This window comes from Novosphingobium sp. BL-A-41-Hi4B-X5A, from assembly GCF_055521705.1.
Genome location: NZ_JBVFVT010000002.1, coordinates 57,672 through 114,212, shown reverse-complemented (window position 1 = coordinate 114,212; position 56,541 = coordinate 57,672). Strand labels below are relative to the sequence as shown.

Annotated in this window: 51 protein-coding genes (2 of these 51 running past the window's edge); 20 read left to right on the top strand and 31 right to left on the bottom strand. The window is 65.5% G+C overall.

What is annotated here, in order from left to right; all coding sequences use genetic code 11:
- The 6 genes from ACZ1JY_RS16400 to ACZ1JY_RS16375 form a co-directional block, all read left to right on the top strand.
- A protein-coding gene (locus ACZ1JY_RS16400; protein ID WP_465131336.1) for a 3-isopropylmalate dehydratase large subunit crosses the window boundary here: on the top strand, positions 1-971 show its 3' portion. The gene continues 403 nt to the left of window position 1, outside the view; only the last 971 of its 1,374 coding nucleotides appear in the window; the start codon falls outside the window, past its left edge; the stop codon is at positions 969-971.
- Complete coding sequence (gene leuD, locus ACZ1JY_RS16395) at positions 968-1,573, top strand: 3-isopropylmalate dehydratase small subunit (protein ID WP_465131335.1); 606 nt, start codon at positions 968-970, stop codon at positions 1,571-1,573. Before ACZ1JY_RS16400 ends, leuD begins: the two co-directional genes overlap by 4 nt.
- Complete coding sequence (locus ACZ1JY_RS16390; RefSeq protein WP_465131334.1) at positions 1,570-2,490, top strand: hydroxymethylglutaryl-CoA lyase; 921 nt, start codon at positions 1,570-1,572, stop codon at positions 2,488-2,490. The genes leuD and ACZ1JY_RS16390 overlap by 4 nt, the downstream gene beginning before the upstream one ends.
- A gap of 80 nt (positions 2,491-2,570) precedes the next feature.
- Positions 2,571-3,698, top strand: coding sequence for a CaiB/BaiF CoA transferase family protein (locus tag ACZ1JY_RS16385; protein ID WP_465131557.1), 1,128 nt, complete (start codon positions 2,571-2,573; stop codon positions 3,696-3,698).
- A gap of 42 nt (positions 3,699-3,740) precedes the next feature.
- A complete protein-coding gene (locus ACZ1JY_RS16380; protein ID WP_465131333.1) occupies positions 3,741-4,652 on the top strand; it encodes a DUF1838 family protein in 912 nt (303 codons plus the stop codon).
- Positions 4,652-5,545 carry an MBL fold metallo-hydrolase gene (locus tag ACZ1JY_RS16375; protein WP_465131332.1) on the top strand — a complete coding sequence of 298 codons (894 nt, stop codon included), beginning with the start codon at positions 4,652-4,654 and terminating at the stop codon, positions 5,543-5,545. The genes ACZ1JY_RS16380 and ACZ1JY_RS16375 overlap by 1 nt, the downstream gene beginning before the upstream one ends.
- Positions 5,546-5,596: 51 nt before the next feature.
- Here the strand turns inward: ACZ1JY_RS16375 and ACZ1JY_RS16370 are convergent, their stop codons facing one another.
- The 4 genes from ACZ1JY_RS16370 to ACZ1JY_RS16355 all read right to left on the bottom strand — a co-directional run bounded on the left by ACZ1JY_RS16370 (position 5,597) and on the right by ACZ1JY_RS16355 (position 8,978).
- On the bottom strand, positions 5,597-6,274 hold the full coding sequence (locus tag ACZ1JY_RS16370; protein ID WP_206065746.1) for a hypothetical protein: 678 nt from the start codon (positions 6,272-6,274) through the stop codon (positions 5,597-5,599).
- Between the two features lie 45 nt (positions 6,275-6,319).
- Positions 6,320-6,679 carry a hypothetical protein gene (locus ACZ1JY_RS16365; RefSeq protein WP_168904830.1) on the bottom strand — a complete coding sequence of 120 codons (360 nt, stop codon included), beginning with the start codon at positions 6,677-6,679 and terminating at the stop codon, positions 6,320-6,322.
- A complete protein-coding gene (locus ACZ1JY_RS16360) occupies positions 6,676-7,905 on the bottom strand; it encodes a class I SAM-dependent methyltransferase (RefSeq protein WP_465131331.1) in 1,230 nt (409 codons plus the stop codon). The genes ACZ1JY_RS16365 and ACZ1JY_RS16360 overlap by 4 nt, the downstream gene beginning before the upstream one ends.
- Positions 7,906-8,039: 134 nt before the next feature.
- On the bottom strand, positions 8,040-8,978 hold the full coding sequence (locus tag ACZ1JY_RS16355) for an alpha/beta fold hydrolase (protein WP_465131330.1): 939 nt from the start codon (positions 8,976-8,978) through the stop codon (positions 8,040-8,042).
- A 116-nt stretch (positions 8,979-9,094) separates the two neighbouring features.
- Between ACZ1JY_RS16355 and ACZ1JY_RS16350 the strand changes: the two genes are divergently transcribed.
- Positions 9,095-11,104 carry a c-type cytochrome gene (locus tag ACZ1JY_RS16350; RefSeq protein WP_465131329.1) on the top strand — a complete coding sequence of 670 codons (2,010 nt, stop codon included), beginning with the start codon at positions 9,095-9,097 and terminating at the stop codon, positions 11,102-11,104.
- A 7-nt stretch (positions 11,105-11,111) separates the two neighbouring features.
- Here the strand turns inward: ACZ1JY_RS16350 and ACZ1JY_RS16345 are convergent, their stop codons facing one another.
- Genes ACZ1JY_RS16345 through ACZ1JY_RS16320 form a run of 6 tightly spaced genes read right to left on the bottom strand, consistent with a single transcriptional unit; the run spans position 11,112 to position 16,551 of the window.
- The gene (locus tag ACZ1JY_RS16345; protein WP_465131328.1) at positions 11,112-12,263 is read right to left on the bottom strand and encodes a class I SAM-dependent methyltransferase; all 1,152 of its coding nucleotides are present in this window, start codon (positions 12,261-12,263) and stop codon (positions 11,112-11,114) included.
- On the bottom strand, positions 12,260-12,589 hold the full coding sequence (locus ACZ1JY_RS16340) for a hypothetical protein (RefSeq protein ID WP_465131327.1): 330 nt from the start codon (positions 12,587-12,589) through the stop codon (positions 12,260-12,262). Before ACZ1JY_RS16340 ends, ACZ1JY_RS16345 begins: the two co-directional genes overlap by 4 nt.
- A gap of 14 nt (positions 12,590-12,603) precedes the next feature.
- Positions 12,604-13,071, bottom strand: a complete 468-nt coding sequence (locus ACZ1JY_RS16335) for a (2Fe-2S)-binding protein (protein WP_465131326.1) — start codon at positions 13,069-13,071, stop codon at positions 12,604-12,606.
- A gap of 11 nt (positions 13,072-13,082) precedes the next feature.
- Positions 13,083-15,299 carry a xanthine dehydrogenase family protein molybdopterin-binding subunit gene (locus ACZ1JY_RS16330; protein WP_465131325.1) on the bottom strand — a complete coding sequence of 739 codons (2,217 nt, stop codon included), beginning with the start codon at positions 15,297-15,299 and terminating at the stop codon, positions 13,083-13,085.
- Positions 15,296-16,258 carry a formylglycine-generating enzyme family protein gene (locus ACZ1JY_RS16325; protein WP_465131324.1) on the bottom strand — a complete coding sequence of 321 codons (963 nt, stop codon included), beginning with the start codon at positions 16,256-16,258 and terminating at the stop codon, positions 15,296-15,298. The genes ACZ1JY_RS16330 and ACZ1JY_RS16325 overlap by 4 nt, the downstream gene beginning before the upstream one ends.
- Entirely contained in the window at positions 16,258-16,551 is a 294-nt protein-coding gene (locus ACZ1JY_RS16320) for a DUF1330 domain-containing protein (protein ID WP_465131323.1), read from the bottom strand. Before ACZ1JY_RS16320 ends, ACZ1JY_RS16325 begins: the two co-directional genes overlap by 1 nt.
- Positions 16,552-16,801: 250 nt before the next feature.
- Here ACZ1JY_RS16320 and ACZ1JY_RS16315 point away from each other — a divergent pair, with 250 nt between their 5' ends.
- From ACZ1JY_RS16315 to ACZ1JY_RS16295, 5 genes are all read left to right on the top strand, one after another.
- Positions 16,802-18,850 (top strand): hydantoinase/oxoprolinase family protein, encoded by a 2,049-nt coding sequence (locus ACZ1JY_RS16315; RefSeq protein WP_465131322.1) that lies wholly within the window; start codon positions 16,802-16,804, stop codon positions 18,848-18,850.
- 12 nt (positions 18,851-18,862) lie between these two features.
- Positions 18,863-20,722: a hydantoinase B/oxoprolinase family protein gene (locus ACZ1JY_RS16310; protein WP_465131321.1), complete on the top strand. Its 1,860-nt coding sequence runs from the start codon at positions 18,863-18,865 to the stop codon at positions 20,720-20,722.
- 131 nt (positions 20,723-20,853) lie between these two features.
- A complete protein-coding gene (locus ACZ1JY_RS16305) occupies positions 20,854-21,714 on the top strand; it encodes an isocitrate lyase/phosphoenolpyruvate mutase family protein (protein WP_168904818.1) in 861 nt (286 codons plus the stop codon).
- Positions 21,714-22,835 (top strand): zinc-binding dehydrogenase, encoded by a 1,122-nt coding sequence (locus ACZ1JY_RS16300; protein WP_465131320.1) that lies wholly within the window; start codon positions 21,714-21,716, stop codon positions 22,833-22,835. Before ACZ1JY_RS16305 ends, ACZ1JY_RS16300 begins: the two co-directional genes overlap by 1 nt.
- 129 nt (positions 22,836-22,964) lie before the next feature.
- Positions 22,965-23,756 (top strand): IclR family transcriptional regulator, encoded by a 792-nt coding sequence (locus ACZ1JY_RS16295; protein ID WP_144906269.1) that lies wholly within the window; start codon positions 22,965-22,967, stop codon positions 23,754-23,756.
- A gap of 9 nt (positions 23,757-23,765) precedes the next feature.
- Here ACZ1JY_RS16295 and mazF read toward each other — a convergent pair whose 3' ends face one another.
- Genes mazF through ACZ1JY_RS16260 form a run of 7 tightly spaced genes read right to left on the bottom strand, consistent with a single transcriptional unit; the run spans position 23,766 to position 29,889 of the window.
- Complete coding sequence (mazF, locus tag ACZ1JY_RS16290) at positions 23,766-24,098, bottom strand: endoribonuclease MazF (RefSeq protein ID WP_465131556.1); 333 nt, start codon at positions 24,096-24,098, stop codon at positions 23,766-23,768.
- A complete protein-coding gene (locus ACZ1JY_RS16285; protein ID WP_118075890.1) occupies positions 24,092-24,334 on the bottom strand; it encodes an AbrB/MazE/SpoVT family DNA-binding domain-containing protein in 243 nt (80 codons plus the stop codon). Before ACZ1JY_RS16285 ends, mazF begins: the two co-directional genes overlap by 7 nt.
- A gap of 60 nt (positions 24,335-24,394) precedes the next feature.
- A complete protein-coding gene (locus ACZ1JY_RS16280; RefSeq protein WP_465131319.1) occupies positions 24,395-24,736 on the bottom strand; it encodes a hypothetical protein in 342 nt (113 codons plus the stop codon).
- A gap of 34 nt (positions 24,737-24,770) precedes the next feature.
- Positions 24,771-26,279 (bottom strand): aldehyde dehydrogenase family protein, encoded by a 1,509-nt coding sequence (locus ACZ1JY_RS16275; RefSeq protein ID WP_465131318.1) that lies wholly within the window; start codon positions 26,277-26,279, stop codon positions 24,771-24,773.
- Complete coding sequence (locus ACZ1JY_RS16270) at positions 26,276-27,427, bottom strand: FAD-dependent monooxygenase (protein ID WP_465131317.1); 1,152 nt, start codon at positions 27,425-27,427, stop codon at positions 26,276-26,278. The genes ACZ1JY_RS16275 and ACZ1JY_RS16270 overlap by 4 nt, the downstream gene beginning before the upstream one ends.
- Positions 27,424-28,350, bottom strand: coding sequence for a polysaccharide deacetylase family protein (locus tag ACZ1JY_RS16265; RefSeq protein WP_465131316.1), 927 nt, complete (start codon positions 28,348-28,350; stop codon positions 27,424-27,426). Before ACZ1JY_RS16265 ends, ACZ1JY_RS16270 begins: the two co-directional genes overlap by 4 nt.
- A 60-nt stretch (positions 28,351-28,410) precedes the next feature.
- Complete coding sequence (locus ACZ1JY_RS16260; RefSeq protein ID WP_465131555.1) at positions 28,411-29,889, bottom strand: flavin monoamine oxidase family protein; 1,479 nt, start codon at positions 29,887-29,889, stop codon at positions 28,411-28,413.
- 434 nt (positions 29,890-30,323) lie between these two features.
- Here ACZ1JY_RS16260 and ACZ1JY_RS16255 point away from each other — a divergent pair, with 434 nt between their 5' ends.
- A complete protein-coding gene (locus tag ACZ1JY_RS16255; protein WP_465131315.1) occupies positions 30,324-32,831 on the top strand; it encodes a TonB-dependent receptor in 2,508 nt (835 codons plus the stop codon).
- A gap of 144 nt (positions 32,832-32,975) precedes the next feature.
- Here the strand turns inward: ACZ1JY_RS16255 and ACZ1JY_RS16250 are convergent, their stop codons facing one another.
- Both ACZ1JY_RS16250 and ACZ1JY_RS16245 read right to left on the bottom strand, forming a co-directional pair.
- Positions 32,976-33,833, bottom strand: a complete 858-nt coding sequence (locus tag ACZ1JY_RS16250) for a DUF1838 family protein (protein ID WP_465131314.1) — start codon at positions 33,831-33,833, stop codon at positions 32,976-32,978.
- A gap of 103 nt (positions 33,834-33,936) precedes the next feature.
- Positions 33,937-35,121, bottom strand: a complete 1,185-nt coding sequence (locus tag ACZ1JY_RS16245; RefSeq protein ID WP_465131313.1) for an MFS transporter — start codon at positions 35,119-35,121, stop codon at positions 33,937-33,939.
- A gap of 325 nt (positions 35,122-35,446) precedes the next feature.
- On the opposite strand from ACZ1JY_RS16245, the gene ACZ1JY_RS16240 reads away from it, so the two are divergent.
- A complete protein-coding gene (locus ACZ1JY_RS16240; RefSeq protein WP_465131312.1) occupies positions 35,447-36,676 on the top strand; it encodes a class I SAM-dependent methyltransferase in 1,230 nt (409 codons plus the stop codon).
- The gene (locus tag ACZ1JY_RS16235; RefSeq protein ID WP_465131311.1) at positions 36,673-37,062 is read left to right on the top strand and encodes a hypothetical protein; all 390 of its coding nucleotides are present in this window, start codon (positions 36,673-36,675) and stop codon (positions 37,060-37,062) included. The genes ACZ1JY_RS16240 and ACZ1JY_RS16235 overlap by 4 nt, the downstream gene beginning before the upstream one ends.
- 102 nt (positions 37,063-37,164) lie before the next feature.
- On the opposite strand, the gene ACZ1JY_RS16230 is transcribed toward ACZ1JY_RS16235, so the two are convergent.
- The 4 genes from ACZ1JY_RS16230 to ACZ1JY_RS16215 are packed head-to-tail and all read right to left on the bottom strand — an operon-like array spanning position 37,165 to position 40,538.
- The gene (locus ACZ1JY_RS16230) at positions 37,165-38,061 is read right to left on the bottom strand and encodes an alpha/beta hydrolase family protein (RefSeq protein WP_465131310.1); all 897 of its coding nucleotides are present in this window, start codon (positions 38,059-38,061) and stop codon (positions 37,165-37,167) included.
- Complete coding sequence (locus tag ACZ1JY_RS16225; RefSeq protein WP_168904806.1) at positions 38,061-38,435, bottom strand: c-type cytochrome; 375 nt, start codon at positions 38,433-38,435, stop codon at positions 38,061-38,063. Before ACZ1JY_RS16225 ends, ACZ1JY_RS16230 begins: the two co-directional genes overlap by 1 nt.
- Before the next feature lie 31 nt (positions 38,436-38,466).
- Positions 38,467-39,495, bottom strand: a complete 1,029-nt coding sequence (locus tag ACZ1JY_RS16220; RefSeq protein WP_465131309.1) for a DUF3089 domain-containing protein — start codon at positions 39,493-39,495, stop codon at positions 38,467-38,469.
- Complete coding sequence (locus ACZ1JY_RS16215) at positions 39,492-40,538, bottom strand: alpha/beta hydrolase (RefSeq protein WP_465131308.1); 1,047 nt, start codon at positions 40,536-40,538, stop codon at positions 39,492-39,494. Before ACZ1JY_RS16215 ends, ACZ1JY_RS16220 begins: the two co-directional genes overlap by 4 nt.
- Positions 40,539-40,625: 87 nt before the next feature.
- Between ACZ1JY_RS16215 and ACZ1JY_RS16210 the strand changes: the two genes are divergently transcribed.
- On the top strand, positions 40,626-41,603 hold the full coding sequence (locus ACZ1JY_RS16210; RefSeq protein ID WP_465131307.1) for a quinone oxidoreductase family protein: 978 nt from the start codon (positions 40,626-40,628) through the stop codon (positions 41,601-41,603).
- Between the two features lie 147 nt (positions 41,604-41,750).
- Here ACZ1JY_RS16210 and ACZ1JY_RS16205 read toward each other — a convergent pair whose 3' ends face one another.
- The 5 genes from ACZ1JY_RS16205 to ACZ1JY_RS16185 all read right to left on the bottom strand — a co-directional run bounded on the left by ACZ1JY_RS16205 (position 41,751) and on the right by ACZ1JY_RS16185 (position 48,232).
- Positions 41,751-42,356, bottom strand: a complete 606-nt coding sequence (locus tag ACZ1JY_RS16205; protein WP_465131306.1) for a hemerythrin domain-containing protein — start codon at positions 42,354-42,356, stop codon at positions 41,751-41,753.
- Positions 42,357-42,368: 12 nt separating this feature from the next.
- Complete coding sequence (locus tag ACZ1JY_RS16200; protein WP_465131305.1) at positions 42,369-44,519, bottom strand: catalase; 2,151 nt, start codon at positions 44,517-44,519, stop codon at positions 42,369-42,371.
- A 152-nt stretch (positions 44,520-44,671) separates the two neighbouring features.
- Positions 44,672-44,899: a hypothetical protein gene (locus tag ACZ1JY_RS16195; RefSeq protein WP_118075097.1), complete on the bottom strand. Its 228-nt coding sequence runs from the start codon at positions 44,897-44,899 to the stop codon at positions 44,672-44,674.
- Between the two features lie 61 nt (positions 44,900-44,960).
- Complete coding sequence (locus ACZ1JY_RS16190; RefSeq protein ID WP_465131304.1) at positions 44,961-45,752, bottom strand: enoyl-CoA hydratase/isomerase family protein; 792 nt, start codon at positions 45,750-45,752, stop codon at positions 44,961-44,963.
- A 119-nt stretch (positions 45,753-45,871) separates the two neighbouring features.
- The gene (locus ACZ1JY_RS16185; RefSeq protein ID WP_465131303.1) at positions 45,872-48,232 is read right to left on the bottom strand and encodes a TonB-dependent receptor; all 2,361 of its coding nucleotides are present in this window, start codon (positions 48,230-48,232) and stop codon (positions 45,872-45,874) included.
- A 244-nt stretch (positions 48,233-48,476) separates the two neighbouring features.
- Between ACZ1JY_RS16185 and ACZ1JY_RS16180 the strand changes: the two genes are divergently transcribed.
- From ACZ1JY_RS16180 to ACZ1JY_RS16170, 3 genes are read left to right on the top strand one after another with little or no spacing between them, the layout of a single operon-like run.
- Entirely contained in the window at positions 48,477-49,253 is a 777-nt protein-coding gene (locus tag ACZ1JY_RS16180; RefSeq protein WP_118075095.1) for a TIM barrel protein, read from the top strand.
- Between the two features lie 33 nt (positions 49,254-49,286).
- Positions 49,287-50,630 carry an MFS transporter gene (locus tag ACZ1JY_RS16175; protein ID WP_465131302.1) on the top strand — a complete coding sequence of 448 codons (1,344 nt, stop codon included), beginning with the start codon at positions 49,287-49,289 and terminating at the stop codon, positions 50,628-50,630.
- 11 nt (positions 50,631-50,641) lie between these two features.
- Positions 50,642-51,589, top strand: coding sequence for a ThuA domain-containing protein (locus ACZ1JY_RS16170; RefSeq protein WP_465131301.1), 948 nt, complete (start codon positions 50,642-50,644; stop codon positions 51,587-51,589).
- 54 nt (positions 51,590-51,643) lie between these two features.
- Here ACZ1JY_RS16170 and ACZ1JY_RS16165 read toward each other — a convergent pair whose 3' ends face one another.
- The 3 genes from ACZ1JY_RS16165 to ACZ1JY_RS16155 form a co-directional block, all read right to left on the bottom strand.
- Complete coding sequence (locus ACZ1JY_RS16165; protein WP_465131300.1) at positions 51,644-53,302, bottom strand: putative bifunctional diguanylate cyclase/phosphodiesterase; 1,659 nt, start codon at positions 53,300-53,302, stop codon at positions 51,644-51,646.
- Positions 53,303-53,455: 153 nt separating this feature from the next.
- The gene (locus ACZ1JY_RS16160; RefSeq protein WP_465131299.1) at positions 53,456-55,015 is read right to left on the bottom strand and encodes a carboxylesterase/lipase family protein; all 1,560 of its coding nucleotides are present in this window, start codon (positions 55,013-55,015) and stop codon (positions 53,456-53,458) included.
- A gap of 8 nt (positions 55,016-55,023) precedes the next feature.
- Positions 55,024-55,866 (bottom strand): nuclear transport factor 2 family protein, encoded by an 843-nt coding sequence (locus ACZ1JY_RS16155; protein WP_465131298.1) that lies wholly within the window; start codon positions 55,864-55,866, stop codon positions 55,024-55,026.
- A 333-nt stretch (positions 55,867-56,199) separates the two neighbouring features.
- On the opposite strand from ACZ1JY_RS16155, the gene ACZ1JY_RS16150 reads away from it, so the two are divergent.
- Positions 56,200-56,541, top strand: partial view of a sugar phosphate isomerase/epimerase family protein gene (locus ACZ1JY_RS16150; protein ID WP_465131554.1) — the 5' end (the start) only. Its footprint extends 651 nt past the window's final position; 342 of the gene's 993 nt are visible here — the first part of the coding sequence; it begins with the start codon at positions 56,200-56,202; its stop codon lies off the right edge, out of view.

Sequence of the window (56,541 nt, the reverse complement as noted above, 5' to 3'; positions counted from 1 at the left end):
CCTGCACGCAAGGCGCGCTTGGTGCCTTCGCCTGGGGCATCGGTTCGTCCGAGGCCGAGCATGCAATGGCGACGGGCGTGCTTCGGCTCGACCGGCCCCGCACCATGCGCGTCACCTTCAGCGGCGCGCTCGCCCCCGGCGTCACGCCCAAGGACATGGCGCTGCATCTGCTGGCGGCTTACGGCGCAGGCGGCGGCGCGGGCCATGTGGTGGAGTTTGCGGGCGAGGCAGTGACCGCGCTCGACATCGAAGGCCGCATGACCTTGTGCAACATGGCAACCGAGTTTTCGGCCATGACCGCGATCATTGCGCCGGACGCCAAGACTTACGCCTACCTTGCCGGTCGCCGCCACGCCCCCGCCAGCTTCGATGCGCCATACTGGGCCACGCTGACCACGGACGAAGGCGCGACGTTCGATCGCGAGATCGTGATCGACGCTGCGACGATTGCGCCGATGATCAGCTGGGGCACCAGCCCCGAGCACAGCATGCCAGTGACCGGCACCGTGCCCAAGGGACCGGACCGCGCCCATGCCTATATCGGGCTGGAGGCGGGCCAGGCCCTGCTCGGCACGCCGATTGATGCGGCGTTCATCGGATCTTGCACCAACGCGCGCCTTTCAGACTTGCGGCGGGCGGCAGACCTGCTGCGCGGCAAGCACATCGCGCCCGGCATCAGGAAGGCGCTGGTCGTCCCCGGCAGTTCTGCCGTCAAGCGCGCGGCCGAAGCCGAAGGGCTGGACAAGGTATTCACCGCGGCAGGCTTCGAATGGCGCGCCAGCGGCTGTTCGCTGTGCTTCTATGCGGGCGGCGAGAGCTTCCCCGAAGGCAGCCGCACGATCAGCAGCACCAACCGCAATTTCGAAGGCCGCCAGGGGCCGGGCATCCGCACCCACATCGCCAGCCCGGAAACGGTCGCGGCCAGTGCGATTGCGGGCGCGATTGCCGATCCTCGGGAGCTGGCGCGATGACTCCGTTCACAACGCTTTCGTCGGTCGCCGTCCCGCTGCTGCGCGACAATGTCGATACCGATGCGATCATCCCCAGCCGCGAGATGAAGAGCACCGGGCGCACCGGCCTTGTCGATGGCCTGTTTGCGCCGTGGCGCTATACCGATGCCGTGGCGCGCACGCCCGATCCCGCCTTCCCGCTCAACCAGCCGCAGGCAAATGGGGCGCAGATCCTGCTCGGCGGGGCGAACTTCGGCTGCGGATCTAGCCGCGAACACGCCGTGTGGGCGCTTGTCGAATATGGCATCCGCTGCGTCATCGCGGAAAGCTTCGCGCCGATCTTCCGCGGCAACTGCATCCGCAACGGCATCCTGCCGGTCACGCTGGACCGCGCCGTGGTCGATAGCTTGGGGTGGCAGACGGTCGATGTGGACCTGATGACGCAGACCGTGACGGCTGACGGCAAGCCCCACGCCTTCACCATCGAGGATGAACCGCGCCAGATGCTGCTCGAAGGGCTCGACGCCATCGCGCTGACGCTCAAGTCCCTCCCCGAAATCGACGCATGGACCGCAGCCGACCGCGCCCGCCGTCCATGGATCTACGCCGGAAAAGCTGAATGACCCAGATACTCGTTTCCGAAGTCGGCCCGCGCGACGGCCTGCAATCGATCAAGGCCGTGCTGCCGACCGCGGCCAAGAAGGCGTGGATCGCCGCCGAAGCCGCCGCCGGGGTGCGCGAGATTGAAGTGGGCAGCTTCGTGCCGCCGAGCCTGCTGCCGCAGATGGCCGACACCGCCGAGATCGTCAGCTTTGCGCGCGGGATCGCCGGGCTGAACGTCGTCGCGCTCGTCCCCAATGCCAAGGGTGCGGCGCGGGCGGTGGAGGCGGGCGTTCACGGCATGTCGATCCCGTTCTCGATGAGCGAGACCCATTCGCAGCGCAACGTCCGCAAGGATCATCCTGCGATGCTGGCTGAAATCGCCGAGGTTGCCCGCATCGCCCGCGAAGGCGGCGTTCACTTCGCCGTGGGCCTTTCCACCGCGTTCGGCTGCACCATCGAAGGCGCGGTGCCCGAGGATCAGGTCGTGCGCCTCGCCGTTGCCGCTGCCGAAGCGGGTGCGCAGGAATTCAGCCTGTCGGACACCACCGGCTATGCCGATCCGGCGCAGGTCCGCCGCCTGGTGCGCAAGGTCAAGGCAGCGGTGGGCTCCGACAAGCTGACCACGCTCCACCTCCACAACACCCGCGGGCTGGGCCTCGCCAATGCGCTGGCGGGTCTGGATGAGGGCATCACCACGCTCGATTCCTCGCTGGGCGGGCTTGGCGGCTGTCCTTATGCGCCGGGCGCTTCGGGCAATCTCGTGACCGAAGACCTCGTGCTGATGCTCAATTCCATGGGGCTGGAGACCGGCATCGACCTTGAAAAGCTGCTCGCTGTGCGGAGCATTCTGGCCGAGGCGCTGCCCAATGAGCCGCTCTACGGCTTCACTCCCGATGCTGGCCCGATGCTCGATTACGCCGAAAGGATTGCCCGTTGACCGCCGCGCCTGAAGATACTGGTAGCCAACAGACCGGCCCGACCCCGTTGGCGGGGATCAAGGTGATCGAATTCACCCACATGGTCATGGGGCCGACGGTGGGCCACATCCTTGCCGGGCTCGGCGCAGAAGTGATCCGCATCGAGCCCATCGGCGGGGACCGCACGCGCCGCCTGCTGGGTTCGGGCGCGGGCTATTTCCCGATGTACAATCGCGGCAAGCGTTCGATCTGCCTCGATCTCAAGTCTGCCGAGGGCAAAGCGGTGGCGCGTGACCTTTGCGCAAGCGCCGATGTGCTGGTGGAGAATTTCCGCCCCGGCGCACTGGACCGGCTCGGCCTTTCGTTCGAAGCGCTTTCCGCCATCAATCCGCGCCTGATCTACTGTTCCGAAAAGGGTTTCCTGCCCGGCCCTTACGAGGACCGCACCGCGCTGGATGAAGTGGCGCAGATGATGGGCGGCCTTGCCTATATGACCGGCCCTCCGGGGCGCCCCTTGCGCGCAGGATCGAGCGTGGTCGACGTGACCGGCGGCATGTTCGGCGTGATCGGCATCCTCGCCGCGCTGGAAGAACGCCACCGCACCGGCAAGGGCCAGAAGGTCGTCGCCAGCCTGTTCGAAACCACGGTCTACCTCGTCGGCCAGCACATGGCGCAGTTCGCCGTCACCGGAAAGGCCGCCGCGCCGATGCCTGCGCGCATCTCGGCCTGGGCGATCTACGATGTGTTCGAGACGAAAGACGAGCCGGTCTTCATCGGCGTCGTCTCCGACAGCCTGTGGGAGAAGTTCTGCGCACTCTTCGCACTCGATGACCTCTGGGCCGACGAGGCGATCCGCACCAACAACGAGCGCGTGCTTGCCCGTGACCGCATCCTGCCGCAGATCCGCGCCCTCATGGCGTCGATGACCCGCGCCGAGATCGTTGCGAAGCTGGAAGGCACCGGCCTGCCGTTCGCGCCGATCGGTCGTCCCGAAGACATGTTCGACGATCCGCAACTGGCCTCGGGCGGGCTTGAGGATGTCACGCTCGACAGCGGCAAGCTGACCCGGTTGCCGACGATCCCGCTCGAAATGGGCGGCAAGCGTCCCGGTGGCAGCGTCGCCCTGCCCCAGCCCGGCGCCGATGCGCACGCGATCCTGAAAGAGCTTGGCTACCCGGCGCAGCGCATCGACGAGCTGATCGGCCAGGGTGCCGTAGAAACCGCCTGACAGGAAACCGCCTGAAACAAGGCCATTCGTGGGGAAATGCCGATGACCGATTTCGACAGCAGCGACGAGACGTTCCTCCTCAGCCGCCGCACCATGCTGGGCGGGGCCGGGCTGACCGGCGTGGCCTTGGCCAGTTCCGGCCTGCTTGGCGCAGCGCCCGCGCTTGGCGCATCGCTGATCCGCGAGGAAGGCATCCCCACCGATCCCGCCGCGCGCATCGCCATGATCCGCCGCATGCGCCTGCGCACCGATCCCGGCATCGTCTACTGGTGGTTCCGTGGCCGCAACTATGCCCAGCAGGGCGCGAAGCTGACGCCCTTGTGCGAACTGGTGTTCGGCGCGGTGATGAAGGTCAATCCGCTGGCAGACGGCAGCATGGAGCTGACGTCCTATGAATTGGGCTTCCGTACCGCGCCCGGCACCAACGAGCGTTCGGACCAGTTGCGCAATCCGCTGACGGGCGAAATGGTGGATGTTCCCTTCGTCCCCGTCGGGCCGACCACGGTGCGCTACAGCGCGGCCAATGACCTGATCTTCGATGGCAAGATCGGCAACACCACGCTCAAGGCCGAGCACGTGCCCGAGCTGTTCTATCACATGGGTGACCAGATCACCTTCCAGCAGCACACCGCCGCCGATACCGAGACGCCGGGCCTTTCGCCGCGCCGCCTCAACGACATGACGATGATCACCAGTCCGGCAAGGGAAGCGCTGGACCCGCGTGTTCACTGCGCCAGCGCGACCGGTTACGGCACCGACCTTTCCGACTATGCCCGCTGGTGGAAGATGCCCGCCGGCATGGGCACGCAGTGCCTGCGCAGCGTTGGTCGCAAGGAGACCGACTATGCCAACATGCCCAAGGACTGGGTGGCGATGCTTGCCCGCGTCAATCCCGAAGGCGCTCGTGATCCGCGCAAATTGCTGACCTTGAAGCAGGAAGAATACCGTAACTGATGCGCCACACAGCGCTCGTCCTCGCCGCGGCGCTCCTGATCGGGGCGACAGGCGGGGACGATCCGCTGACACGGCCCATCACCGGCCCCGACGCGGCGCGCTGGCTTGAGCCGGACGCGCCGCTGCGTGTTTTTCCGGGGCTGGGCTATGTCGGGCCGAAGCGCGTCAAGCAGGCGGTGATCGATACCGGTAAGGGCCTCGTCCTGATCGACGCCGGACTGCCGGAAGGCTTGCCGGTGCTGCGCGCCCATCTGGCCGAACTTGGCTACCGGATCGATCAGGTGAAATGGCTGCTGGTGACAGAGCCGCATTACGACCACGCCGGGGCCATCGCCGCGGTGGTGCGTGAGAGCGGCGCGCGGGTCTTTGCCTCGGCCTCGACTGCCTTCGCCCTGCGCCACGGCATTAGCGGCGATGAAGATCCGCAGCGCGCCAGCCTGCTTGCCTACGCGCCGGTGAAAACCGTCACCGTGGTCAAGGACGGCCAGCGCCTCCGCTTCGGGACCGTCACCATCACTGCCCGCGCCATGCCGGGGCACACGCCGGGATCGATGGGCTGGTCATGGCAGGCTTGCCCATCCGGGATGGGATGCGCGCGCGTGTTCTTCGCGGCAAGTCTCAATTCCCTGACCGCCGGGACCTATCGCTATCGGGACCATCCGGACCTTGTGGGCGCGTTCCGCCGCAGCATTGCCATGCTCCGCAACGAGCCTTGCGACGTGCTCCTGTCCAACCATGCCGAGCATTCGGGAGCGGACGTGCGCGCGGCGGAAAGGCGGGCTGGCATCGTGCCAGATCCCATGCGCTCATCGAATGCCTGCAAGGCCATGGCCGACAGGTACGTCGCGCTACTCGACGCCCAGCTGGCACGCGAGGACGCCGCGCCCAAATAGAAAGGGCGGCCCGAACAGGCCGCCCCTCCCTTTTCGCAAACCCTGCCCCGATCAGAACGGCTTGACCGTTCCCAGGAAGCAGATGCCCGAGATCGTGATCCAGTACACGTAGGCCATCAGGCGGCCGTACAGGAACTCACGCTCCAGGGCGGCTTCCTCGGCCGGGTTCGGACCTTCGGCCAGGCGGCGGAAGCGGACCGTCCACAGGCGCATGATCCAGCGCAGGCCAAGGCCGATGCACAGGGTGAAGCCATAGAGCGTCAGTTTCGTGGCGTACCAGCGCGAACCTTCGCCGGCCTCGAGCGGGCCATGGCCCAGCAGCGAGGAGATGCCGACCACGAAGATCGTCGGAATCAGCACCCAGCGGATCTTCTCGTCCAGCTTGGTCAGCATCACGCCGCGATCGGTCTCGCGGTAGATGAAGGCCGACCAGCAGAGAGCAAGCCAGCCCGCCACGAACACCCACATCGCCGTGAGGAAGCTGCCGCCGTAAGGCTGCAGGCCATAGATATTGCCCATATGCAGCCCCAGCGGCAGCAGCATGATGATACCGGTGCGCGCCAGGATGTCGATGCGATAGGCGGTTTCCATGTGCCGCCGGCGCTCCTCCATCGAGAGCTTGCGATTGATGATGTTAAAGCTTGTCTGGAAGACACCCCATTCGCCGCCCAGCCAATAGACCATGGAGACGATGTGGACCCAGCGCAGTACCAGTACTTCTTCGATCAACGACTTTCCCCTTTGATGTGGAAGCCGCCACTAAGCCACTGCGCGTCAGCCTCGGGAGAGCCGCTCCACCCAGTCGGTGACTGGCGGATCGGGGTTCTCCATGGCTTCGACTTCCTGCTGGAAGCCGCGCATGACGCGGGCAATATATGCCCTCATGGCGATGCCTCGTTCCTCGCCGGCACCCATGTCCGGCTTGAAGTTTTCGATGGCATCCCGGCTGAGGGAGCCTTGCGCCTCCAGCAGCCGTTCAACAGTATCCAGACGCTCCCGCGTGGCGGCCAGTTCAGCCGTCAGCGACAACGCCAGCGAGTAAAGGCGGTCGAGGGCCATCTCGTCGAAGAAGGCCGGCCTTCCGCCCTTGGCGCGAGCGCCCGAACGCGCGATCCAGTCGATTTCCTGCGTCATGCCGAAATCTCCTTTTCTGCTCCGCTGGTTACTTGAGGCTTCCAGGCCCCGTAGGCATTCCAGATGGCAGCGCGTCCGTAATCCTCCTCTTCCCCATCGGGCGATGCCGGGAACAGGGATTTGTCGGGAACTGCTCGCACACCGGTTACAAACTGGTGGTCCATCGGGAATCCGGCCTCTTCCATCACCGCTTTCAGATCGACGCCATGCATGGCCGACCAGAACGGTTCGTTGTTGTTGTAGGCGTCCCAGTCGCGGATGAACTGCTCGTAAAGCGGCATGTCCGGACCGTACTGCGGCTGTTCGACATGGAGCAGCAACCCACCCGGCTTGAGCACGCGACGGCACTCGGACAGGATCTTCGGCATCGATTCCGCCGAAAGCTCGTGCAGGAACATCGTCGTCTGCACCCAGTCGAAATGGTTGTCGGGGAACCGCGAAAGGTCCTCGCCACTGGCCTGCACGAAGCGGATGTTCTTCACGCCCAGCCCCGCCGCCCGCGCCGCGCCATAGCGCAGCGATGCCGCCGCGGTGTCTATCGCGATCACTTCGGCGTCGGGAAAGCCCTCGGCAAAGGGCACCGCGTTGTGGCCAACGGTGCAGCCCACGTCGAGAATGCGCTTGGGTTGCCAATCGGGCCGGTTGGCCTTGACCCAGCCGACCACGGCCCGGCCACCGCCATTGTTGAGGCTGCCGAGCGCGCCGCCGGTCGTGGCGAACAGGCCGACGTCATAGTTGGCGCCCACGGTCACGTCGCCTTCGCGCTCGCCACCGTGATAGCCACCGGGCTGGCAATGAATATCGACGCAGGTGGCGTAGATCGGCTGTTCCACGCTCGGGTCCAGTTCCAGCAGGCCCGACGCTTCGTTGAAGGCCTTGGCCTTGGCATCCAGTTCATCGAGCTGGCGCAGCACAATCTGGCGCCCATTCTGCTGGCGCATTTCCATCGAATTGCGCTTGAGCGCAGACCACATGCGGTGGAACGGGTCCTGGTTCATCGCGATGCGGATCTCCTCGCGGTTCTCCGGTTCACGCCCGTGGATGACCTTGAACGCCGGCAGGACGCGCGTTTCATAGGCAATGCGATTGCCGCGTCCGATCTCGCCCGAAAGATAGCGATTGAACAGCGTGAGGAAGTTGAACCGCGCAGCCTCGTCATGGCTGGCTTGCGGCATCATCGGATGACGCTGCAAGGCGGTATAGGGTGGCGGTATCTTGTCCTTCATAAGCCCTCCTCGGTTGCGGTGCGTCTGGCGGCTGAGCGATGCGCTCTTGCGGCCTCGACGATTCGGAACCTGACACGGGCGCCGCCGTGACGGCTTGATTTGTATCAATGATAGGACAATAAATTCAGCCAGCGTCAGGCGTCGACGAATTGCCGGATCGCTCCGGCAGTTGCGACCGCATCGTCAAGTACCGGCAGACCGCTGGCTTGCGGCAGAACCACCGTCTGCGAATGGCGCAAGGCTGCCTCGGCGATGGGACGATAGGACGGAAAGAACGTGTCGTTCTCGCCGTAGAGCAACAGCGTCGGCGCGGTGATCCGGGCCATCAGGCGGGAAAAGTCGGTCAGGGCCACCCCCCGCTCCTGCGGCCTGATCCAGCGCCCGGCTTGCTGGCGACTGGCGTTCTGCTCGGCCGAAATGCGCGCGGCATCGCGCACGCCGAAGACCTTGACCAGCGCTTCCGGCCCACCCGGCAGGGGATCGCCCGCAGCGTTGAACATGCCGCCGCGCAACTGGTCCGCTTCCTTGGCGCGAATGTCGTCCCATGAGCGCCCCTTGCCCAGGGCACAGGACGGCAGGACAAGCCGCCGCACCCGTTCGGGCATGCCCGCCGCCAGCGCCACGGCCACGCAGCCGCCGAGCGAAGTTCCGGCCAGATCGACCTGCCCGAGGCCCAGTTCTGTCATCGCCCCGGCAATCAGGGCCGCCGTTTCCTCTACCGTCTGCACTTCGGGCGGCACGCCTTGCCATGCCGAAAGGCCATGCCCCGGCAGATCGAACGCGATCACGCGGCGCGCGGCGGCGAGCGGCCTTGCCACCATGCGCCAATCGTCGCTCCATCCGCCGAGCATGTGGAGCAGGACAAGGGGCGGACGCTGCGACGCGCTGCCAGCGGAGCGCCAGTGCAGCATGCCACCGGCGCGGCGCACGTCTCCTTCGGCGTCCCAGAAACCGGGGAAACTGCCGGGACGGATGGCGTTGCCGAGACTCGGGGTTGCCGCAGCACCCTTTGCCGAGCCCGCCAGCGCCATTGCGCTGCCCGTCAGAATGCCAAGATCGCGCCTGCTTATCATGGGCGCGATCCTGCGCGCTTGCTCGCGCGGATCACCGCACGCGGCGCGCCTATCCGCCAGTCGGCGAAGCGGCGCTTGGATGCGCAGACTTCGCAGGCTCGGGACAGACTGTGACCATGCGCAAGATCCCCCTCCTGCTCACTGCCAGCCTCGCCCTTGCCGCGCCGACCCTTGCAGGCCAGACCGCGCTTGGCGACAAGACGACCTTCCACGGCAACGCCGCACGCGAAGGCTGGAACCGGGCCGAAACGGTGCTGACGCCCGAAACGGTTGCTGGGGGCGCCTTCGGCCAGATCTGGCAATCGCCGGTGTTCGATTCCGCAGGCAATGCCCCGCCCCGGCTGTTCGCCTCCCCCCTTTACCTTGCCGGCGTGAAGCTGCGCAGTGGCCCTCTTGCCGGGCAATCAGTGCCAGTGGCTTATGCCGTTGCCTCCACCGGTTTTGCCTATGCCATACTTGCCGCCGACCGGGGCAGCCTCTCTGCTGGGACGATCCTGTGGCGCAGGCAGTTGACGGCCAACCCCTGCCAGAATGGCGAGATGGGCAGCATCTCCACCCCGGTAATCGACAGGGCTGCGGGGCGCATCTACGTCACCTCTTGCCGCGATGACTGGGCATGGGACGTCCACGCGCTGGATCTTGCGACCGGCGAAGAGGCGCAAGGCTGGCCGCTGGAGATCAGCCACCGCAACGTGCCCGCCAGCGTGAACCGCAACGGCACCACCCGCTTCGAGCCCGGCCAGATCTATTTCCAGCGCGGCGCGCTCAACCTCTCTGCCGATGGCGCAAGGCTTTACATCACCTTCGGCCCGGATCAGCAGGGCTTCCTCGTTTCGGTCAACACCCGCAAACCCGCGATTGCCAGCGCCTTCTCCTCGATGCCGCGCAGCGACATGCAGCAGGGCGGGATGTGGGGCGCGAGCGGCGCGACGATCGACGCGCAAGGGCGCATCCATGTCGTCACCGGGGCCAGCTTCGCCTCGGCGCTCGCCAAGCGCGGGATTGCCGGCGTCTATCCCGAAAGCGACGGTGCCTGGGGGCAGTCGATCCTGCAGTTAACCGACGATCCTCGCACCGGCCTGAAGCTGACCGGCACCTACTCCCCCTTCAACTATTGCCAGACCGCCGCGGCCGATATCGACATAGCCTCGGGCGGAGCCGTGGCGATCGAACTCGACCCGCGCCGCACCGCCACGCCGCATCTGCTGGCGCAAGGTGCGGGCAAGCAGGGCGTTGCCTACCTGCTCGATCGCAGCCGCCTGCCCGGCAACACCACGCGGCGCCATGCGTGCAGCACCGATCCCGCCAGCGACGGTTCGCTGCTGGCGCCAGACCCGCAGCCCGAACTTGGCACGCGCGGCCCGGTGGTGGTGTTCGGCCCCTATTCCGACAGCATCGGCATGGTGAATTCGGCCAAGAGCCGCGCCACGCCCGCCCGTTTCGGCGCCGCCGACGGACGCGAGTTCCTGTACTTCGCAGGCGGTTCCAAGACCGGCGCCGATTTCGGCACCAACGTGCCGCCCGGCCTCGTCAGGCTCGCCATCGTGCTATCACCCGGCAAACCGGCGTGGCTGGTGCGCGATGCGCAGGAGACGACCGTCACATTCCAGAACCCCGGATCGCCGGTTGTCTCAAGCCATGGCGGGCGCAACGGCATCGTCTGGGTGCTGGATGTCAACATGCCGCGCAGTGCCAACGTATTCCTGCCCGATGCGCCGGGCGCCCTGCTCCGCGCCTTCGATGCGCTGACGCTCAAGCCCTTGTGGAACAGCGGCCAGGCGCTTCATCCCACCGGCAAGTACAACGAACCTGCGGTGGTGCAGGGCATGGTCATCGTCGGCACGGACAGGTTGCAGGCTTTCGGGCTGCGTGGCGGATCGGGGCGATCCTTTGCGGACTACCAGCCGACAAGGTCCAGCACTTCTGCGGGGCTTGCCCTCTTCGCCGCCCGCTGTGCCAGTTGCCACGAACAGGCAGGAACCGGCGCGCCCGCCCGCACCGCGCTCGCCGCGATGGACCGCGCCTACATCGTCAACGCGCTGGCCAGCGGCAAGATGCAGGACATGGCCGAAGGCCTGTCACCTGCCGAGATCAGCGCGATCATCGATTACCTGAAAGCGCCCTGAGCGGCCTTCAGGCGACGCCCGAGGCGACGAACCACGAACGGAACACGCCTTCGCTTTCCGGCCCGAAGCGGAACGGCCCGCTGCGCGCAGCCGGACTGGTTGCCTGATAGCCGATTTCCACGTCCTTGAACCCTGCCGCTTCGAACAGCGCGCGGTAATCGGTCGTCAGCGCGCCGCGCCAGTTGGGCTCGTTGTTGAACTGCGCTTCCAGCTCGCCCGAAAGCTCTACCCACGGATCGGAATTGTCGTGCAGCAGCGGCACCTCGAGGTGGACCGCCAGCCCGCCGGGCCGCAGCAGGCGGCGGCTTTCCGCCACGATCGCCATGCTAGCCGCCTGCGAGGTTTCGTGGAACACCACGCAGGAGAACACGAGATCGAAGCTGCCATCGGCAAAGTCGGTCTTTTCCGCGCTCTGCTGCGAGAAGTGGACGGCAGCGCCAAGATGTTCGGCCCGCGCGTGGGCATAGCGCAGGATCGAAGCGCCAACGTCGATGCCATGCACTTCCGCTTCCGGGAAGCACAGCGCGGCGGGCACGGTGCTGGTGCCGATGCCGCAACCCATGTCGAGAATGCGCTGTGGCGCGAAATCGGGGAAGCGGGTCAGCACGTGGGCCATCGCCGTCTGCCCGCGCAGGTCGTTGAGCATCCCGCCGTTGCGGCCGAGCATGTAGACCGCGCCGCCCCGGTCCATCACCGCGCCCTGCAGCAACGAGCCATCATCATGGGCATTGCCGCCGGGCATCAGGTGAATGTCGCCACGCGCGATATAGTCCGGCTCGACGAAGTCCGGGTTGGTCCGCACCGATCCTTTCGGGTTTTCGATCCGCGCCAGTTCCTCAAGCTCTTCGGCCTGGCGTTCGACGCTGCGCGCCACGCCGTGCCACAGCTGGCGCTGGCTCTCGCGCTTCATGGCGAGCCAGGTGCCGAAGCTTTCATGCTCGGCCATGCGCTTGCGCAGCGCGGCGGTGCCGTTGCCTTCTGCGCCCTTCAGCGCCGCAGCCTCGCGCGCGGCAATCTGGCCCTGCACCGGCTCGATCTGCTGCATGACGTAAAGCTTGAGATCGCGCACGAACAGCTGTTCGGCCAGTTCGTCATGGCTCGGCACCGCGATCAGCGGATGAGCAAGGCCGGCGCGGTCTTCGGACAATTGCCTGGTCATGCTGCATCTCCCATGGTCGTGGTGGCGGTAATTTCGGCCAGCGCCGCCTCGCGCAAGGGGCGGAAAACCTTGTCGAGCGTGGCCTTGCGATAGCTCTCGCGCGCAGCTTCGGCGGCGGCATCGGGCTCGTACCCGTCAATCGCACCGGGCGCGAGCGCGCCTGCCGCTTCCAGCAGCCGCTCCGCCGCGTCAAGGCGCGCGCGCAGGATCGTCACTTCCGAAGTGAGGCCGACGATCATCGCCAGCAGCTGTTCGTCCATCGGCCGCGCGCCATCGATCGGGTCGAGCCGGTTGGGCGTTCTCGGCAGGGGTTTGCGAGAGTTCATGGTGCTTCCTGTATTCATGCGCGCGCCGCGGCGGCAGCCTGCCTCACCGCGGCAACTATACGCGGATATGTGCCGCAACGGCAGATATTGGTAATCTGTTCGCGGATCGTCGCTTCACTGGGATCGGGATCGCGGGCGAGCAGCGCCGCCACCGCCATGATCATCCCGGGCTGGCAATAACCGCATTGCGGCACCTGCGCCTCGACCCAGGCCTGCTGCACGGGATGCAGCTTGTCCGCCTGCGCCGGGCTCAATGCCTCAATGGTCGTCACCTTGCTGCCAGCGCCAACCTCGAAGATCGGCATCTGGCAACTGCGCACAGCCTCCCCATCGACGTGCACCGTGCAAGCCCCGCAGGCACCCACGCCGCAGCCGAACTTGGTGCCGGTCAGCCCCAGATCCTCGCGCAGGGCCCAGAGCAGCGGGGTATCGGGATCGGCCGGGCAATCGCGCTCCGCGCCGTTTACGGTAAGTTTGACCATGCCGATGCCCCTCAGATTTCCAGCGTGCGCGCGATGGGCAGGGCGCGGATGCGCGGCCCCCCGGCGTCGGCGATGGCATTGCACAGCGCGGGCGCGACCACCGGAGTCGACGCTTCACCCACCGGCCCCGGCCGCGTGCCGCCGGGGATCAGCGCCACGTCGATCGGCGGAATGTCGGCCAGCAGCGGCATGCGGTAATCGCCGAAGTTCTCGGCCGTCGGGCGGCCGCCCTCGAAGTGCACTTCCCCCCACAGCGCCGCCTGCAGGCCGAACACGATGCCGCCCGAAATCTGCCCCTCGGTGCTGACCGGATCGATCATCAGCCCGCAATCGAAGGCGCAGGCCATCCGGTCTATCGTCAGCGTCTTGCCCTTCACCGTCACTTCTGCCGCAATCGCGCAGAAGCTGTTGTCGGAATAGCTGAAGGCAATGCCGCGCCCTTTTCCGGCTTTCTTGCCCGCACCGGGCTTGCGCGCCTGCCACCCGATCATCGCCGCCGCCTTTTCCAGCACGGCACGGACGCGGGGCTGGCCTTCGAGCATCGCAAGCCGGAACGCCAGCTGGTCCTGCCCCGCGGCAAAGGCCAGCTCGTCCACGAAGGATTCGGCAAAGAACGCATTCTGCGACATCGTGACCGAGCGCCAGAAGCCGACCGGCACGTCCAGATCGGTCTTGTGGTATTCGATCAGCTTCTGCGGCACGGCATAGGCGCCATAGATCAGCTGCGCCGCCGAATTGGCATCGGCCATGCCTTCGAAGCCCGGAATTGCAGGCTTGCGATGATAGGCGGCGATGGATTCACCGGCGATGCGGCTGTGGATCGCGACCGGTCGGCCCTTGTCGTCCAGCCCAGCCACCGAGCGAACGGCAAAGGCAGGACGAAACTGGTCCATCGCGAAGTCCTGTTCGCGCGTCCACACGGTCTTGACCAGGCGCCCCGGCGCGGCTTGTGCTGCCTGCACCGCGATGCCGACGAAGTCCGTGCCCCACTTGCGCCCGAAACCGCCGCCAAGGAACGTCAGCTCGACACGCACCTTGTCGAGCGGCAGGCCGGTCAGCCTCGCACCGATATCGCGGCTGAGCGCCGGATCCTGCAACGGACCACGGATCAGCAGGCCATCACCGGTCAGCTTGGCAGAGCAGCAGATCGGCTCCATCGTCGCATGGGCCAGATGCGGCACTTCATAAGTCGCTTCCACCTTGCGCGGCGCTGCGGCCAGAGTGGCAAGCACTTGCGGCTTGTCCGCGCGCTGCAGCTTGGGCGGAAAGCCCGCGGCTTCGATGTTCGGAAACGGCGCGGGCTCCACCGCGTCGAACGCCGCCTGCATCCCGGCGCGCAGGCTTTCGTCGGAAAGCCCGGCAATCGGGCTGGCGCTGACCTCGAGCGATACGCCCTGCGCCGCCTTGTGCGCGCGCCAGAAGTGGTCTGCCAGAATGGCCACGCCACCCTTGACCGGCGCGGCAGCAAACACCCCCGGCAGCTTGCGCGCATCGTCCAGCCCCTTGGCCGTGAAGCGTGCTTCGGGGTGGGGCGCGAGCACCAGCGCGGCGACCAGCATCCCGGGTTCGGCCACGTCGATCCCGAACGTCGCGGTTCCGGTCACCTTGGCGCGTAGGTCCTTGCGCGGGGTCTTGCCGCCAATCACGCCGAAGCTGGCCGGGTCCTTGAGCTTTGGCTCGGTCGGAACCGGCAGCCTCGCCGCATCGGCGGCCACCTCGCCGAAGGAAAGCTCCTTTGCGCCGCCAGTAATTCGGCCAGCCTTGGCAGAAAGGCTCTCGACCGGAACCGACAGCCGTGCCGCCGCCGCCTGCAGCAACATTGCCCGAGCGCCCGCGCCAAGCTTGCGCAAGGCCCCGTAATAGCCGGTCACGCTCATCGAATTGGCGGTTAGCTGGCGACGCGCGAAAGGATTGGAAAAAGCCGGATCCGCCCACGGCAGCTGCACCACAAGCCGCGCGAAGTCGCAGTCGAGCTCTTCTGCAACGATGCGCGCCAAGGCCTCCTGCGTGCCCTGCCCCATTTCCGAGGTCGGCACGACCACCATCACCGCCCCGTCCGGCGCGATGGCCAGCATCGGCCCGAACTGCACAGGGTCCGTGCCATCCGCCCCCGTCGCGGCCCAGGCCGCGCCAGCGCTGCCGAGCAGCAGCCCACCTGCACCCACACCCAGACCAGCCAGGACATGCCGGCGACTGAGATTGACCAACGAGCCGGACGGCTGCGTCATTTCCTGCCCTTCGCCGGCAGATCGCGCGCCACGCGGAAGCCGAATATCCACGTCACCAGATCTTCGGGATCGCGCCCGCGCCACGATGTGCGGTTGCGGAAGGGCGAGCTCATCCAGCTGCCGCCGCGCACCGCCCGTCGCGGACAATCGCCGCTGACTTCGTAAGGCCTGCCATCGGTCGGCGCATCGGCGGGATAGGGCGCGAAATAGCAGTCCTGCACCCACTCCCAGACATTGCCGGTCATGTCATGCAGGCCGAAGGCATTGGCGCGGTAGCTGCCCACCGGCGCCACCTCGGCATGGCCATCGCTGCACTGCGCATGCGGCACCACAACCGCACCTTCAGCGGTCGAGAACACCGGCACCGCGCCGCCCGCTGCCCCGTCCTTGTCATAGACGTTGGCTTCGGTGCATCCGTCGTCGATGGACTGGCCCCAGTAATATTCGCCGGGCTTTCCGGCGCGCGCGGCATATTCCCATTCCGCTTCCGAAGGCAGGCGATAGTTCTGCCCGGTCTTCTCCGAAAGCCACGCGGCATAGGCCGTGGCATCGCGCCACGAAACGCACACAACCGGCTTGTCCGGCGCGCCGTCACCCGCGCCGGTCCCAGGGTTCAGATAGTCGCCCTCCGGCACGATCTCGACCTTGCCATCCACGATCGAGCGGCAGCCCCTGGACGGCGTGCGCCCGGTTGCGGCGATGAAGCGCGAATACTGTGCGTTGGTCACCTCGGTGACGCCAAGCGCGAACGGTCGCGCGATCGTGACCTGCCGCACCGGGCCTTCCGGACGGCTTTCCTCGCCCGCATCCGCGCCCATGCTGAACGTGCCCGGAGCAATCGCGATCATGTCGGGGCAATCCCTGCCGCAATCGTTGAAGCGCGTGCCCGGCCTGGCTTCGGCTGCAACGCCGCACAGCGCCAGCAGGCTTACCGCAAGCAGGCCCGTGCGCCCGATCATCATGCGCCAACCAGCGTCACGTTGATCTCCGCCAGCCCTTCGCGCAGCTTCTTGGCCTCGGTATATTCGGGCGAGTTGTAGAAGCCGAGCGCGGCCTCCCGGCTCGGCCATTCCGAAACGACCACCGATGCACCTTCGGCCCCTTCGCCTTCCAGCACCGTCGCACCCGGCGCACGGATCACATAGCGCCCGCCATGCTGCTCAAGGATGGCCGCCGCCTTCTGTGAATAGCCGCAAGCCATGAAAGCATCGCGGTCCTTGAGCTTCGCCGTCACCACCAGCCATGCGGCCATTGCAAAATCCTTCCACGAAATGTGTTTGGAGCGCAGTCGACACCGCGCAGGCCGAAGCGAACAGGACAGCAGCAACCTTATCCGAACAGCGGATTTTTTCGGTTCGCCGGACCTCCGTTTCCCGGGCTGAAAAGCCGCTTGGCGGATAACTCTGTCCGAAAATCCCCCCGGCGCGAAGGATATGAATAGCACTCGCTCCACTGCAAACGGACGGCGATTCCGCCGCAAGACAATAGCGATCGGGGTAGACATGACCTATCGACTGGGCGTGGACGTGGGTGGCACGTTCACCGACCTCCTGCTGTTCAACCAGAGCACTGGCGAATTCTGGCGCAACAAGACGCCGTCGACCCCGCATGACAGTTCGGAAGGCATTCTGAACGGCGTAACCGCCATCTGCGAAAAGGCCGGCATCAGCCCGTCCGACGTCGAATTCTTCCTCCACGGGACCACCGTGGCGACCAACGCCGTGCTCGAAGGCAAGGGCGCCCGCGTCGGCCTCGTCACCACCGATGGCTATCGCCAGGTCATGCAGATCGCCCGCTCGTTCGTGCCGGGCGGGCTTGCCGGATGGATCGTCTGGCGAAAACCGGTGCCGCTGGCGGCCCTGCAGGACACTGTCGAAGTGCGCGGCCGCATGGATGCGCAAGGCAATGAACTGGAACCGCTCGACGAAGCGCAAGTGCGCGAAGCCCTCGTCGCCCTGCGCGACAGCGGCGTGGAAGCGCTGACCGTCAGCCTCGTCAACGCCTACCTCAACGGCGCGCATGAAAAGCGCATCGGCGAACTCGCGGCAGAGATCATGCCCGGCATCCCGATGTCGCTGAGCCACGAAGTCCTGCCCGAAATGCAGGAATACGAACGCACCCTGACCACCGTTGCCAACGCCGCGGTGCGCCCGGTGATGCGCAAGTACATCCACAACCTGCGCGATAGCCTGCGCGGCGCCGGCATGGCCGGATCGCTCTCGCTGCTGCGTTCGGACGGCGGGTTGATGTCCTCGGAAAAGTCGGAAGAGCATCCCGTCTCGCTGCTCATGTCGGGTCCTGCAGGCGGCGTCACCGGCGCGATCTGGGTTGGTCGCAATTCGGGCATCAAGAACATCCTGACGCTGGACGTCGGCGGCACCTCCACCGACGTGGCCCTGATCGAAAATCTCGAGGCCCGCCGCCAGCGCACCACCGAAGTCGGCCACCTCTCGGTCCGCGCCTCGGCGCTTGATGTGAAGACCGTCGGCGCAGGCGGTGGCTCTATCGCCTATGTTCCTGAACTCACCGGCGCACTGCGCGTCGGCCCGCAGTCGGCGGGCGCCGTTCCCGGCCCTGTCGCCTACAGCAAGGGCGGCACCCTGCCGACCGTGACGGACGCCAACGTCGTGCTTGGCTATCTCCCTGAGAACCTGCTCGGCGGCACCTTCAAGCTTGACCGCGAAGGCGCCAAGAAGGCGGTCCAGACCATCGCCGACGCGCTTGGCATCGGCCTGATGGAAGCCGCGCGCGGCATCATCGACATCGTCAACGAGAACATGTTCGGCGCGCTGCGCATGATTTCGGTGCAGCAGGGCTATGACCCGCGCGACTTCGCGGTGATGGGCTTCGGCGGCGCCGGCCCGCTCCATGTGAACGCCGTGGCCAAGCTGATGGGCTCGTGGCCGGCGATCTCCCCGGTCAGCCCCGGCGTGCTCTGCGCCCTGGGCGATGCGACCACGCGCATGCGCACCGAAACCGCCCGCTCGTTCAGCCGCCGCATCGACGAGACCGACGAGGCCGAAGTTCTCGCCCTGCTTGATGACATGGCCGCGCAGACCCGCGCCGAACTGACCGCCGAAGGCATCAGTGACGCCGATGTCACCAGCCAGTTCGAACTCGACATCCGCTATGAAGGCCAGGCCTTCGAAGTGCCGCTGTCAATCGACGCCGAAGTGCTGCGCCGCGATGGGTTGAAGGGCGTGACCGACCGCTTCGATGCCGAGCACAAGCGCCTGTTCACCTTCAACATGGACTCCGCGCACGAACTGGTGAACCTGCGCGCCGTCGCCATGGGCCCCGCGCTCGACCTGCCCGCCCCGCCGCTCGAAGTGGGCAACGGCGATCCGATCGCCGCCAAGGTGCGCGACCATGAACTGTGGGCCGATGGCGCCATGGTCCCCGCCGTGATCTATGACCGCGCCAAGCTTCGTGCCGGCGACGTGATCCCCGGCCCCGCCATCGTCGTGGAGATGGACTCCACCACGCTGATCGAAGCCGGCTGCACCGGCCGCGTCGACCATGTCGGCAACATCCTGATCAACCTCGCCTGAGGACCTAAGCACATGCCCGCACAGATCATCCAGGCCAACACCACGCCCTTCAACTCGGTTGCCGTCGATCCGGTCACGCTCGACATCATCGAAAACGCCCTGCGCAATGCGCGCATCGAGATGGACGCAACGCTTGTCCGCACCGCGATGTCGCCCGGCATCCGCGAGCAGGGCGACGCCTTCCCGCTCATCGCCGATCACACCGGCAAGATGATCGTCGGCCAGTTCGGATCGTACATCGGCCCGTTCCTCGATGGCTATGACGGCACCGTCGAGGACGGCGACCTGATCTTCCTGTCCGACCCCTACTCGGTGCAGGGCGCCATCAGCCACTCGAACGACTGGCTGGTGCTGCTCCCCGTGTTCAAGGATGGCCGCCTGATCGCCTATACCTCGATGTTCGGCCACCAGTCCGACATCGGCGGCATGGTTCCCGGCTCGATGCCGATCCACGCCACCTCGATCTTCCAGGAAGGCGTGCGCATCCCGCCGGTCAAGATCTGGAAGAAGGGCGAATACAACGAGGACCTGATCAAGCTGGTCATGCACCAGACCCGCACGCCGGACTGGTGCAAGGCTGACCTTAACGCCCTGATCGCCTCGTGCCGCGTCGCTGCGCGCCGCGTCTATGAAATGGCCGAGCGTTTCGGCGACGACGTGTTCACCTCGGCCACGTCGATGCTGCTCGAACGCAACCACCGTGCGATGAAGCAGCTGATCGCCAGTTCGATCAGCGAAGACAAGGTCAGCTTCGAAGACTACATCTGCGACGACGGCCTGGGCTATGGCCCCTACAAGATCAAGTGCACGATGTGGCGCGAGGACGGCCGCGTGGTGCTCGATTTCGCCGGCACAGATCCGCAGAGCCAGGCCTCGATCAACATGCTGCTCAACGAGAACATGATGCGCATGTTCTTCGGCATCTACATGATCATGATCTTCGATCCGCAGATCCTGTTCAACGACGGCTACTACGACCTGATCGACGTGCGCATCCCCGAAGGGTCGCTGCTCAAGCCGAAGTTCCCCGCCGCGCTCTCGGGCCGCACCCACGTGCTCGGCCGCCTGTTCGACATTCTCGGCGGGCTGCTCGGCCAGAAGACACCGGAATTTCTCAACGCCGCGGGCTTCTCCTCCTCGCCGCACCTGTTCTACGCCGGCACCGACAAGGCCGGAAAGTGGTTCCAGCTGTTCCAGATCGGCTTCGGCGGCATCCCCGGCCGTCCGCTGGGCGATGGCCCCGACGGCCACTCGCTGTTCCCCGGCTTCACCAACGTGCCCAACGAGTTCCTCGAGCGCTACTTCCCGCTGGTGATCGAGCGCTATGAGACCGTGCCGGATTCGGGCGGCGCGGGCCTGCACCGTGGCGGCAACGGCATCGACATGGTCTACAAGTTCCTCGAGGCCGGCACCATCGCCATCCATGACGACCGCTGGTTCGTGCCGCCCTGGGGCGTCAACGGCGGCGAGCCGGGCGCGCGCGCCCGCAAGGTGCTGGTCAAGGCCGATGGTACCGAGATCGTCGTCGGCAACAAGCTGGAAGACTATCCGGTCGAACCGGGTGATCGCCTCCACTTCATCACCTGGGGCGGCGGCGGCTGGGGCGACCCGCTCGAACGCGATCCCGAACTGCTGGCGGTCGAACTCAAGCAAGGCCTCGTCACCGAAAAGGGCGCCCTGCGCTATGGCGTGGTGCTGAAGGACGGCGCGGTCGATGCCGCTGCCACCGATGCACTGCGCGCGAAGATGCGCGCCGAACGCGGCGAGCTTGGCGTGTTCAACTTCGGTCCCGACATCGAAACCCTGCGCGCCAACTGCCTTGCCGAAACCGGCCTCCCCGCTCCCAAGGCTCCGCGCTGGGCAAACGCATAACAGGAAGCCCACCCTCACCCCCTCCCGTTCATCCTGAGCTTGTCGAAGGGCGGGAGGGGAGCGAGACTTATCGAACGCAGTGAGATCAGTCGCAGCGGGGTGGGCCTACACAACGCATAAGGACCAGATCAGTGGCCAATCCCATCCTCCGCGAGAAGCTGAACTCCGGAAAGTTCTTCGTCGTCCCCGGCATCCAGGACATGATCACCGCGGTGATCGCCAACAAGGTCGGCTTCGACATCGTCTATGGCACCGGCTACTGGCTCACCGCCTCGGCCTGGGGCCTGCCCGATGCCGGCATCGCCACCTACACCGAGATGCGCAACCGCATGGAAACGCTGGCGCGCACGTCGAACGCGGCGGTCATTGCCGATGGCGATACCGGCTACGGTGGCCTGCTCAACGTCCACCACACCGTGAAGGGCTACGAAGCCTCGGGCGTTACCGCGATCCAGATCGAGGATCAGGAATTCCCCAAGAAGTGCGGCCACACGCCGTTCAAGCGCCTGATCTCCACCGAAGACATGGTCGAGAAGATCCAGGTCGCCGTGGATTCGCGGGAAAGCGAGGACTTCGTCGTGATCGCCCGCACCGATGCGCGTGAAAGCGAAGGGTTGGATGGCGTGCTGCGTCGCCTCGAAGCCTATTCGAAGGCCGGGGCCGACGTGCTCTTCCCCGAAGCGCTCCACAGCGAAGAGGAAATGCGCAAGGCCTGCGCCGTGCTCGACAAGCCCTGCATGGCCAACATGTCAAACCACGGCAAGACGCCGGTGCCGCCCGCCGAAGTGCTGGCCGAGATCGGCTATGCCTATGCCATCTACCCCTCGCTCACCAGCCTCGCCGCTGCGGCTGCGATGGAGAAGGTCCTGCGCGATCTCAAGGACAACGGCGTGGGCCAGCCCGATGGCCTGTTCGATTTCTCCGAGTTCTGCTCGCTGATCGGCTTCGAGGACGTGTGGGCCTTCGAGAAGAAGTGGGGCAAGGCCGGCTGATGACCACACGCCGCATCGCCGCCGCCGTCCTCAACCAGAGCGGCAACAACCCCGCGCCCTATGCGGTGAACAAGCCGCTCGAGGTCAAGACTCTCGAACTCGCCGACCCGAAGCCCGGCGAAGTGCTGGTGCGGATTGACGCAGCGGGCCTGTGCCATTCCGACCTCTCGGTCATCAACGGTGACCGGCCGCGCCCGATGCCTATGGCCCTGGGCCATGAGGCCGCCGCTACGGTGCTGGCATTGGGCGATGAGGGCGACGGCTCGCTGGCAGTGGGCGACCGCGTCGTGCTGGTATTCCTGCCCTCGTGCGGACACTGCGTCGCCTGCGCCTCGGGACAGGGCTACCTCTGCGCCAATGCCGCTGCCGCCAACGGCAAGGGCGAACTGATGCAGGGTGGCTCGCGCCTGTCCTGTGACGGTGTGGGCGTCCATCACCACCTCGGCGTCTCCGCCTTTGCCACGCAGGCCGTGGTCGATCGCCGCTCGTTGGTAAAGATCGACAAGGACATTCCGCCCGAGACCGCAGCCCTGTTCGGCTGTGCCGTCCTCACTGGCGTCGGCGCGGTGATGAACACGGCGCAGGTCCGGCCCGGCGAGTCGGTGCTGATCTACGGCCTCGGCGGCGTCGGCCTCGCCGCGCTGCTCGGCGCGCTGGCGGCAGGGGCGCAGCCGGTCGTCGCGGTTGATCCTTCGCCGGAAAAGCGCGCGCTCGCGCTCGAACTCGGCGCCGCTGCCGCCGTCGCTCCGGGCGAGGAGCAGCCCCTGTTCGGCACCGACGTGGTGATCGAAACCGTGGGCAAGGCAGCCGTGCTGGCGCAAGCCTACAAGGCTGCCAAGCGCGGCGGGCGCATCGTCACGGTCGGCCTGCCGAACCCTACGGAAATGCTTGAAATCAATGCCTTGTCTCTCGTCGCCGAGGGCAAGACGCTGATGGGCAGCTACATGGGCTCGTCCATCCCGGCGCGCGACATTCCGCGCTACATCGCCTTGTGGAAGGCAGGCCGGATGCCGGTGGAAAAGCTCCTTACCTCGGTCAGCCCGCTGGAGGAAATCAACGAACTCATGGACAAGCTCGCCCAGGGCAAGGCCGTCCGTCAGGTCATCGTTCCCGGATGGTGAGGAGCTGATGATTGTTCCGAATTGGGGACAGGTTTATCCGACAGGCGGATAATTCCTTGAACAATTCGGTTAAATGACATTCTCTTGTCACTCTGCGGCCAACCACAGAGTGCCAAGGGGAGTCGTACAATGGAAAAAGGCGTTCCTATCCGGTCGATCACGCGATCCATCGCCGCGCTGAAGGCAATCAACCGCCACGGCTCGCTCTCGATGATGGAAATCGCCAAGTCCGCCGAGGTGCCTTATCCCACCGCCTGCCGCATCGTGCAGACCCTGCTTTACGAAGGCCTGATCGAGCAGGAACCCGCCCGCAAGCGCTACCGCGCCACTGCCCTCGTCCAGACGCTGGCCACCGGCTTCCAGCACGACGATGAACTGGTCCGCATCGCCCGCCCGCACATAGTCGCCTTCACTGCCCGGGCCGGTTGGCCGGTCTCCATCGCCATCCGCGTCGGCCGCGAGATGATGCTGCGTGACAGCACCCACGCCAATTCATCGCTCACCTTCGAGCACTACTACCCGGGCTTCACCCTGCCGATCCTCGACAGCGCCTCGGGCAAGGTCTCGATGGCCTTTGCCGATCCGGAAGAGCGCGAGATGATCCTGCGCTTCATGCGCGTGTCGCAGGATATCGACCTCAACTACCTCGCCACTGCCGAAGTCAGCCTCGATGTCGAACGCATCCGCGCCGATGGCTATGCCGTGCAGGGCCGCAACCACTTCAACCTGACGCCGGGCAAGACCTCGTCGATCGCCGTGCCGATCTTCCGCAACGGCCACTTCGAAGCCGCCATGACCATGGTGTTCTTCGTCGCCGCCATGAAGCTCTCGACCGCGCTCGAAACCTACCTCGACGACCTGAAAGCGACAGCCGCCGCGATCAGCCACGACCTGTCGAACGTGCCGATGGGGAATGCCTAGGCTCAGGAACTAGAAGATCAGCGCCTTCAGCTTGGCGCGCACCTCGGCAAGGACCGCTTCTGGCACCTTGCCCTTGTGCGTCGCCTTGCGCGCTCGCCAATCGAGCGCCTTGATCTGATCGGCCAGAACGGCACTCGGCGGCTCGACGCTGACCACGACTTCAAAGGGATAGCCTTTGATCCGCGAGGTCATCGGGCAGCACAGCATCATGCCCCGCGCCTTGATGTAGCGCTGCGGCGACAGCACCAGAGCGGGACGATGGCCTGCCTGTTCGTGCCCGGCCTGCGGATCGAACTGCAGCCAAACAACGTCGCCCGCCGCCGGGACGTAGGCACTCACCAGGCTTCACCGCCAACGGCAGGGCCGAACGCGACGTCTTCGGGAAAACTCTCGGGCGTCATCGCGGCGAGCAGTTCATCGAGATCGAAGCGCGGTTCGGCAATCGGCTCGATAATCACCCGGCCGCCCTCCTCACGCACGTCGACCGCCTGATCGATCTTCAGCGAGGCCGCAGCGAGCACCGATGCGGGGATGCGCACCGAAGCGCTGTTGCCCCACTTCTTTACCTGCACCTGCATGACCATGCTTCATGTATCGACATTCACGATACATAAGCCATCACCGTCAAAGCTGCAAGGTCACCGCTGCTTCTTGGCAATCGTCGCGGTGAAGTCGGGGTCCTTGTTCGCCACCCAGTCGACGAACTTGCGGATCGCCGGGTTGTCGAGCAGCTTTTCGACGTCCATGCCGATGCGCTGCAGTTCGGAATTGGTGAAGTTCACGGTCAGCGTCTGCTGGCAGATGCCGTGCATCGGCACCACGTCGCGCCCGCCCCGGCTCTTGGGGATCGGGTGGTGCCATACGATGGTGCTGCCGGTGGGTCGTCCGCACAGCCAGCACGGCACCGGCGGCGGCGCCTCTTCCTCGTCCTGGGTATCGAAGTCGTCGTAGCGACCATGTTTTGAATGCTTGCGGGCCATCTGGCTGCCTTACAGCAACCATGCCCGCACGCAATCAGAGCCGTGCCGTTACGGCCTTCGTTTCAAGATAGGCGTCCAGCCCCTCCTGACCGAACTCGCGCCCCCAGCCCGACTGGCCATAGCCGCCGAACGGGATGTTGGTGCCGACCGCGCCGTGGCAGTTGATCGAGACCTGGCCGGCGCGAATGCGCTTGACCAGGCGGTGCGCCGTCGAAAGATCGCGCGTCCACACGCTGCCCGACAGGCCATAGGGCGTGTCGTTGGCAAGGGCGGCAATGGCGTCCAGATCGTCGCTCTCGAACTTCTGCACGGCCATGACCGGGCCGAAGATCTCCTCGCGCATCAGCGGCATGGCGTTGTCGCAGCCGCTGAACACCGTGGGCTGGATGAAGTTGCCCGGCCGGTCGAGCTTTTCGCCCCCGACAACCAAGGTCACGCCATCGGCCTTGGCCCGCTCGATATAGCCCATGACCTTGGCCGCGTGCCCGTCCGAGATCATCGGCCCCTGCGTGGTTGCGGGGTCAAGGCCGTGGCCCAGCGTCATCACCTTGCAGAACGCCGCGACGCCTTCCATGAGCGCATCATGGATTGCGGCGTGCGCGAAGATGCGCGTTCCGGCCATGCAGTTCTGCCCCTGCAGGAAGAATGTTGCCATGGCCACGCCGGGCACGGCCAGCGCCAGATCGGCATCGGGCATGACCACGACCGGGCTCTTGCCGCCAAGTTCGAGGCTGACCTTCTTGAGATTGCCGAGCGCCGCCTGGATGATGCGCTTGCCGGTCGCGGTCGATCCGGTGAACGAGATCTTGTCGACGCCGGGATGCTCGGCCAGCGCCTGCCCCGCCTCTGCACCAAGCCCGTTGACGATGTTGACCACGCCCGCCGGGATGCCCGCTTCAAGGATCATGCCCCCCAGCGCCAAGGCCGAAAGCGGCGTTTCCTCTGATGGCTTCATCACCACCGTGCAGCCTGCGGCCAGTGCGGGCGCCAGCTTGAGAATCGCGGTGGAAAGCGGCACGTTCCACGGCACGATCTGGCCCGCAACACCCACCGGCTCACGCAGGGTATAAGTCAGCGCTTCGGCCTCGGCGGCGATGTGGCGCGGCGGGGCGATGGTCGTGCCCTCTATCCGCATCACTGCACCCGCGTAGTAGTCGATCATCTCGACACAGTTCGCGGTGGTCAGCCCGGCGATGAAGCGCGGCATGCCGTTGTCGATCACGTCGAGTTCGGTCAGCAGCGTGGCATTGGCGTCCATCACCCGCGCCAACTTGTGCAGCAGCGCCGTTCGCTCGGCCACGGTCATCCGGCCCCACGGCCCTTCGAACGCGGCGCGCGCGGCCTTGACTGCGCGGTCCACTTCCGCCGCGCCGCCCGTCTGGAACCTTGCCAGCACAAGGCCCGTCGCCGGATCACGTGTTTCCAGTTCGCCTGAACCTTCGACCCATTGCCCGCCGATCAGCAGGCGGTGCGTTTCCTTCAGGAAACGCTCCGTCTCCGGCGCGATCGGGTTGCCGTCAAAGGGAACTGGCGAAACGCTCATACTTCGACGGTCCTCGGGTCATAGGTGAACAGGCCGAGCGATTCCTCGTCCTTCATCTCGCCAAGGCCGAACAGGTCTGTGTCCTGGCCCTGCATGCGATCGGCGTTGGCGTTCGATTCCTGCTGGATGAAGGTCGCGCGTTCGTGCCGCGCCTTCTCATAGCGGGCAAGGCCCTCTGCCGCCGAATCCGATGCCGCCAGCGCACGCGCCAGCACCACCGCATCCTCGATCCCGCAGGCCGCGCCATGGCCGAGGAACGGTGTCATCGCGTGCGCCGCATCGCCGATCAGCGTGACATTGCCACCCTGCACCCAGGTATCCATCGGCTTGCGCGCATTGATCGCCCACTTGAACAGCGGCTGCGCCACGGCGGCCTTGAGCAGTCGCCGAGCATCGTCGCACCAGTGACCGTAGATCGACTGGAGTTCTGCAGGATCGGCAGGCGTGGTCCAGCCTTCCTCGTTCCAGCCTTCCTGCCGCGCGAAGAACACGAAGTTCATCACCTTCGAACCGCGCACGTTGTAGCGGTTCATCATCGCGCCGGGGCCGATGATGATGCCGGGGAAGTCGGAGAGGTCCTGAATCTCTTCGGTCACCGGCACCAGGCAGCGCCAGGCGACGTGCCCGGTGAAGTGCGGCGCATCATCGCCAAAGCGCTGGCGGATCACGCTCTTCACGCCATCGGCGCCAATCAGCACATCCGCGCTGAACTGCCGGCCATCGGCCAGCGTCACCGTCGTGCCTTCGCTGGAGACGACTTGCGCTCCCGCCACCATCTCCACGCCCGAACGCTCGGCCGCGCGGGTCATCACGCCATGCAGGTCGGCGCGGTGGACGGTAATGTAGGGCGCGCCATACTTTTCGCGCTGGGTCGAACGGTCCATCGCCACCAGCGTGCGCCCATCCTGCCAGTGCTGGATGCGCTGGCGGGTGGGCTCGACCGCGACCGCTGCCGCTTCCTCGCAGATGCCGATGAAATCGAGGCCCTTCATCGCGTTCGGCGTCAGCGTCAGTCCGGCGCCGATCTCGCCGAACTGCGGCGCGCTTTCCAGCAGCGTCACCTTGAAGCCCTGCTGGGCCAGCGCGGCAGAAGCGGTCATTCCCGCCACGCCACCGCCGACGATCAGGATGGTTTCGGGCTTGCTCACTTGGCGCCGCCTTCCAACTGGCCCGGAATGTGGCTTTCATGGTTGGCGAGATACCACTCGGCGATTTCCTCGCGCGTCGCCCACCACACGCCGGGCAGGCTCTTGGCGTGTTCGATGAATTCACGCAGCGCGCGCACGCGATGGGCGCGGCCCGAAACGTGCGGGTGCAGCCCGAGGTTCATGATCCGCCCGGTCTTCGCCCCTTCGGCATAGAGCACGTCGAGTTCCTCGATCAGGGCATCGCGGTATTCGTTGGTGGTGTAGTTCTTGCGGGTGATGAAGGTGAAATCGTTGATTTCGTTGGAATAGGGCACTGAAACGATCGGCCCGTGCGGCGTACGCAGCAGATAGGGCTGATCGTCGTTCATGATGTCGCAGTAGAACGTGCAGCCATATTCGGCGAGGATGTCGGCCGTCTGCATCGTGCCGCGCAAGGAGGACGACAGCCAGCCCTTGCTCTTGCGCCCGGTGAACTTCTCGAACTGGTCAAGGCTGCGCAGGATGATGTCGCGCTCCTTGGCCGGTTCGTGCGCAAAGCTCGAAAGCAGTTCGCCCTGCTCCCAGTTGTGGGTCAGCAGTTCCCAGCCGCGCTCCAGCACGGCATCGGTCATCGCCTTGCGCCGCTCGAACGTGACGGCATTGGTGGTGCAGCTGGCTTTCACGCCCAGTTCGTCGAACAGGTCGATCAGCCGCCACAGGCCGACGCGCTGGCCATATTCGCGCCAGGTGAAGTTCGGGAAGTCGGGCGTGTTGCCGGGCAGCACGTCGGGCAGGATCGCCGGGCCGCCTGCGTAATAGGGCTTGTCGGTGTCCTTGGTCAGGTCCCACGTCTCGAGGTTGAACGTCAGGATCAGCGCGACCCGGGCACCGTTCGGCCAGACCAGCGGCTTGCGCTGCGGCAGCGGGATGTAATCGTATTCCATCAGTACCTTACCCCTGAATTCAGAACCCGCCTCAAGCGGTCAAGACTTCACCCGACCGCGTCAGGCGGTCAGAACTTCAAGCGCCACGCGCTCGGCCGATTCCAGCGCACCTTCCAGCCCGCGCGCGCCCTGTGCGGTATGCTCGCCACAGAAATGGACGCGACCGGCGGGCTTGATCATCTCGTCGAGCCACTTGACCTGGCCCGGCCCGAAGAACGATACGTCACCACCATTGAAACGCTCGTCCGCCCAGCTGAAGTAGCTGTGCGCGGCGACCTTGCCCTTGGCGGCGGGGCGCAGGGTCTCGATCTGGCGCACGACCATCGCCTTGGCGGCGTCTGCCCCCATGCGGTCCCAGTAAAGCGCCAGATTGCCGCGCGCCTGAACGATGAAGCCGGTGATCTCGGCAAGATCGGCGCCATAGCGCTGCGGCATGACATTGCCCAGCGGACCATCGGTCCACATGCCCGGCGCCAGCTTGTCCTCGTCCCAGAACGGCGAGGTGGCGGTGACGAAAACCATCGAGATCGGCTGATAGCCGAGCTGGCCCACCGCCTGCGCCTGCAACCCTTCCAGCGCTGGCAGCACCTTCACGTTGCGCAGGGCCGAAAACGGCAGCGAGCAGATCACGTGCGGCGCGCTGAAGGTGGAGCCATCGGCGATGTGCACGGTCACGCTCGCCCCATCCTGCGTGATGCCCACGACCTCGCGCCCCAGCAGCACGTCACCCTTCAGCAGCTTGGCCATGCCGGTTGCCAGGTGAATGTTGCCGCCCTTGACCGAGAGCGATTCAGGGCCAGCGGCCGCCTGCCCCTTCACGAAGCCGTCGTTGTATTCCATCATCAGGGACGAGACGTCCCAGGCATTCACGCCGTAATAGGGCGCAATGTCGTTGCACAGGTGGATCGCCGCGTCCGAAAGGCCCTGCGCCTTGAGGTATTCGTACAGCGAGATATCGAGCGCGGCATTGGCCGGATCGTGCCAGCTTGACCAGTCGGCCAGGCGGTTGTTGTCCGAAACCAGCTTGCCCACGACTTCGCCGGGCATCAGCATCTTCAGTTTTTCGGGCAAGGGATTGCCGGGGAACGCGGCCCATTCGGCGCGAGTCATCGGCTTGCCGTTGATCCACAGCAGCGGCGGCGGGCCGGAGCGCCAGCGTGCGCCCACCTCGACCATCTCTACGCCGGCACGGGCAGCGGCATCCAACCCGCGACCGTAACCGGCCGCCATCGAATTGAAGCCCATTTCCGGGTAGCCCGGCTGATCGAGCAGCGTCCAGATCCGCCCGCCGACGCGCTCGCGCGCTTCGATCACGGTAACGCTCTTGCCTTCCTGCTCGAGCATCCACGCCGCCTGCAGGCCGGAAACCCCTGCGCCCAGCACGATCACGTCGCTTTGCCCGGGCTTCTTCGGCGCCACCGCAGGGCTGGCCGCCTTCTTCGCCTTGCGCGCCGCCAGCGCGGGTTGCGCCGCGCCCATCGCGGCAAGGCCGAGGCCACCCAGGCCCGCAAGCGAAAAAGTGCGCCGGTCCATTGTCATAATCGTCACGTTCCCTTGACCGCCACCCATAGGACAGGCGTCTTCCCGATGCCAATCGCCACATGCGAAGGCCCCATGTCGATTGCACGAGCGGTGGTCACCACCAGTCGGATAGGCGTCGCAGTCTTTCGGAGACTGATTGCTACCGATCAGGATCGGGGCAACCCCCGAGATTCTCCGAGTGGCGGATATTGTGCAGCGCAATCGTTGTGAACGACCGCCCCACGCGCAAGCCTCACGATCCGAAAGCAGGCCATCCGGCAGGATGTGCCCGCAGGGTACGGGTTGATCAAAAAGACTTCAGACGTGTGCCAATCCGCCTTTGGCGGACTTTCTTGACGTGCCGGTTACATTCAAACGTTCTTATGGGGGGAACCATGAAGAATTTTGCAAATAGGACATCCGCTTCCGTTCTGGCCATAGCACTTTCGGGCATGGCACTTTCCGCGCCGGTCACCGCTTTTGCCGCTGATGAACAGCCGCAGGCTTCCGAGAACGAGGGCGGCCTCGGCATCATCACCGTCACCGCCCGCAAGCGCGAGGAAAGCCTCCTCGAAACGCCGATCGCCATTTCTGCCCTGACCGCTCAGGACATCGAGAAGCGCGGCATCACCAACGTCAACGACGTCGTGCTCAACACGCCGGGCATCAACGTCTCGAACAACAACTCCGGCCGCAACGACCGCTCGTTCCAGCAGATCTCCCTGCGCGGCATGACCCCGTCGACCACCACTTCGACGCTCACCGCCAGCTTCATCGATGGCGTGCCGGTGGCCTCTGCCACCGCGCTCAATGCGATCGCCGACCCCGCCCGCATCGAACTGCTCAAGGGTCCGCAGAACGCCTACTTCGGCCGCAACGCCTTTGCCGGCGCGATCAACATCGTGACCAAGAAGGCCGGCAATGACTTTGGCGGTTCGATCACCGCCATGGCTGGCACGCGCAACAACTTCGATGCTTCGATTGCCCTCGAAGGCCCGATCGTCGCGGACGTTCTGAGCTTCCGCATCACCGGACGCCAGTTCTCGAAGGACGGCTCCTACCGCAACGGGGCCAACCCGGACGAATCGCTTGGCGACCAGCGCACCCGCACCGGGACTCTCGCGCTCGAGTTCACGCCTTCCTCTTCGCTGAAGATCCGCGCGCTCGGCCTCTACTCCGAAGACGATGACGGCCCGTCGGCACAGGGCATTCTGTCTGGCTACGAACTGCGCGCCAACAATGGCAACATCAACATTCCGGCGCGCAGCGGAAACAGCAACGGCACGCTGATCCTGCCCAGCAGCGCCAACTGCACCCTGAACGGTACGAATCCTTTCGTCTGTGGCGCATTGCCTGCCCTGCCAGCAGGGTTCGGGCCTATGCAGAACACGCAGGAAGACGCCCTACTCGCCGGGATCCTCGGCAACTATGCATCACGTTTCATCACCCCCGGCAAGGGCGTCAAGGGTTACGGTCTGGTCCGCCAGTATTACCACCTGCACCTGAACGTCGACTACGAGCTCGGCGATACCGGCGTCACGCTGTCGTCGCTCACCGGCTACAACAACGAATCCTATTCGGAACTGGCCGACCTCGACAACTACGACAGCCGCCTGCTGCGCAATCCGCTGGCCACAGTCGCGAACGGCCTGCGCTCCTACTGGTCGTTCCCGTTCCTGGTCGAACGCAAGAACCAGGACTTCTCGCAGGAACTGCGCGTGTCCTATGACAAGGGTGGCGCGCTCAAGGCGATGCTTGGCGGCAGCTACCTTGAAACCAAGACGCAGTCCGATCTGGTCAGTGTCTTTGCCGAGGAGCAGTTCGGCGCACCGCGTGCAGCCAGCTCGTACCAGCCGCCGGCACGGGCCGAAACCTGGGGCGTGTTCGGCAGCGTCAGCTATGATGTCACCGATGCGCTGACCATCAGCGCCGAAGGTCGCTGGCAGCGCGACAAGATCTACGCTTACGTCGGTGGGCGTTCGCTGACGATCGGCGCTGCGGCTGCCAGCACTTATGGCCTGCCCGCCGGCACCTTCGCGCCGCTGACCACCTTCTTCAACAAGTCGTTCGACAACTTCATGCCGCGCGTCATCGTCAACTATGACGTCACGCCTGACGTGATGGTCTATGCCTCGTGGTCGAAGGCGGCAAACGTCACGCTGAACTCGTTCAACACCAACTTCCTTTCGGGTTCGGCCGGTGAATTTGCCGCAGCACAGTCGATCGGCCTTGGCGTGATCGTGAAGCCTGAAAAGCTGACGAACTACGAACTTGGCCTGAAGGGCAAGTTCCTCGATGGCAGGCTCTACGTCACCGCCGCTGCCTACCTCGCCGACTGGAGCGAGCAGCACAACAACCGTTCGGTGGTGTTCCTCGATACCACGATCCCGAATGCGCTGCCCTCGATCGTCAGCGGCGTGGCCAATACCGGCACGACGCAGGTTCGCGGCTTCGAGCTCGACATCAATGCCGAGCCGTTCGACGGGTTCACCATCAACGCTTCGGGTGCGATCAACGACAGTTCGATCCGCGTCTTTGCCGATCCTGCGATCACGCGCCTCACCGGCGTGGTCGGCGCTGGCTTCAAGGGCAACCAGCTGCCGCTGACCTCGAAGTATTCGGCCAACCTCGGGCTGCAGTACACTGGCAAGCTGGGCGAGGAGAGCACCTGGTTCGTGCGTGGCGACATGTCCTACAAGTCGCGCCAGTTCGTCGATCCGGCGAACCTCACCTGGATCAAGGGCCGCACGCAGGTCAACGCCCGCATCGGCTTCACCAAGGGCGCGTTCAGCGGCGAGGTCTTTGCCGTCAACCTGTTTAACGACAAGAACTACATCTCGGTCAACCAGCTCAACCTGCTTGAGCCCACCTTCGCGCTGGCCGGTGCCGCGATCGGTTACCTCAACGTCGGCTTGCCGGAACTGCGCACGGTCGGCTTCCGCGGCAGCTACAAGTTCTGATCCATCCGGCCATCCGGTCGAACAAAAAGGGGCGGTGCAGCGATGCACCGCCCCTTTTCATGTCCGGATCACATCAGGCCGTCCGCAAGGTTTGATCTGCGCCCGACCTACTGCTGATGCCGCACCGCAGGTGCAGCCCTGCGGTCAGCCCTTGGCATCCCACAGCGGCTGCAGGATCGCGCCGGGGTTCGTCAGCATCTCGGGCCGCCGCTCCCGCGTCGCCGCAACGAAGGCGGGCGGCAGCGAGTCCGGCGAAGCGTTCTGGCGGCCGATGCCGGTGGCGGTCAGGTGGCCGGGACGGTCGCCCATCTCCATCCACGGCCGCCACGAACAGACGTTGGTAAAGCTCACCTCGCTCGTCACGCGGGTCGCGCCGGGGCGGGTCAGGTCATGCCGCCTGGCATGGAACGTGTTGCTTTCCGAATAGCGGAAGGGCTTTGCCGCGCCGGGAAAGGTGATCGCCGTGCGCGAACGCTCGGTCACCCACACATCGTCGCCGCGCACGTCGAAGGGCAGCACGTCGTGCTCCATCTGCAGCCCCGGGATCTCGCGGGCGATATGGAACGAAAGGTCCCTGCCGAAGCGGATCTTCGAAGGCGGCATGCCCCCGGTCGGCACCTTGCAGGTCTTGCCGGTATAAGGATTGTCCCATGTCTCCAGCGCCTTGCCGGTCAGAGGATCGGTGAACCAAGCCAGTTCGAAGTTCACCGCCTCGAACCCGTCGGCGACCTGCCGATAGCGCGACCATACCGCCGAGACCACGGCAAACAGCGGGTCCATCCGGTCTTCCACCACGCCATAGTACCGCGCCGAAACCCAGCTGGTGATCAACCCTTCGTCCAGCGCGCCACGCATCATGATGAAGTTGCGCAACCGCCCCTCGGCGCTTGATACGTCGAGCACGCCATCCCCCTTCACTCCGGTGGAACGGGCAGCCAGGGGCGCTGCAAGCAGCGATCCGGTGACGGAAAGGCCGGTAAGCACATTGCGGCGATCGATCATGGGTATCCTTGTCCACACGGTGGGCAGAAGGTTGCGATGATGCGGCAGGACGTAGTCGTCACGGCAGCGTCGCTGCGTTTGGCCGCAGGCCGGATAGACCGCCTCAGCTCTCGCGATACCGTCCCAGCGTGGCGATCAGGACCACCACCAGCGCCAGCACCACGGCCGAACCGAGCAGCGCCGCGTCATAGCCGCCCAGCGCGTCATAGGCCTTGCCGAACAGCATCGGCCCCAGCCCCGCGCCAAGGCAGAACACGCCCAGCACGCCGCCATAGGTCGCGCCGTAATTGGCAAGCGCGGCATAGCGGCCGGTAAAGTAGGCCAGCATGTCAACCTCGGCCCCGGCGGCCAGCCCCAGCATCAGCGCGGCAACGAACACCGGCCCGCCGCCATAGAGCAGCAGCGCCGCAACCACCGGCGAGAGCAGGAACAGGGCCGCGACATAGGGCGCGTGGAACCGGTCGAACAGGTAGCCGACGACCAGCCTTGCCACCACCACCGCCACGCCCACGCCTGCCGCAACCTGCGCCGCGTCCTCCGCCGCCATCCCGCGATCGACCAGCATCGGCACGAGATGCACGATCAGCCCGGCCACGATCAGGCCAAGAAGGAAGGCAATCAGCAGAAGCATCAGCGTCTGCCGGTTCACCTCGAACCGTCCCCTCGCCTTGGCACCTTCGGCAGGGCGGTCCGACGTGCCGACCAGCAGGCTTGCCGGCAGGCCGATCAGCAGTGTCGCCCCCGCCATGACGATCACCGCCGTGCGCCAGCCGCTCGTCGCGAAGACCGGGCCGAGCAGGGCCGGCGCAAGGATCGCGGCCGTGCCGGTGCCCATCAGCATCAACCCCAGCGCAAGCCCGCGCGCGGCATCGAATTTGAGCGACACGATCCGCGCCCAGATCGCCGGCGTCGTCCCCGCGCCCGCCAGCGACACCACCAGCCACAGCGCGTCCCATGCCATCACCGAATTGCCCGTGCGCGATAGCGCCAGCAAGGCGATCGGCGTGGCGATGAAGCTGGCCAGGGCAATCGGGCGCGCGCCCCAGCGGTCTGCCAGCCAGCCGACCAGCGGGGCGGACAGGAAGATGCCGAACTGCTGGAATGTCGCCGCGCCAGAGACAGCGGCCCGGCTCCAGCCGAATTCCTCCTGCAGCGGCTTCACGAACAGGCCGAGCGAATAGAACCCGATGCCCATCGTGCCAACGCCAATGGCCAGCGCCGCAGCAAGCACCAGCGGCCAGCCTCGCGCCAGCTCGCTCCGGGCTGCGGGCGTCAATCCTGTGGCCATTGCTATTCCCTCATGCGCTTCAGATGACGATTTCTGCCGTGCTTCTGGCAGGCACGAAGGCCGGCAACAATACGAAGAAGGCCCCCGCGCGATCACTCCCGCGCGGGGGCAGGGATCGAGCAACGGTTGAGAGGGCGTTGCTCAGGATTCCTGTTCTTTGGAACTTGCACGAATCTGTAGGTTGAGGATGACCGGCAAGCGGTAAACATGCACGGCAACAGCTGATGCTATCCGCCACGCGGTCAGCGGTTCGCGGCAGCTCTTGCCCAACATGGGTGGCAGGCTCCATGCAGGTGCCGCGCAAGTGCGAAGCGGAGTCGCTTAGATGCTCAATACGTTCCAGCAGGCCGATCATCCCGCCCTGCCCAAGGCCACTGCCGACGAAGCCGCAAGGCAGGAGTTCACCAAGAGCTTCAAGGGCTTCATCCAGTCCACCCTGCTGCCCGGTCTCACCCCGATCTACCAGACGCGCGTCGCCCGCCAGTTCGAGAAGGAACACGGCCGCGCCCCGCAGGACCGCCGCGACATTCGCAATGGCATGGTCGGCGACATTTACTTCCAGCACTACGCCGCTGCCAACCGCATCGCGCAGGAACTGCTGTGGGAATCGGTCAACGGTTCGGTCGATCGCCAGCTGCCGGAACTGATCGAACAGGCCAGAGCGCTGTCCGCTTCGACCAAGGCCCAGCTCGTCATCCCCGAGGGCTTCACCCCGCCGCGCTATGTCACCGCGCTCGACATTCACTGCATGCCCGGCGGCTATTGCAGCGAAGTGTGCGAGGACGACGTGTCGGTCGGCGCACTCTACGATCGCGGCGTCTATCTCTATTCGATGGGCTATACCGGCCCCAACAACGACGACATGGGCCGTTCGGTGGTGAACTACATCAAGCGCCACATGCCCGATTTCAAGCCGCGCCGCATTCTCGACATGGGCTGCACGGTCGGCCATTCGACCCTGCCCTACAAGGAGCTGTTCCCCGAAGCGGAAGTCTGGGGCATCGACGTTGGCGGGCCATGCGTGCGCTATGCCCACGCCCGCGCTGCCGGCTTCGGTCTTGAGGTCAACTACGCGCAGATGAGTGCGGAGGAAACCACCTTCCCCGATGCACACTTCGATCTCGTCGTCAGCCACATCCTGCTGCACGAAACCAGCGGCAAGGCCATGCCGAGGATCTTTGCCGAGGCGCACCGCGTTCTCGCACCCGGTGGCCTGATGATCCACGCCGACCTGCCGCCGTTCGACCTGATGGACCCGTTCACCCAGTTCATCCTCGACAACGAGACCTGGTACAACAACGAGCCGTTCTGGGGCGCGATGCGCGACATGGACCAGATTGCCCTTGCCGAAAAGGCCGGGTTCGACCGGGCGGACGTGCGCTTCGATACCGCGCCGATGGCCGTGATGGAATTTGCCGCGGCCGCCGAAGGCTACAGCCAGGAAGCCAGCGAGGCCGTGGCCGAGCGTGAATTCACCGCAGGCGAATTTGCCCCCGGCGGCGGCTGGGAAGTGCTGATCGCACGCAAGCCGCTCGAAAAGCAGATGGCAGCATGACCGGAACCGATGCAATGACCGCCGATACCACAAGCGAACGCCCCCACGTCATCCGCCACGCCCGCGGCAAGCGCCCGGAATTCTACGAAACCCCCGGCCTCGATCACGTCATGTCGATGGTCATGGTGCTGGCCAACGAAGTCTCGGTCCTGCGTGACCGTATGGACAGTGCCGAGCGCGTGGCCAAGGCATCGGGTATCGATCTTGCCGCCGGGATCGAAACGCTCGAACTCGATCAGGCCGCGCTGGAGGAACGCGAGGAGCGCCGCCAGGACTTCCTGCGCCGCCTGTTCTACCTCCAGCTGAAAGACGCCGACGAAGCCGCGCAGGCCCAGACGGCAGAAGGCTTCAACGCCACGATCGCGGAAATCGCGCTTCAGGACTGAGCGAGCAGGATTGACGGCACTCGCCGCCGATCCTCGACATCACTTCACCGTCACCCCGGGGTCGAGCCCGGGGTGACGTTGTGATGAAGCCCTGCGCGGAGCCTACTTGCGCAGCAATCGCACCGGCAGCACATCGCTGACCAGCGCATCGAGCCGCCTCACGGCGCCCTTGTCTCCCCGCCCGTAAGCGTCGACAAACAGCGTGGAAATCCGCGTGGCATCGGCAAGCCGGTCCAGCTGCTTCGGCCCCGGCAGGTCATAACGGCAGATCGCGCCGCCGAAGTAGTGGTCCACCCCTTCCAGCACGAGGCCATAGCGGTTCCCGCCCGGTGCCGCGGCTTCATAGGGCACAAGGTGCCCGCGCCAGCCCTCGCCGGTCATGCCGGGCAGGAGGTCGGCGGTGCCGGTCTGGACCAGCGCCGGGACCGCAACCTTGCCATAGCCTTCTGCCGTGCACAGCACCGGGATCGGCGCAGGCGGGCTGAACGCCACCACCGCACGCGCGTTGGCATCGTGCAACGGCCCGCTCCAGCCTTCGGGCGGAACGGCCGCCGCGCCGCCCATCGTCAGCGCCACCAGTCCGCCATAGGAATGCCCGGCCGCGATCCACGGCCGCTTGCCGACATGAGCCGACAGCAAGCGCATGTCTTCCAGCCGTGCCTTCCAGCTGGCAAGGCCGGGGAAGTCCTTGGTCCTCGGATGCTCGATGGAATCCACATGCAGCGGCGCGAGTATGTGAAAGCCCGCCGCCAGCCACGGCCCGAAGATCGCTTCGTAGAACCGGGGCGAGGACGCGGCGCCATGGCTGAACAGCACCAGCGCCTTTGCCTGGCCCCGCGGCTTCCACTCGCTCACGCGGATCTCGCGCCCGCCCGGGCCGGTCAGCGTGAACTGCCGCTCCGCCACCGGCCGCGTTCCCATCGCCCCCAGCCGGGCCGAGGCGACCAGCGCCCCTGCCCCGACCAGAAGGCCGCGCCGATCGATCGGGAATCCGGCCATCAGGGTACCGGCTTCTTGAGATAGGCGATGATGGAGGCGCGCTCGGCCGCATTGGGCACGCCGCCAAAGGCCATCGAAGTGCCGGGGATCACCGCCGACGGACGCGCCAGCCACTTGTCGAGCGTGGCCGGGTTCCACACGATCGCGGCGCCCTTGGCCTTCATCGCCGCCGAATAGCGGAAGCCCGGTGCCGTGCCCGCCTTGCGCCCGACCACGCCGAACAGGTTCGGCCCGATCTTGTTCGGCGCACCCTTGGCAATCGAGTGGCACGCGACGCACTTGAGGAACGCGCGCTTGCCCGCAGCGGCATCCTGCGCCTGTGCGGGGGCGGCCAGAACCAGAGCGGCAGCGAGGGGGGCAACAAACTTCAACATTGCGGTCTTTTCCATTGTTTGCAGCGCGCGATCAACGCGAACCGTGCGCCTTGAGCCAAGCCCTGGCGCGCAGCCCGGCATTGGCGGAAGTATCGGCCCAGAACAGGCCGACGTCGTGAAAATGCATCGAACCGCCCGGCAGCGGCTTCAGGCCCAGCGACGGCGCGGGCCACACGGTCAGCAGCCCGTCGCGGCACTCGGCGGCCAAGGCTCCGGCCTTGAGCGGCCCCATCGGCCCGAAGCCCGGATCACCGGCAACGGCGCCCTTCGCCTCGGCGGAAAGCGACAGCCCACGGCGCACATCGAACGTGACGGGGTTCACGCAAAGCGGCCTGCCGCCGTCCCTGCCACCGTTCTGCGCCAAGAAGATATCGCGGTAGGACTTGAGCATCGGGGCGTTGTCGCTGCCCGCCAACACCGCGTTCCACTGCACGAAGCACCCCGTCTGCGCAGGTGTGTTGCAGAACGGAATGCCCGCCAGCCGTGGGGACAGGTCACCCTCCATCAGGTTGATGCCGATGACATAGGCGGCCACCATGCGCCGCTGCAGCTTCGTGCCCTTGACCCGCTTTTCCAGCAGCGATGTGGTATGCGCCCCGCCCTGGCTGTGCCCGGCGATGATGAAGGGCCGGCCCTTGTTCTCGTGCGCCATGTACCAGTCAAACGCGCGCTCGACATCCGAATAGGCGAGCGCAAACGCCTTCTCGCGATTGGCAGGATCGGCCAGCGCCTTGGTGGTGGCGGCGCGATAGCGCGGCGCGAATATCCGGCAACACGCCGAAAATGCGCTGCCCTGCCGCTGCACCGCACTTTCCTCGGTCCACTTGAGCACTTGCGGATCAAGCGGATCGTGGTTGTACTCCGTCTGCGAGCGCGTTGTCGTCGGGTGGATCCAGAACACGTCAACGCCGCGCAGCGCATGGGACGCCGCCACGCCCTGCGGCAGGCTGTCCACCGTGCTCCAGTATTGGCCTTGCGCATAATCGGGCACCGGCACATCGGCCAGCGCGGGCACTCCCATCGCGGCAAGCGCCATGCCGAGCAACGTCACCAGCCTCATTTGCGCACCATCTCGGCGTCGAGCCACCAGCCGAACTGCTCGATCCAGTGATCCGCCGTCGTGCCGCGCGTTGCCATGCCGAAACCGTGTGCCCCCCGCTGATAGAGGTGCAGCTCAGGCCGATACCCTGCGGCAAACAACCGGTCGTAGAAGGCACGGAATCCCTGATCCACGGCCATGTCATCCTGCGCCATCACCATGAACATCGGCGGCAGGCGGCCCGGTGCCGGCGTCGGCGGCGGCAGCAGCCACGGCTCCTTTGAAGTGCCATGCGCGGAAGGAAGGTTCGCGGGCGGAATCGGCGGCGTCGGCCCGAACGGCATGCCATAGATAAGCGCGGCGAAATCCGGGCGCTCCGCCGGGTTGGGCGCAAGCATCGTCATCCCCGCCACATGCCCGCCCGCCGAAAAGCCCATCACGCCTACGCGATGCGGATCGATCTTCCACTTCGCCGCATTGGCACGGACGATGCGCAGCGCCTCCATCCCGTCCTCGACGCCGGGAATGCCGCCAACGCCCGGCGCCAGCGTGGCCAGCACCCGCTGTCGCATCGCCTCGTTGGTCTCACCCGGAGGTGACTGGATCAGGCGGTACTTCAGCACGAAAGCCGCGATCCCGTGCGCCGCCAGCCAGCGCGCCACGCGCGTGCCTTCGTGGTGGATCGCCAGCAGGCGAAAGCCCCCGCCCGGTGCGATCACCACCGCCATGCCGGTGGCCTTGGCCGGATCGGGCAGGAACGGCTGCAGTGTCGGCACGGTGACGTTCCACGCCTGCTCGCCATTCTCGCGCAGCTCTTCGCGCACCGGCACCTTGGACAAGCCGGGCCAGTCCTTGATGGCAGGCACGCCTGCGGGCCACACCGGCATCGGCGCAAGTTCGCCCTCCTGCGCCAGCGCTGGCATCGCAAGCATCGAGGCAAGCATCGGGGCAAGCAGCAGGGCAAGGCCGGCAAGGACGATCCGCAGCATCCACGCTTCTCCGGAAGGTTCGAAAGCCGGGACAGTGGCAATGCGCGAGGCCGCACAGCAGGCCTGCGTCGCCACTATCCGCCCATCGGTCAGCGGTTTGCAAAGGGCGGCATCGGCGGGCTAGGGTCAGCCAAACTCTTCGCCTTTCCAGGAGCGCCCCCGATGCAAGCCAGAGCCGTCCGCCTCACCGCCACCGGAGGCCCGGAAGTCATCGCCTGGACCGATGTCACCCTGCCCGCGCCCGGCCGGAACGAAGTGCTGGTCGAGCATACCGCCGTCGGCCTCAACATGATCGACACCTACCACCGTGGCGGGCTCTACCCGATTCCCATTCCCGGCGGTCTTGGCGTGGAAGCGGCAGGGCGCGTGGTTGCGGTGGGCGAAGGCGTCACCGCCCTTGCGGCAGGCGATCGCGTCGCCACATTCGGGCCTGAGCTGGGCGCCTATGCTACCGCGCGGATCTATCCGGAAAGCGCGCTGTTCAAGCTGCCCGATGGCATCGCCGACGAGATCGCCGCCGCCGCCATCCTCAAGGGCTTCACCGTCGAATTCCTCGTCGAACGCTGCGCACAGGTGCAGGCGGGCTGGCCGGTGCTGGTCCATGCCGCAGCAGGCGGGGTCGGGCTGATGCTGGTGCAGTGGCTCAAGCACATCGGCGCCACGGTGATCGGCACCGTCTCCACTCCCGCAAAGGCCGAGGCCGCGCGCGCTGCCGGGGCGGACCACGTGATCGACTATTCGCGCGATGCCGTCGGCCCGCGCGTCCGCGAATTGACCGGCGGCGCCGGCGTGCGCGTCGCCTTTGACGGCGTGGGCAAGGACACGTGGGAGGCCAGCCTCGATTCCACCGGGCGTCGCGGGCTGATCGTCAGCTATGGCAATGCCTCGGGCGCAGTCAGCGGGGTGGCGCTCGGCACGCTGTCGCAGAAGGGCTCGCTGTTCGTGACCCGCCCGACGCTATATCATTATTACGCCGACCCTTCCGAACGCGCGGCGGGATCGGCGCGGGTATGGGACATGATCGCCAGCGGCGCGGTTGCCGTGACCATCGGCCAGACCTACCCGCTCGCCGAAGTCGCCCAGGCGCACCGCGATCTCGAGGCGCGAAAGACCACCGGATCGACCATCCTGCTGCCTTAAGGCTGCTACCGTAGCCCCCAAACCCGTCATGCTGAACTTGTTTCAGCATCCATCTCTCGATCGGCAATGGCGGTGCATGTCGAGAGATGGACCCTGAAACAAGTTCAGGGTGACGATGTGCATGGGTCTCGCAAGGCGAGTCTAGGATCAGACGATATCGTTGATCCGCATCCGCGGCTTCACTTCGGCCGCGGCCTTTTCCGCCTTCTTGCGCCGTTCGAACACGGCCAGCATGTGCTTGCGGTCGGCGGCGGTGAGGATCTTTTCGCTCTCGACGAACTGCTCCTGCTCTTCCTCGCGGATGTGGTGAAGGTATTCGTGCTTGAGCGCGGCGAAGCGCTCCAGCCACTTCTTGCTGCCCATGTCGCGCGCGGCAAGGTCATCGAGCATCTTGTCGATGTCCTTGTGCTCGGCCACGGCATGGCGGGCGAACTCGGTCGTCTCCGGATTGCGCAGCACGGTTGACCACAGCGCCTGCTCCTCGGCGGCGGCGTGGCCTTTCAGTTCATGGACCAGTTCCTCGAAGATCGGCTGCGCATCCTCACCCTTTCCGCCGGTTGCTTCCAGCATGGCCAACAGCGCGCGGTGCCGGTCATGATCGTCGACCAGCCGCCCGAAGATATCGGGCAGGCCACGCAAATCGGTGGCCGGGGTCTGGCCGATCTGGGCCGGAACTTCGGGAGCAACGGCCTTCGCCTTGGCCACGGCTTTCGCCTTGGCCTCGGCAGGCTTCTTCTTTGCAGCAGTCGCCATCGTGTCGTCTCCTCAGGCGAGATCGCGGATCTTGGGCTCGCGCGCGAAGTGGCGCACCGGCCCCACGTCCATCAGCTTTTCGTTGGGCACCACGCCCTCATCCGGCTCCACCCCTGCCTTTTCGAGGATCACCTTGGTGCCGTTGCAGTGGGCAATGGTCTTGCAATGGCCATAGGCGTCCATGAACCACTGCACCGCCGCGCCCTGCTTCGCCAGCTTCTCGGCCTCGGCCGGCATCAGCACCGAAGCCACCGCATCGAACATCACCGATGGCGAACCATCAAGCTTGCCATCGGCCTTGAGCGTCCCGCCCTTGACCGGGATGCCGCCAACCTTTGGCGCGACGAGAAACACGCTGCCGCCCGCCGCTTCGACATCGGCCTTCATCTTGTCGATCGTCGCCTTGTCCGATCCTTCGGCAAAGAGGATGCCGACCTTGCGGCCCTCGAAGGTCATTTTCGCCTGCTTCTGGATCGACAGCGCGTCCGAAGGCTTCATCTCCACCGGCTCGCGCGCGGCAGGCGCCTTCTCGGGCAGGTCCATGGCCAGACCATCAGCCACCCGTGCGGCCAGATCCTCGTCCACGTTGCGCAGGCGCGAAAGCACCCGCGCCCGCACGTGCTCCATCGCACACTTCGAAAGCTCGAACACCAGCGCCGAGGCGATGTGCGCCTGTTCGTTCTCGGTCTGCGAGTGATAGAACAGTGCCGCCTGGCTGTAGTGATCGGCAAACAGCTCGGCCCGCACGCGCACCTTCTCGGTCGGATCGTTGCGCTCGCCATTGGCGCGGAACGAGGTGAAACCTGTTTCGGGACAAGCACGCGGGCCACTGTCCTCGCCCGCTTCGTTCAGCGAGTTCGGCTCGTAGTTGGCGCGGCCCGTCGGCACCAGCGTCTGCATCAGGCCATCGCGCTGCATGTTGTGGAACGGGCACTTGGGCGCGTTGACCGGGATCTGGTGGAAGTTGGTCGTGCCCAGGCGCGATTTCTGCGTATCGAGGTACGAGAACAACCGCCCCTGCAGCAGCGGATCGTTGGAAAAGTCGATGCCCGGCAGCACGTTGCTCGGCAGGAATGCCGATTGTTCGGTCTCGGCAAAGAAGTTGTCGACATTGCGATTGAGCGTCATGCGCCCGATGATCTCCACCGGCACATCTTCTTCGGGGATCAGCTTGGTCGCGTCGAGCACGTCATAGTGCTGCGCTGCGGCGAACTCCTCGTCAAACACCTGCACGCCCAGATCCCATGCCGGGAAACTGCCGGAGTCAATGCTTTCGAACAGGTCCCGACGGTGGAAGTCGGGATCGGCCCCGGCAATCTTCACCGCCTCGTCCCAGATCAGCGATTCCAGGCCGAGCACCGGCTTCCAGTGGAACTTGACGAACTTGCCCTGTCCTTCCGCATTGACGAAGCGGAAGGTGTGGACGCCGAAGCCTTCCATCATGCGCAGCGTGCGCGGGATTGCGCGGTCGCTCATCGCCCACATGATCATGTGCATCGTCTCGGGCATAAGGCCGACGAAGTCCCAGAACGTGTCGTGGGCGCTCGCCGCCTGCGGATAGCCGCGATCGGCCTCCATCTTCACCGAATGGACAAGGTCGGGAAACTTCATCGCGTCCTGGATGAAGAACACCGGGATATTGTTGCCCACCAGGTCCCAGTTGCCTTCGTCGGTATAGAACTTGACCGCAAAGCCGCGCACGTCGCGCGGGGTGTCGACCGACCCTGCACCACCGGCCACGGTCGAAAAGCGCACGAACACCGGGCAAGTCGTGCCCTTCTTCTGAAACAGGCCCGCGCGGGTCAATTCGGGGATGGCCTTGGTCACCTCGAACACGCCATGCGCGGCGGAGCCACGCGCATGGACGATGCGTTCGGGTATGCGCTCATGGTCGAAATGGAAGATCTTCTCGCGCAGGATGAAGTCTTCCAGCAGCGTCGGCCCGCGCTCACCGGCTTTCAGGCTGTTCTGGTTGTCGGACAGGCGATGGCCGAAGTTGTCGGTCAGGAAAGCCGCTGCATCACCGTTGCCATCCGCATCCTGATGCGTCTCGCCGGCATTGCCCTGCTGCGTGGCGTAGCCGGGCTGGCCCGCGCCGGGCTGATGGTCGTCAAGGCCATTGTCCAGAGCGGGGGAATGGTTAGGGGTTTCGGTCTTGGCCATGGCGCGGGTCCTTGGAAAGCGCGCACGGGTTCAGGGCGCAGAATGCTGCGCCCGCCCCCTCACGCGGGGAAGCTGGGGAAAGTCGGTTTCCGAGGGTGGACCGCCGCACGCCGGGAGGGGGGAAGGCGCGCGACGGTCCGAGGGGAACGGGATCAATACGTGCGGGTAGAACCCGATGCGGCCTGGCGGGCCTGCTTCTTCTTCATCGCGCGCGATACGGCCCAGGTGCCGCCGGCGGCTGCCAGCATGCCCAGTGGCCCCATGCGCCGCATGACCGTGGCCGCGGCAACGCCGATCAGCGCACCGGTGCCTTCGCTCATGCCGGGAGTACGGTCGGCAATCTTCTTGCCGACCACTGCGGAAATGATCTTGCCTATCATGGATTACCTCTTTGGAACCCTTCCAGAACCGCGTGGGCCGGACTTGGTTCCGGGGAGGTCGTCAGAACTTCGGCTTGCGCTTCTCGACAAAGGCGGTGGTGCCTTCGCGAAAATCCGCACCCTCGAACGCTGCGGCAAATACCCGCAAGCTCTCGGCATCATCGGCCACCTGACCATCAAGCACGTTGCGCACGAAGCCCTTGATCGCCTGCGTGGAAAACGGCGAGCCCGCCAGCAGTTGCGCCACCATCGCGTCTTCGTTCGCGGCCAGTTCCTCGACCAGCCCGATCGACAGCGCTTCATCGGCCCCCAGCAGCATGCCGGTAAACAGCATCCGCCGCGCCTGCCCCGGCCCGACGAGATCGACCAGCAGCTTCACGTCATGCAGCGGATAGACCAGCCCCAGCTTGGCCGGGGTAATCCCGAACCGCGCCTGAGGCCCGGCCACGCGGATGTCGCAGGCCAGCGCGATGCCGCAGCCGCCACCCACGCAATCGCCCTCGACCATCGCCACGGTCGGCAGGCGAAAGCGGGTCAATTCGTATTGCGCGCGGTTGATCGCGGTCTGGTTTGCCGCGCGCCATGCCGCATCGTCCTTGTTGGCGAGCAATTCGGCAATGTCGGCGCCAGCGCAGAACGCGCCACCGTTGGCCGATTTCACCACCAGCACCCTGATGTCCGGATCGGCGTCGGCCTCGGCCAGCAATTCGGGCAGGCGCTGCCACATGGCGATGTTGAAGGCGTTGCGCTTGTCCGCGCGGTCGATCAGCAGGCGCGCCACCGCGCCATCGCGTTCCAGCCGCAATGTGTTGCCAGCATCTTCGCTCATCCTGCGCCCCGCATGCTCGGTCATGCCCGCCCCTGTGGACGCCTGCCCGCTGCTTGGCAATATCATCGAGCGTCACGAAAAGAGGCGGACCCGGCAGGCCCGCCTCCTTTTTCGGCAGCATTCGTCAGCCGGTCAGACCGGGATCAGAAGTCCACGCTCAACCGCACGCCATAAGTGCGCGGCGCGGCGAACTGCCAGTTGTAGATGTCGTCCGGCCCGGCGACGGTAAACCCGGCGTAAGTCAGCGGACGGGTGTTCTCGAGATTGCGGACAAAGCCCTGCAGGCTGAAGCGCTTGTTTTCGGGCGCATAGGTCAGCGACAGGTCGGTCTGGGTAAAGGCCGTCTGCTTTGAATCGCGGTAGTTGAACACGTCGCCGAAGTACGCGCTCTTGAAAGTGGAGAACACGCTGGCCGTCAGGCTGCCCATGTCGCCCAGCGGGATCACCTTGTCGTAGGCCAGAGTGATCGTCCACTCGGGCGTCATCGGCGGAGTGTTGCCGGCAAGGTTGGGCTGCGTGACAGCGCCCGGCGTCGTCTCGAGGTTGCCGACCGTCAGTTCACCGTTGCCGCCGCTCGGACGGCAACCCGATCCGCCCACGCAGAACACCGGGATTGCGGTCAAGAGCTGCTGGTACTCGGCGTTGACGTAGTTCGCCGTAGCCGAGAACGTGTCGTTGTCCGAAAGCTTGATCACCGCTTCGGCTTCGACGCCCCAGATCTTCGCCTTGCCGGCGTTGAAGATCTGGCTGCCCTTGGTCGTATCAAGCAGCACGCCGACCTGCAGGTCCTTGTAGTCATAGTAGAAGCCGGCAAGGTTGAAGGTGTGCTGCGAAGATGCGCCGAAGTTCTTCTTCAGCCCCGCCTCATAGGCCGTGTTCGTTTCCGGCGCATACTGGCCGACCGAATCGAAGCCGCCCGCCTTGAAGCCGGTCGAAACCTTGCCATAGATCAGCGTATCGGCATCGGGCTTGAAGTTCACGCCGGCCAGCCAGGTCAGCTTGTCCGCTTCCGAACCCAGCGTCAGGTTGCGCAACGGGGTGCCGGGGTTAGTCGGACGGACGTTGCCGGTGTTGAACAGCGGGTTGGACGGGTTGGCAATCGCACCGCCATGGTCGCGATAACGGGCGGAGCGCTTGTCATCGGTATAGCGCAGGCCAGCGACGATCGTGAACTGGTCCGAAAGCTTCACGTCAGTCTGGCCGAACACTGCCCAGCTGCGCGATTCCACGTTGCGGAAGAAGTAGTTCACGTATCCGCCATTGGCGCCAAGCAGGAACGGCGGCGGCGGCAAGCGAAACAGCCCGCGCTCCACGTCGAGCTTCTCGTTGAAGTAGAACGCGCCCGTCTGCCAGACCAGCAGGTCGCTCTCGCCATTGAGGCGCAGCTCGTGGCTGTGGGTCTTGGTGTTGCCGACAAAGGTGTTGAAGCGATAGGCGGGCGAAAGACCCAGCGCGGAAAGCGCGTCGGTCTCGCGGAAGCCGCCGGTGTAGGTGACGGTGGCAGGGCCGAAGTCATAGGCGATGCTGCCGCGCACGGCGGTGGACTTCAGGTTGTTGCTGCCAAGGCCGCTCGCCGGTGCATTGTAGGTCGAACGGTCCACCTTTGCGAGATTGTTGGTCAGCGCCGGAATGCACTGCGTACCCGGAACAGCCGGAGCGATCTCGACCCAGCCGGGGTTGGCGGCGCAGCCCGCTCCCGGCGAGTTGCCGGCCGCGTTGAAGTTCATGAAGGCCTGGGCAGGAACGACGATGTCCTGCTCCACCCGCTCGACCGCTGCGTTGATCTTCAGGCCCGAGACCGGCTCGAGGCGCAGGCTCAGACGGCCACCCCAGGTGTTGTCGTCGCCACTGCGCTTGTCGATGTTCGGGTGGTAGTTGTAGCCATCGCGGTCGGAATAGATGCCCGACGCACGGATGCCGCCGATGTCGCCCAGCGGCACGGTGACGCCACCCTCGGCGATCACGTGGTTGAAGTTGCCATAGCTCAGGCTGCCGTTGGCGGCGAATTCGCTGCCGGGCTTGCGCGTGATGAAATTCACCGCGCCGCCGGTGGCGTTGCGGCCATAGAGCGTGCCCTGCGGCCCGCGCAGCACTTCAACGCGATCGAGGTCGAACAGCGCGGCATTCAGCACGGTCGGGCGATTGATGTATTCGCCATCGATGTTGATGGCGATGGCCTGGTCCTGCGCTTCGTCGTTGCTGTTCGAACCGATGCCGCGAACGGTGACGCGGGTCAGCACGGTATCGTTCACGATCTGGACGACCGGCGCCACGCGCTGGAGCGAGACGAGATCGGTCACGCCCGAAGCCTTGAGCGCCTCGCCGCTGACCACGTTGATCGCGATCGGCACGTCCTGCACGTTCTGCGAACGGTTCTGCGCGGTCACGATGATGACATTGGGGTCGGCAGCCTCGTCGGCTTCGCTTTGCGCCAGAGCCGCCGAAAACGGCACGATGCAGCCTGCGCCGCACAGCAGCAGGAACTTGAATCCATTCGATTTCATCTGGTTTTTCCTCCCAAAACTTGTTCGCCGCCGATTCGACGGAATGCGAAGGCTTATTCTGGAATATAGATTCTATTTGTCAAACCCCGGTCTGCATTATGTCTTAGTGTTGCTGCCGCATTCGGCGGAGCCCCCTTGACCTAGGCCCGTGAGAATGCGAACATGCATTCCAATAAAGTAGCGGCCCTTTCTGCCGCCAGGCAAACGCACCGCATGGTGCGGGGCCGCCGATTGGGAGATCGACGTGCCTGCTTCTGACTACCCGCTTTCATCCTGCATCGAATGGCAGTTCGCCGAAGCCGGTGACCTTGCCGACCGTATCCGCGCCGCCAAGGCCGGGGGCTTCGATCTGGTCGAGTTCCACCTCTGGCGCGACAAGCCGGTCGAGGCCATCGGCGCCGCCCTTGCCGAAACCGGCGTCACGCTCACCGGCATCTGCGTTGATCCGCGCCGCTCGATCGTCGATCCGGCAGAGCGCGCCGAAATGGTCGCCGCCGTACGCGAGACGATCGAAGCCACAGCCCCGCTCGGCAAGCCGCCGCTGATCGTCGCCTCGGGCTTCAAGGTCGAAGGGATGAGCGAGGAAGACCACTTCGCCAACGCCGTCGCCGCGCTCAAGGAAGCCGCCGCCCTTGCCGAACAGGCCGGCGTCACCCTGCTGCTCGAACCTTTGAATACCCGCCTGTTCTCGGCGATGTATCTGGTCAGCACCACGCTCGGCCTCGATCTGGTCGAAGCCGTCGGCAGCCCCAACCTCCGCCTCCTCTACGACGTGTGGCACAGCGCCGTGATGGGCGAGGACATTGCGCAAGTCCTCGAAGGCCGCATCCACCTCGTCGCCCACGTCCAGGTGGCCGACATGGACGACCGCAACGAACCCGGCACCGGCACGGTTGACTGGGGCCATGTGATGGGAACGCTCGAAAGCCTTGGCTACAAGGGCAGCATCGGCATGGAGTATTTCCCCACCCTGCCGATGGACCAGTCGCTCGAGCTGACCCGCAAGACGCTGGCGCTCTGATCAAGACATAACGCTGCGGTCCGGGAGAGGAATGTGGCAGACAACAAGTTGAGCTTCGCCGAACGCCTCAGCTACGGCATGGGCGACATGGGCACCAGCCTTGCCTACAACATGGCGAGCGGGTTCCTGCTGTTCTACTACACCAACGTCGTCGGCATGCCGGCGGCAGGGGTGGGTACCATCTTCCTGATCGCCCGCCTGCTCGATGCGGTGATCGATCCGGTGGTCGGCATCATGGTCGACAAGACCCGCAGCCGCTGGGGCCGCACGCGCGGCTATTTCCTGTTCACCGCCCTGCCCTATGCGCTGCTCACCGTCGCGCTGTTCCACGTGCCTGACTGGAGCGACGGCGCGCAGCTCGTCTATGCCTTCGTCACGTTCAAGGCCTTGGGCATCCTGATGTCGGTCCAGGCGATCCCCTATACCGCGCTGATGCCGATGATGACGTTGGACCCGAAGCAGCGACTCAAGCTGTCCGGCATGCGCGGCGTCGGCACATCGATCTCGGTGGTGCTTGGCACGGCGGCGGTCATGCCGCTGGTCGGCGTGTTCGGTGGCGATGACCAGAACAAGGGCTTCCAGTACGTCGCAATGCTGTTTGCCGCCATCGGCTTTGCCGCAACGCTCGCGCTCTTCGCCAACTGCAAGGAGCGCTTCGAGGACGGCTCCTCGCCCGACTTCGCCATTGGCCCCGCCGTCAAGGAAATGCTGCGCAACAAGGCCTGGCTCGTCGTCTTCGCCTCGTGCCTGCTCTATTTCATCCGCTTCGGCCTGATGATGAGCGCGACCGCCTATTTCGCCATCGACGTGATGCGCCAGCCGTGGCTGATCTCGGTCATGCTGCCCGCCGTCTCGGGCATGTTGCTGCTCTCCTCGTTCGTCGCCCCGCCGATCCTTGCCCGCACCGGCATCCGCAAGGGCAGCTCCTTCGTTCTTGCACTGGCTGCGGTGATCTTCGCGGTGCTGCCATTGGCGCAAGGCAACACGGGCCTGTTCCTCGCGCTCTACATCGCCGCCTGCCTTGCCACGTCCATCACCATCACCGCCGCCTTCGCCATGATCGCCGAGACGGTGGACTACCACGAATGGAAGTTCGGCACCCGGCGCGAGGGCCTGCTTTCGGCCGGCATCAGCCTCTCGACCAAGGTCGGCATGGCCATCGGCACCGCAGGCTTCGCCTTCATGCTCGGCGCAGCCGGCTATGTGCCCGATGCCGTGACCGACACCGCGCGCGAGGCGATCCGCTGGACCTACTACGGCAGCGCCGTGGTCCTGCTCGCCCTGCAGACCGTGGTCGTCCTGATGTGGCCCATGGACGGCCTGCACGAAACCATCCGCAACGATATCGCCGCGCGCCAGCCCGCAGCGGCGGAATAAGGGAGAACCTCATGAAAAAGCTCCTTGCCGCAGCCCTCGCGGCCTGCATTGCCGTGCCTGCCGCCGCACAGGTCATCGTCACCATCGATTATCGCCCGCCCGAAACCGTGCAGCGCGTGGCCATCCCGGTGAACCCGGCCGAGAACCGTGTGAAGGTACTCATCATTTCGGGCCGCAATTCCTACGAGCATGACTGGACCGGCGTGAACAACATGCTGCGCACCATGATGCACGACAGCAAGCGCTTCGACGTGCGGGTGACCGAAGATTTCGACAACGGCACGCTCGAGACCCTGAAGCAATACGATGTCGTCCTGCTCAACTATTCCAGCCGCTGGAACTATGCCGATCCGGTGCAGAAGGTCTGGTCGGACAGCGCCTTCAAGGCGCTCTACCAATACGTGCGCGAAGGCGGCGGTCTCGTCGCCTATCACTCCAGCTTCACCTGGGGGCGGGACATACCCGAATACAAGAAGCTGATCGGCGGCGCGATGGAGCCCGGCTCAAGCCGCCGCGCCCCGCCCGGCGCCTTCCCCGTCCACCTGGTTGACCGCACCCACCCGATCACTGCGGGCATGCGCGAGTTCGTGTGGACCTACAACGACGACATGTACACCAACATGGCAATGGACCCGGACGCGAAGATCCATATCCTCGCCACGGCCCACGATTCAGCGGCTGCCTATGACCCGAAGCTGACCGGCCCCAAGTACCCCGCCGCCGCCTACACCCCCGAAAAGCTCAAGGCCATGAAGGGCATCGACGCCGATCACCCGCAAGTCTGGACTGCCGATTATGGCAAGGGCCGCGTCTTCTCGATCACGCTTGGCCACGATGAAGTCTCGCTCCACTTCCAGCCGCTGCAGACCCTGATCCTGCGCGGCACCGAATGGGCCGCCACCGGCAAGGTCACCCTGCCGGTGCTGGAAGAGGCAAAGGACTATCCGACCAGGCCCTGACGCCAAGGCAGGGTGCTGTACCTTGGCGGGCGGGTGCGAACGGCGCCCGCCCCTCTATCTTGCAGCCGCCACCCGCGCTTGCGGAACGGGTGCGAACAGGCGGACGATCTCGTCCGCCGCAACCGCCCGTCCATAAAGGAACCCTTGCGCTTCCTTGCAGCCGAGTTCGCGCAGCACGCGTTCCTGCTCGCGCGTTTCCACCCCTTCGGCGATCACTTCGAGGCCCAGCGTGTGCGCCATCTGCAGCACCGCGTCGACGATCGCCGCGTCGGCATCGGAACGGTGGATGGCTTCAACGAAGCAGCGGTCAATCTTGAGCCGATCGAGCGGATAGCGCTGCAGCAGGCTGAGCGAAGCATAACCGGTGCCGAAATCATCGAAGGCAATGTCCACGCCCAGCGTCTTCAGGCGCTTGAGCATCGTCGCAATTTCGTCGTTGTGCTTGATCACGATGTTCTCGGTGATCTCGATTTCCAGCTGCGTCGGCGCGATGCGGTGCTTGCGGCAGGCCTCGCCGATCACGCCATAGAGCCGGGGCGAACGCAGCTGCGCCGCAAACAGGTTCACCGCCATGCGCACTTCGCCCAGCCCTGCGCTGCGCCAGGCACTGGCCACGCGGCAGGCCTCGTCGATCACCCAGTCGCCCACGTCCTCGGCTACAACGCTGTCATCGAGCACCGAAAGAAACGCATCGGGGTGCAACAATCCGAACTGCGGGTGCTTCCACCGCAGCAGCGCCTCCACGCCCAGCAACGCCTTGTCCTCGAGCGAGACCTGCGGCTGGAAGTGCAGCACGAACTGCCCTTGCGGCAAGGCCTCGCGCAGTTCCGCACCCAGCCTCTGGCGCTGTTCCGACTGGTTGTGCATCGCCGGCAGGTAATACTTGCGCTGCGCGCCATGCTCGGCCTTGGCGCTGTAAAGCGCAAGGTCGGCGCGCGACAGCAGCTGGTCCAGCGTCGAGGCATCCTGGGGTGCCAAGGCAATGCCGATACTGGTGCCGACGAACACGCTCTTGCCGTTGATCTGGAACGGGGTGGCAAGGCTGTCAAAGATCGCGCGGCACAGCGAATCGATCCGCAGCGGATTGCTGCAATCGGACAGGACGATGGCAAACTCGTCGCCACCGAACCGCGCCACCATGTCGGCATCGCCCACGCAGCCTTCGATCCGCCGCGCCACATCGGCCAGCAGCAGGTCGCCCACGCTGTGTCCCAGCGTGTCGTTGATGTCCTTGAACCCGTCGAGGTCGAGCAGCATCAGCGCACAGGGGCCGCGGGCAATCGCTTCTTCCAGCCGCACGTTCAAGGCATTCCGGTTGGGCAAGGATGTCAGCGTGTCGCAATGGGCGAGATGCTCGAGCCGGCGTTTGGCCGCCTGCCGGTCGGTGATGTCGCGGATCAGCGCGCCGAACATCGGCTGGCCGTTCTCGTCCCACATTGAAAGCGAAAGATCGACCGGGATCTCGTGCCCGTCGGCATGGCGCACCAGCATCTCGACCGCCTTGCCCGCCAGCCGCGCCTTGCCGCTCTTGACGGCGCGGGCCAGCCCGGCCTCGTGCGCGGCGTGATAACGCTCGGGCATGATGATCGTCAGCGGCTTGCCGATCGCCTGCTCCGCACTGAAACCGAACAGTTGCTCGGCCGCGGAATTCCACGAAAGGATCAGGTTGTCAGGCCCTGCGCAAATCGCGGCAGTAGCGGACCGCGCAAGCATCTGCGCATAGCGTCCCGGCGTGGATCGTCCTGTAGGCAAGGCGTGCTCCGTGGTTTGAAAAGAAACCCAAGACCAAAATCTCAGGTTCTTCCTACAACCCGGAGCCTAATCTATCGTCGCCCGCCTAACGTATTGTTACCTAGAGCACTTTCTCTAAATCAAGCCCAGCTTCCCGCCACTTTCAGCATAGGCCTTGAACGCCTCGAACCTTTCGGGCGAGGACACGGCCGGCCGCATCGCTTCACTGTTACCCAGCCGCATGACCGTGGCACTGGCCCGGCCTACCGCCGTCCAGCCGGCACCCGGCCTGCCGGTCCGCATGAAGGCCAGCAGGCGGTCCTGCCATTGCCTGACCACACGCCCGTCGGCTGCCGTCCAGGCGCGATCACCGATGCCAATGTTGCCGAAGACATAGGGCAGCTGCGAGGAGTGGAACGCGCCCCAGGATTGCCCGCCTTTCACCACCGGATAGGCATGGTCATAAAGATAGGCGTAGACCGGCTGCTGCGCGCTGCGCGTGCGCTCCTTTGACCACAGCAGCAGGCCGGCCATGTAGCGGTCGCGCGCGATCAGCGTGTTGGAAGCCATTGCCTCGGCCTCGGTCGCGTGAGGGTAGAGCGCCAGCAGCCGCTCGGCAAAATCGCCATAGCGCGCCCGCACCGCTGCCTCGAACTGCGCCGGGGTGCGCACCGCCATGTCGATCATCTCGGCGCTGTTGTACCCCGTGATCAGCGGCACCGGGCTGACGACCGGCCCGCTGGCGCGCACCGGATCGAACGGCACCACCCTGCCATCGACATTGGGCACGAAGCGCAAGGGCGGCGGCCCGCTCGTCGCGCCCGGAACATAGCGTGTCGCCTCGACCAGCGCCTCGGCCGGGACGCTGCGCATGTCGGCAATGGCAGCCTTGCCGAGCTTTGCCGCAAGATCGCTGCCCACTGCCTCGGCCTTCGCCAGCGGCGGCACATCCACCGCCATGCTCGCCCCGCTGAAGGCAATGGCCTTGTCGAACAGGCCAGCGGCCATCGGTGATACCATCAGGTCCGCCACCGAAGCTGCGCCCGCGCTCTCGCCCGAAACGGTCACGTTGCCGGCATCTCCGCCGAACGCCGCCGCATTGGCCCGCACCCATTTCAGCGCGGCAACCTGGTCGAGCAGGCCATAATTGCCCGAAGACCCCAGCGGCGATTCCGCCGTCAGCTGCGGGTGGGCCATGAAGCCGAACACGCCGACGCGGTAGTTGATCGTCACGACCACCGCGCCCCTAGCGGCCAGCTTCGCCCCGTCATAGATCGGAAGGCTGCCCGCCCCGCCGCCAAAGCCGCCGCCGTGGATGAACACCAGCACCGGCAGCTTCTTCACCGCATGCTGCGGACGCCAGACATTGAGCGTCAGGCAATCCTCGCTCATCGGCGGCGCGGCAAGGAACTCGGCGGTATACGGTCCCCACGGCGCCGGTACGCCCTGCTGGCACACCGGCCCGAACGCAGATGCCTCGCGCACGCCTTGCCACGCAGCCGCCCCCTGCGGCTCGCGCCAGCGCAGCGGCCCCACCGGCGGCGCGGCATAGGGGATGCCGAGGAAAGCCTCCGCTCCCCCCTTCACCGTCCCACGCACATCGCCGCCACTGGTGGACACCAGTGCCTGCGCCAAGGCTCCCTGTGCGGCCAGCCCGAGGGCCAGAGCGCCAAGCAGGCCCACGGTCCGCATCATCGCCACCCTCAGTATTCGAAGGTTTCGCTGAGCGTGCGATAGGGCACCGGCGGCGGCGCATCGAGCGTCTGGCCGGTGTCGGTGCGGTAGGGGTTGTTGCGCATCGTCACCGGCGCATCGGGCTTGGGCATCATCACCGGATTGCCGTCTTCACCGAAATACATCAGGTCGTCGGCAAACGGGTTGTCCTGCGACTTGGCAGCAAAGGGAATCCAGCCCATGCCGTGCGGCGAACGTGCCACTTCGTAGCAGTGCAGGTGCAGGATCTTCCACTGCCCGTCCTGGCGGATGAAGTCGACGCCGTACTTGACCATGATCTCGTGCATCCACACGCGCTTGCCATCGATCATCATATCCTTGACGAACATGAAGTCGGGCGCCTTCTTGGCCGCCTCCACATCGGTCAGTCCGGATTCCACGCCGGCCATCACGAACAGGCCCTTGGCCGTCTGGCCGTCGGCGGCCACTTCGATCAGCGGCGATGCGAGGTAATGGAAGATCAGCTTGCCCTTGGGATTGGGCCGCTGCGCATGATAGCCGGTGATCGATTCCCACGAGGTGTAGACCCCGTTGTTCGAATACTGCGCACGCAGGCCCGGCGTGCCCTTCTTGGCCCAGAGCGGGATGATCTCGGGATCGCGGAAGGCATTGTGCAGGTACATGTAACGCGAGAACAGGTTCTGCACGTCGCCCCGGTCACGTGCGTTCTGCGCCGTGGCGCGAAGCTGCATCACTTCGGCCTTGAGCGCCGCGATTTCGGCGGCAACGTCGTCCTTTGCGTGGACCGGCGATGCCAGGGCACAGGCTGCCCCCATGCCCAACACGAATCCCTTGAGCTTTCCGACTTGCATCTACCTGTCTCCCGTTGCGGTTACTGTCCACGGCGCGTTCGCGCGCTCGATCTCGTCCGTTTCAGAATAAGTATGGTGATTCTAAAACAGCCGTCAAGCGAGACTTGACCGCCTGCACAAAATAGTAGAATGTGCATTCCAATAGAGGGCGACAGACCCTTTGGAGAGAGCGAAAGGCCAGCACGCTTGCGCGCCCCTTCCCGCCTCAAACTCAGGCCGCGTGTGTCAGCGCGCCCCGCCATCCGCAACAACCCCGCCAAGAGGTGACGTGTGTCCAAGATCAAGAGGGGCGTGAGCCTCTATTCCTACCAGAACGAAACCTTCCAGGGTAAGATGACCCTCGAGGACTGCATCCGCACCAGTGCCGAACTCGGCGCCAAGGGCATCGAGGTCATCGGCGAACAGTCGTTCTGGGGCTGGCCCGAATATGGCGTGGCCGATGCCGAGATCGACAACTGGCACCGCATGATCGCGCAGTACGATTGCACCGCCGTCTGTCATGACTTCATGCTGGACTACAAGCGCTACAAGGGCCGCCTGATGCCCTTGGAAGAGCAGGTCGCCAGCGTGAAGAAGGACATCGACTTCGGCGCCCGCCTTGGCGCGAAGTACATCCGCGCCCTCGTCTCGATCGCGCCCGAAGTGCTGGTGGCCGCCGCGCCTTATGCCGAGGAA

Coding starts and splice junctions, on each gene's coding strand:
- leuD (WP_465131335.1), top strand. CDS start 968: ATGACTCCGTTCACAACGCTTTCGTCGGTCGCCGTCCCGCTGCTGCGC.
- ACZ1JY_RS16390 (WP_465131334.1), top strand. CDS start 1,570: ATGACCCAGATACTCGTTTCCGAAGTCGGCCCGCGCGACGGCCTGCAA.
- ACZ1JY_RS16385 (WP_465131557.1), top strand. CDS start 2,571: ATGGTCATGGGGCCGACGGTGGGCCACATCCTTGCCGGGCTCGGCGCA.
- ACZ1JY_RS16380 (WP_465131333.1), top strand. CDS start 3,741: ATGACCGATTTCGACAGCAGCGACGAGACGTTCCTCCTCAGCCGCCGC.
- ACZ1JY_RS16375 (WP_465131332.1), top strand. CDS start 4,652: ATGCGCCACACAGCGCTCGTCCTCGCCGCGGCGCTCCTGATCGGGGCG.
- ACZ1JY_RS16365 (WP_168904830.1), bottom strand. CDS start 6,679: ATGACGCAGGAAATCGACTGGATCGCGCGTTCGGGCGCTCGCGCCAAG.
- ACZ1JY_RS16360 (WP_465131331.1), bottom strand. CDS start 7,905: ATGAAGGACAAGATACCGCCACCCTATACCGCCTTGCAGCGTCATCCG.
- ACZ1JY_RS16355 (WP_465131330.1), bottom strand. CDS start 8,978: ATGATAAGCAGGCGCGATCTTGGCATTCTGACGGGCAGCGCAATGGCG.
- ACZ1JY_RS16350 (WP_465131329.1), top strand. CDS start 9,095: ATGCGCAAGATCCCCCTCCTGCTCACTGCCAGCCTCGCCCTTGCCGCG.
- ACZ1JY_RS16345 (WP_465131328.1), bottom strand. CDS start 12,263: ATGACCAGGCAATTGTCCGAAGACCGCGCCGGCCTTGCTCATCCGCTG.
- ACZ1JY_RS16340 (WP_465131327.1), bottom strand. CDS start 12,589: ATGAACTCTCGCAAACCCCTGCCGAGAACGCCCAACCGGCTCGACCCG.
- ACZ1JY_RS16335 (WP_465131326.1), bottom strand. CDS start 13,071: ATGGTCAAACTTACCGTAAACGGCGCGGAGCGCGATTGCCCGGCCGAT.
- ACZ1JY_RS16330 (WP_465131325.1), bottom strand. CDS start 15,299: ATGACGCAGCCGTCCGGCTCGTTGGTCAATCTCAGTCGCCGGCATGTC.
- ACZ1JY_RS16325 (WP_465131324.1), bottom strand. CDS start 16,258: ATGATCGGGCGCACGGGCCTGCTTGCGGTAAGCCTGCTGGCGCTGTGC.
- ACZ1JY_RS16320 (WP_465131323.1), bottom strand. CDS start 16,551: ATGGCCGCATGGCTGGTGGTGACGGCGAAGCTCAAGGACCGCGATGCT.
- ACZ1JY_RS16315 (WP_465131322.1), top strand. CDS start 16,802: ATGACCTATCGACTGGGCGTGGACGTGGGTGGCACGTTCACCGACCTC.
- ACZ1JY_RS16310 (WP_465131321.1), top strand. CDS start 18,863: ATGCCCGCACAGATCATCCAGGCCAACACCACGCCCTTCAACTCGGTT.
- ACZ1JY_RS16300 (WP_465131320.1), top strand. CDS start 21,714: ATGACCACACGCCGCATCGCCGCCGCCGTCCTCAACCAGAGCGGCAAC.
- ACZ1JY_RS16295 (WP_144906269.1), top strand. CDS start 22,965: ATGGAAAAAGGCGTTCCTATCCGGTCGATCACGCGATCCATCGCCGCG.
- ACZ1JY_RS16285 (WP_118075890.1), bottom strand. CDS start 24,334: ATGCAGGTGCAGGTAAAGAAGTGGGGCAACAGCGCTTCGGTGCGCATC.
- ACZ1JY_RS16280 (WP_465131319.1), bottom strand. CDS start 24,736: ATGGCCCGCAAGCATTCAAAACATGGTCGCTACGACGACTTCGATACC.
- ACZ1JY_RS16275 (WP_465131318.1), bottom strand. CDS start 26,279: ATGAGCGTTTCGCCAGTTCCCTTTGACGGCAACCCGATCGCGCCGGAG.
- ACZ1JY_RS16265 (WP_465131316.1), bottom strand. CDS start 28,350: ATGGAATACGATTACATCCCGCTGCCGCAGCGCAAGCCGCTGGTCTGG.
- ACZ1JY_RS16260 (WP_465131555.1), bottom strand. CDS start 29,889: ATGACAATGGACCGGCGCACTTTTTCGCTTGCGGGCCTGGGTGGCCTC.
- ACZ1JY_RS16255 (WP_465131315.1), top strand. CDS start 30,324: ATGGCACTTTCCGCGCCGGTCACCGCTTTTGCCGCTGATGAACAGCCG.
- ACZ1JY_RS16250 (WP_465131314.1), bottom strand. CDS start 33,833: ATGATCGATCGCCGCAATGTGCTTACCGGCCTTTCCGTCACCGGATCG.
- ACZ1JY_RS16245 (WP_465131313.1), bottom strand. CDS start 35,121: ATGGCCACAGGATTGACGCCCGCAGCCCGGAGCGAGCTGGCGCGAGGC.
- ACZ1JY_RS16240 (WP_465131312.1), top strand. CDS start 35,447: ATGCTCAATACGTTCCAGCAGGCCGATCATCCCGCCCTGCCCAAGGCC.
- ACZ1JY_RS16235 (WP_465131311.1), top strand. CDS start 36,673: ATGACCGGAACCGATGCAATGACCGCCGATACCACAAGCGAACGCCCC.
- ACZ1JY_RS16230 (WP_465131310.1), bottom strand. CDS start 38,061: ATGGCCGGATTCCCGATCGATCGGCGCGGCCTTCTGGTCGGGGCAGGG.
- ACZ1JY_RS16225 (WP_168904806.1), bottom strand. CDS start 38,435: ATGTTGAAGTTTGTTGCCCCCCTCGCTGCCGCTCTGGTTCTGGCCGCC.
- ACZ1JY_RS16220 (WP_465131309.1), bottom strand. CDS start 39,495: ATGAGGCTGGTGACGTTGCTCGGCATGGCGCTTGCCGCGATGGGAGTG.
- ACZ1JY_RS16210 (WP_465131307.1), top strand. CDS start 40,626: ATGCAAGCCAGAGCCGTCCGCCTCACCGCCACCGGAGGCCCGGAAGTC.
- ACZ1JY_RS16205 (WP_465131306.1), bottom strand. CDS start 42,356: ATGGCGACTGCTGCAAAGAAGAAGCCTGCCGAGGCCAAGGCGAAAGCC.
- ACZ1JY_RS16200 (WP_465131305.1), bottom strand. CDS start 44,519: ATGGCCAAGACCGAAACCCCTAACCATTCCCCCGCTCTGGACAATGGC.
- ACZ1JY_RS16195 (WP_118075097.1), bottom strand. CDS start 44,899: ATGATAGGCAAGATCATTTCCGCAGTGGTCGGCAAGAAGATTGCCGAC.
- ACZ1JY_RS16190 (WP_465131304.1), bottom strand. CDS start 45,752: ATGACCGAGCATGCGGGGCGCAGGATGAGCGAAGATGCTGGCAACACA.
- ACZ1JY_RS16185 (WP_465131303.1), bottom strand. CDS start 48,232: ATGAAATCGAATGGATTCAAGTTCCTGCTGCTGTGCGGCGCAGGCTGC.
- ACZ1JY_RS16170 (WP_465131301.1), top strand. CDS start 50,642: ATGAAAAAGCTCCTTGCCGCAGCCCTCGCGGCCTGCATTGCCGTGCCT.
- ACZ1JY_RS16165 (WP_465131300.1), bottom strand. CDS start 53,302: ATGCTTGCGCGGTCCGCTACTGCCGCGATTTGCGCAGGGCCTGACAAC.
- ACZ1JY_RS16160 (WP_465131299.1), bottom strand. CDS start 55,015: ATGATGCGGACCGTGGGCCTGCTTGGCGCTCTGGCCCTCGGGCTGGCC.
- ACZ1JY_RS16155 (WP_465131298.1), bottom strand. CDS start 55,866: ATGCAAGTCGGAAAGCTCAAGGGATTCGTGTTGGGCATGGGGGCAGCC.